The sequence below is a fragment of the Nocardia sp. NPDC004415 genome, assembly GCF_053602435.1.
The window spans coordinates 1-55,175 of sequence record NZ_JBSGDP010000035.1; the positions used below are offsets into that span (position 1 = coordinate 1).

Genomic DNA, 55,175 nt, shown 5'->3' on the forward strand with positions numbered 1-55,175 from the left:
CCGCACCCAGCGGCTCGCCAGCTCGCGCGGCTTGATCTCGGTCGAGGCGTCGTGGCGGGCGTGCTCGCCCACCTGCACCGCACCGCGCGCCGCGAGCTTCTCGGCCGCGAGCTCGCCACCGCGGTTGAAGGTGTCGCCGTAGACCGAATCGCCGAGGCCGAAGACCGCGAAGCGCAGGCCGGTGAGATCCGGCCGCACGATCTCGACGCGGTCGAAGAAAGCCTCACCGGCCGTGGGCAGTTCGCCGTCGCCGTAAGTCGAACAGACGACGATCAAGAACTCCACGCCGTCCAGATCGCGCGGGTCGAAGTCGGCCATGTCGTAGACCGACACCGCGCCGTCGAAGGCGACCTGATCGGCGAGGTGCTCGGCCACGGCCTCGGAGGTACCGAGTTCGGACCCGAACAGAATCACGAGGGACAAGGAGATTCCTTTCACGCGACGGATAAGCCTAGGCTTACCTTAGCGCGCCCTCGGCCGCAAGGGATTCCCTACGGCGTCTGCCGCTGGAACTCGAACGATCCCGGCTTGTGCGGCGCGTCGGTGGTGATCGTGCCCGTGATGTGTCCCGCCCCCGGATCGAATTCGATCTGGGTGCCGCCGGTTCCGTAGATCCGGTGCCGCACGGTGCCACTGGCACCGGTGTCGAGATTGCGCCAGTGCACCGCGGCCTCGACCGAACAGGGCCCGAGCCCGTGCAGCGCGCTGACCAGGCCGAAGTACGGGGTCTCCGTCCCGAAGACGGTCTCGAAGTGGATGTGCCCCACGCACACCCCCGCGCTGGTCAGCGTGATCGCGTCGCCGAGCAGCCCGGCATCGGCCGCGGCGACCGGCGCCACCGCCAGTCCCGACCCCGCGAGCACCGCCGTGACGACCACCGATCGAAGCTTCTTCCCGCCGAGCGACATGAGCGTTCCTTCCCTCTGGATGGCTGAACCCGGTCCAGACAGTCGTACCACCCGTATCCCCCACCTACACCCATCTCACGCGAGTCGCGCGAATACCCCTGCCCTGCTGTCGATTTCGGATGACGGGCCTACGATCGTCGGGCAACCGACGACGAGGAGCGCGATGACCACCTACACCGACGACTGGCCGGAACTGTTCGGGATGACGCTGGACGACTGGCTGTGCACCGGAACCGTGCACGACATTCCCCCTGCGCTGAGCTGGGATCGGGTGCGCAGTCAGGTGGTCGACGCGGTGAACGCGCGCCTGGCCGATCGCTGGGGCGCCGTGCTCGACACCACCGGCACGATCACCAGCAGTTCACGGGAGCTCTTCGAGCCGGGGGTGCTGAAGAAGATCGCCGGCGAGGTCCGTGTCGCCACGATCGACAGCCCCGACTGGATGGCGCGGCCCGCGCTGCGTCAGGACGCGCGCCGGTAGGACCCGGCGACCACCAGCAGCACCACGCCGCAGACGGCGACGATCACCCAGCCGGGCACCGCGGCGGCCGCGAACCGGCCGGGGTCGACATCGGCGACCAGGCTGCCCGCCAGCGCGACCCCCAGGGCGATGCCGAGCTGGCGGGCGGTGGAGGCCGTCCCCCCGGCGACTCCGGCCCGTTCCGGGGGAAGTCCGCCCACGGCGGTGTCGGTGATGGGCGCGTTGGCGAAACCCACCCCGGCTCCGATCAGCAGGTAGGCGACCAGTAGCAGCGGCAGGTTCATCCCGGTGCCGAGCCCGAGCAGCAGCATTCCGCCCAGCCCGAGGCAGCCGCCCGCCAGCAGCAGCGGCAGCCGGGGGCCGAGCCGCCCGACCAGATATCCCGACAGCGGCGCGCAGACCGTGGCGGCGACCGCCATCGGCAGGGTGGCGGCACCGGCCGCGGCGGGACTCCAGCCCTGTGCGCCCTGCAGGAACAGGGTGGTCAGCAGCAGGGTCATGCTGAAGGCGACGAAGACGGCGACCGCGCCCACGATGGCCCCGGCGAAGCGCGGGACCAGGAACAGGCCCGGTTCGATCAGCGGCGCCCCGCTGCGCGACTCCACCCGCACGAACGTGACCGTCAGCGCGATCAGCAGCGCGTACCCGGCGATCGCCACCGGCGCGGTCCACCCGAGACGCGGGCCCTCGATCAGCAGCGCCACCGCGATCCAGAGCACCACGACCAGCAGCACCTGCCCGGGCAGGTCGAGCGGCCGCGCCCGTTGCGCCCGCGATTCGGGCACCACCGCGCGCACCAGCAGCAGCGCCACCACGACCACCGGGACGTTGATCCAGAACACCGCCCGCCAATCGAGCACCGCGATCAGCGCACCGCCGGTGACCGGGCCCACCGCCATGCTCAGCCCGAACATCGCTCCCCACACACCGATCGCCCTGGCCCGCTCCCGGGGATCGGGCATCGCGTTCACCACGATCGCCAGCGCCACCGGCGTGAGCATCGACGCGCCGATGCCCTGGACCACCCGGGCGGCGACCAGGAATCCCGGCGACGGCGCCAGCGCGCACGCGAGCGAGGCGGTCGCGAACACGACCAGCCCGATCCGGAAGACCCGCCGCCTGCCGAAGCGGTCCGCCAGGGCACCCGCGGTGATCAGCAGGCTCGCGAAGGTCACGGTGTAGGCGTCGACGACCCAGGCCAGCCGGTCGGGCTCCACGCCGAGACCGTGGCCGATCTCGGCCAGGCCCACCGTCACGATCGTCGTGTCCAGCCCCACCAGGAACAGGGCCAGCGCGCAGGTCGCCAGGACCGTCCACCGTCTGCGCGCGCTCGGCGCGGGCCTCCCCGCCGTCATCGTCTCCGTCACCGGACCACCTCTCCACCACGTCCGGCCGCTCGCCGGGTCGCGTCGATGGTGCCGAGTGGACAACCAGCGGTCCCAGCGGTTTTGCGGAATCTGCAAACATGGCGTCATGGATGCGGAGACGGCGCAGATCGTGGCGGCCATCGGCCCTCGGCTGCGGGCACTGCGCCGCGAACGGGGACTCGCCCTGGCGACCGTCGCCGCGCGGACCGGCCTGTCGGTGAGCGCGCTGTCCCGGCTGGAGACCGGCCACCGCCAGCCCACCCTCGACCTGCTGCTCCCGCTGGCCAAGCTCTACCGGGTGGCGCTGGATCAGCTCGTGGCCGCACCCGACACCGGCGATCCACGCATGCACCTGCGCCCGCACCACCATGCCAGCGGCGGGGTCGTGGTGCCGCTGACCGGCTACCCGGGACGTGTCCAGGTCTTCAAACACGTGCTCGGCCCCCGCGAACCGCGCCTGGTGTCCCACGCGGGCCATGCCTGGTTGTTCGTGCTCGCGGGCACGCTGCGGCTGCTGCTCGGCGACGACGAACACCTGCTCGGCCCGGGCGAGACCGCCGAGTTCGATCCCCTGATCCCGCACTGGTTCGGACCCGTGGGCGACGCCGTCGAGATCCTGCACCTGTTCGGTCCGCACGGCCACAAGCCCGTCGCGCGGGTCGTCCGGCCGCCGGACCGACCGCTGCCGTGATCCCGGGCGGCTGGGCCGGGGATCTTTCGCGGTGCGACCGATCCGGATCGGGCGTCGTCTCGAACATGTGACAGGTCAGCAAATCCGCGGCACCCGCACCGAATCCCGAGGACGCCATGGTCACCGACATGCCCGCTCGCCCCGGCTCGATTCCAGCGACCACCCCCGCAGCCGAAACACCGCCCGGGACAGCGGAACCGGTGCCCGCGTGGGCGCCACCGGCGCTGCTGCTGGCGCTGCTCATGCTCGCCGCCGACCTCGTCGCGCTGATTCCGCTGGGACAGTGGATGGCCGAGTACGGGATCGTGCCGGTGTGCACGGCCTATCTGCTGCACGTGCTGGCCGCCACCGCGCTCGCGGTGTGGGCGGTCATCCGCGTCCCGGCCCTGCACCTCGACAGCTAGGCGGCCTCGAGGACCTCGTCGACCGGGCGTCGCGGCGTCGACTCGAGCGGCGCCGCCGCGTAGGGCATGGCGCCCACCCGGATCATGACGTGGGGGTAGGCGCAGCGCTGCAGCACGGTGGAGCGGATCTCGTCGCGCAGGTCCAGCATGCCCAGCGGCTCGGACTGCAGGCTGGTGGCCAGTCCGCGGGCGGTCGCCTCGAGCAGCATGGCGCTGGTCGCCTCGCCGGCGCGCAACTGCGAGAGCCGGTGGTCGCTGGGCGTGCAGACCACGAGCCAGCGCGCCGAATCGGGCGCGTCGGTGAATTCGCGCAGTTCGGTGCCGGCGAAGGTGCGCACCGGCATGTCGTCGGACGGCCGGGCGGCGGGCGCGTTGCGGGCGGGCACCCCGATGGAGGCGCCGTGGCAGCCGCTCCACTGGGCGAGCTCGGCCAGGTACTCCGGGTCGGCCGCGTGCCGTACGGCGGCGCGGCGCATGGGCGCGGCCAGGTCGGGCAGCAGCCGGTCCGGGACGTGGCGGGCCGCCGACCCGTACCGGCTGGCGCAGCGCGAGACCGCGCGCAGGTCGGCGGGGGCGACCGGCGGCCCGGGGAATCGGCGCCGATCGGATCGGCGCTCGAGGATGGCCGCGGCCCGCCGGATGTCGGCGGGTGTGGGCGGCTGGGGTGTGAGGCGGACGGTGGCCAGATGGTCGGGCCTGTCGGGATCGGGCAGGCGTTGGATCTCGGCGCGCCAGCCGAGCATGGCGAAGGCGACATCGAGATGATGCAGCGCCGCGCCACAGCTGACCATGAGGGCGCGGTTCAGGGGGTCGGTGGCCGTCAGCCGGGCACCGAAGTCCGCGAACAGGTCCACCCGGTCCGTGCCGACCCGCCAGCGCCAGGGCTGGGTGTTGTGCACCGACGGCGCACGCACGGCGAGTTCGATCGCGTCCCGGCACGCGTCGTATCCAGGCCCCGAACGACTCATTCTCCGCACTCCTTCCGAATCCCCTACGCGGCCGCATCGTCAGGCCGTCACAATGAACGACCTTACTGAATGCTTCCGAAGAGCCCGGACCGGAATACACAGACAATTCTCAACTTCGCCGTGCCGAATTCGCGGTAGCACCGGTAGAACACCGGATCGGCACCGCGAAAGGACTATTTCCTGTGAGCACACTCACCGAATTCCGTCCACCGAAACAACACCGGCGCACCGCCCCGGCCAGGGCGAATAGCATCAGCACGTATTCCCGGACACCATCGCTCGTCCGGTATGGGCTGTGCCACTCCAGAATATTCAGCGCCGGATATCGCGGAATTCCGGTCAGATTACGCGGGTGGCCGGTAGGTGACTTCCCTGGCGACGGCCTCATCGACCTGTTCCGGTGTCAGCAAGCCGATCGTGTGTGAGACGGCGGCGCCCGCGGCCGCGGTGCGGATGGCGAGCGCGGCGGCGGCGACATCGTCGGGGACGTCGCCGATGACGAACAGGTCGTCCTCGCCGAAAGCGAAGTAACAGGCCTCCACTTCGCCGCCAACGCTCTCGACCATCTCGGTGATCGCGGCGCGGCGCGCACTGCCGCCCTGCGCGAGGAGCCCTTCGGCCCCGTCCTGGAGATAGCTGACGCGCCACAGGTACTTCGGCATGACGAACCTCCTCGGCTGAGTCGATCGGGGCCAGGCCGAGCCTAGGCCCGCCGGGCGCCGGGAAACGGGGCCTTCGCCGCTTCGATGCGCCTCCGCAACTGCGGTGATACCCGCCCGCCGGAAATTCCTCGCCCTCGCCGATGAATTCCGCGATGACGCCCCGTCCTTACCGATAACCGCGCCACCCACCCGGCGCACCGATCCGAAGGACACGACATGACCACCGCCACCGCCTCCGCCCTCACCGACACCACCACCTACCGCCCCGGGAAGATCCGCAACCGCTTCCTGTGGACCCTGCAGATCGTGCTCGGCCTGTTCTTCGTGATCGCCTCGGGCGGCCCGAAGCTCGTCATCCCGCGCACCCTGATGGAGAACCCGCCGGAGAATCTCACCATCCCGCTCGGGCTGCTGGTCTTCATCGGCGTCGTGGAGGTCGCCGGCGGTATCGGCCTGATGGTGCCGCGTCTGAGCGCCCTGGCCGCCGCCGGACTGTCGGTGCTCACCGTGCTGGCCGCCGCCACCCAGGCGTTCATCGCGGGCCATCCGGAGATGGCGATCTTCCCGCTGGTGCTCGCCGCGATCTTCGCCTGGATCGCCTACGAGCGCCGCGGCACCCTCCCCGCGCGCACCCGGTGACCACCCGACCCGCGCGCTGACGATCACCGGACCCCTCGTCCGGTGATCGTCGCGCGTTCGCGTGTCGTGTGCTCTGATGGAGAGACGACCCGCAGCCCAGTGCCCGGGAGGTGCCCGCTTTGGCCGACGACCTGCGTGAACCCGGCGACCGGACCTTCCGGCAGGCGGTGATCTACGGCCTGTCGGTGATCGCGGTGGCCGCGGTGGTCTGCGTACTCGCCACCGTATGGGCGGCGAACCGGGACGCCTGCGCCGCCGCGGAGTCGCGCCTGTGCGACGACGCGGCCAAGACGGCCGTGCTCTTCGGCCCCGCCCTCGTCCTGCTGGCCGGTGGCCTGGGCGCGCTCGTGCAGACCTTCCTGCGGTTCCGCGCCGACCGGAGCTGGCGGCCGTGGCAGGGCGCGGGCTGGTTCCTGCTCGTCTCGATGACGGCCTACCTGGCCATCGGCGCGGGCACGCTCCCGAACTGAGCCCGGCCGGACGCGGGCAGGCACACGGTGACCCGGAGCCCGCCCGCCGCGCGCGGTGTGAGCGTCAGCGTCCCGGAGTGCGCGCGGGTGATGCTGTCGACGATGGCCAGGCCGAGACCGACGCCGGTGTGGTGGGCACGGGCACGATCGGAGCCCCGCTGGAACGGTTCCACCAGAATCGCGACGAGTTCCGGGCGCAGCGGTGGCCCCGTGCTCTCGACCGTGAGCGCGACACCGCCGGGGTAGGTGCCGGTGGCGACCCACACCGTGCCCCGCTCGGGCACATTGTGGACGATGGCGTTGTGCACGAGGTTGGTCGTCAGCTGTAGCAGCAGGGCGTGTGAACCGAGGGTGCGGGCGCGCTCGCCGGTGGTGTCGAGCGTGACGCCGTGTCCTTCGGCGAGCGGGAGCAGCGTTTCGGCGGCTTCCTCGGCGACGAGCGACAGGTCGACGAGTTCGGTGGCGGACTGCCTGCCCGCCCGGCTGAGCAGCAGCAGCGCTTCGGTCAGGTCGATGGCTCTGGCGTTGACCGCCGACAGCCGCTCGACCAGTTCGGCGCTGTCGTGTCCGGGATCCGCGGCGGCCACGTCCAGCAATGTTCTCGTGATCGCCAGCGGGGTGCGCAGTTCGTGGGAGGCGTTGGCGGCGAAGCGCTGTGCCTCACCGACGTGTGCCTCGAGCCGGGCCAGCATGGTGTCGAAGGTGTCGGCGAGATCGCGCAATTCGTCGCGGCGGCCCGGCAGCCGGATCCGGTGCGCCAGTGAGCCGTTCGCGGCCGCCCCGGCCGCGGCGGTGATGCGCGCCAGCGGCGCGAGCATCCAGCCCGCGAGCAGCCAGCCACCCAGCAGCCCGAACACCAGCAGGCACAGCAGAGCCACCGCCATGAACGGCGCGAAGGAGCGCAGCAGCAGCGAACGGTCGATCAGGAATTCCCCGGTCGGGGCATAGATCCAGCCGTTGGGCAGGAAGTACAGGTAGAACACGAGCCCGGCCGCCAGCACCAGTGCGCCCGCGACCATGATGAATCCCGCGTAGCTCAGGGTGAGCTTGAGCCGCACGCTCAGACCCGGGACCCTAGCCATGCCCGGCGTCCTCACTGATGTGGTAGCCGACTCCGGCGACGGTGGCGATGATCCACGGCTCGCCCAGGCGTTTACGCAAGGCCGAGACGGTGATCCGCACGGCGTTGGTGAACGGGTCGGCGTTCTCGTCCCACGCCCGTTCCAGCAGTTCCTCGGCGCTCACGACCCCGCCTTCGGCCGCGACCAGCACCTCGAGCACCGCGAACTGCTTGCGGGTCAGCGCGATGTAGCGGCCGTCGCGATAGACCTCGCGCCGGAACGGGTCCACCCGCAGACCCGCGATCTCGCGCACCGGTGGCCGGTGATGGGCGCGGCGGCGGTCGAGCGCGCGCAATCGCAGCACCAGCTCGCGCAGCGCGAACGGTTTGGTCAGGTAGTCGTCGGCACCGAGCTCGAAACCGCTGGCCTTGTCGTCGAGCCGGTCGGCGGCGGTGAGCATGAGGATGGGCGTCCCGCGGCCGGAGGCGACGATCCGCGCGGCGACCTCGTCGCCGGTCGGGCCGGGGATGTCGCGGTCGAGCACGGCGATGTCGTAGCTGTTGACGGCGAGCAGCTCCAGCGCGGTGTTCCCGTCACCGGCGATATCGGCGGCGATCGCCTCCAGGCGCAGACCGTCCCGGATGGCCTCGGCCAGGTAGGGCTCGTCCTCGACGATGAGCACACGCATACCCCGATGCTAGGCACCGGTACATATGGTCCGCGTATCGAAAACCGCATACGGCCCGGCAACACTCGCCGTTCTTGACTCGGGGCATGAGAACTCACCGACCAGCACAGGCCGGCCGCCTGGCCCGCTGGATCATCGGCACCGCGGTCGTGGCGTCCGTCGCGGCGACGGCCGTGATCGTCGCGGACCGGCTGCCGGATTCCCTCGCCCTCGAGAAGACACCGTTCGTCGATCTCCCTCTGGACGCACCCCACGACACCCCCGGCGCCACGGTCTTCACCGACGACATCCCGACCGTCACCAACCTCGACCCGGCTCTGCTCGCCGCGCTGCGGCAGGCGGCCACCGATGCCAGTGCCGACGGCGTCGAGGTCGTCGTCACCAGCGGCTGGCGTACCGCCGCGGACCAGCGCCGGCTCCTGCGGGAGGCGGTCGCGAAGTACGGCTCCGAGACCGAGGCGGCCCGGTGGGTCGCCACCCCCGACCGCTCGGCGCACGTCTCCGGCGACGCGGTCGATCTCGGCCCCACCGCCGCCACGACGTGGCTCTCGCGCCACGGCGCCGCCTACGGCCTGTGCCAGACCTACGCCAACGAACCCTGGCACTACGAACTGCGCCCGTCGGCCGTCGGCCAGGGCTGCCCCGACCCGTACGCCGACCCCACCGAAGACCCGAGGATGCAGTGGTGATCGAGACGGAAACCCCTGTCGCGCCACCGAACCGGCGCCGCCCGTCGATGGTCGCGTTCCGGTTCGCCGTCGTCTACTTCGGCCTGTACTGCCTGCTCACCACCTATATCCCGTTCGCGCTGCTCGGTATCGCGGGCCGCTGGATCCGCGAATACCCGGGGCCGTGGAACATCCCGTTCACCGACCCGCTCACCGGCTGGGTGGGGCGCGCGTTCTTCGGCGTCGACGCGACCCTGCGCACGGATTCGGGTGCCGGTGACCAGACCGCGGTCTGGGTCCTGGTGCTGTGCCTACTGCTCGTCGCCACGGTCGGCACCGCCGTCTGGACGGCCGTGGACGCGCGCACGTCCGCCCCGCGGCTGTCGGCCTGGTTCGCCCTGTTCCTACGGTTGTGTCTGGGCGGACAGATGATCGGGTTCGGGTTCGCCAAGCTCATCCCCACCCAGATGCCCGCGCCGAGTCTGGCGCAACTGCTCCAGCCCTACGGCGAGCTGAGTCCGGCCTCGGTGCTGTGGTTGCAGGTCGGCGGCTCCCCCGCCTATCAGATGACCCTGGGCGCGGTCGAGGTCGTCGCGGGGCTGCTGCTGTTCGTCTCCCGGACCGCGGTGCTCGGCGCCGCGCTGGCCCTGGCGAGTACCGCGCAGATCCTGCTGCTGAACCTGACCTTCGACATCCCGGAGAAGCTGCTCTCCGCGCACCTGCTGGTCATGAGCCTGATCCTGCTCGCCCCGTATCTGCGTCAGCTGACAGACCTGTTCCTGCGGCAACGCGCGTGTGGCCCCCTGCACGCACCGGCCCTGTTCGCCGACGCGCGCCGGAATCGTCGCGCGGCCTGGCTCGTGGCAGCGCTCGGCCTCTGGGTCGCCCTGGGCAGCGGTTACGACCGATGGGTCGTCTGGCAGGAGCAATACAGTGCCGCCAGCCCCCGCTCCGAGCTGTACGGAATCTGGGAGGTCCGCGCGTTCGTCCTCGACGGCGCGGCGGTCGCGCCGCTCACCACCGACGAAACCCGGTGGCAGCGGCTGGTTTTCGATCGCCCCGGCACGGCGACCTACCAGCGCATGAACGGCGAGCTGATCACCGTCCGATCCGGCTTCCTACCCGATGGACACCTGGAACTCTCCGCCGAGGCGGCGCCCCGGCCCTTCGCGACACTCACCACCGACCGGCCGGGCGCCGACCAGCTCTCTCTGCGCGGAACCCTGCACGACCGTCCGGTGGAGATCACCCTCGCGCGCATCGACCCGGACAGCTTCACCCTGCGCAGCCGCGGCTTCCACTGGATCCAGGACTACCCCTACTTCCGCTAGGCCACGACGTAGCGCAGCAGCTCCGCGGTCGCGAAATGCCGCGTCTGCACCAGACGCAACGGGATGCGCTGATCCAGCGGCGGGAACATGGGTGTGCCGCCACCGAGGATCATCGGCGAGACGTAGACCTGGTACTCGTCGATGAGCCCGTGCGGCATGAGCGCGGCCGCCAGGCTCGCGCCGCCGACCTCCATGATCCCGTCGCCGCCCGCCTTGAGCTCGCGCACCCGCTCGACGGCATCGTCCGTGACCAGGGTGCTGTTCCACTCGACCTCCGGCAACGTGCGCGAGAACACGACCTTCGGTTTCGCGGTCCACAGCTCACCGAATTCGCGCTGGATGGGCGGCGCGTCCGCGGGCACGTGTGGCCAGTACTCCGCCATCAGCTCGTAGAGGCGCCTGCCGTGCAGCGCGATCTCGAGCTCGCGGTAGCGGTCGTTGTGGAACTGGTGCAGTTCGTCGTCCGGGTCGGTCCAGTCGATCTTGCCGTCGCGGTCGTTGATGTAGCCGTCCAGGGACACGCCGATCCCGTAGATCAGTTTTCTCATACCCGTGCAGACCTCCTCCGCGTCCGAAACTCATCGGTGTTCGATCAGGAGGCGACGCGGACTATCGACCGGGTCCGCCGGGCGCCGGATCGCTCTCGCCACCCTGACGCTTCTCGCCGTTGTCGATTCTGCGCGGCATCACCCTCGGCCGCACGGCCCTGGCCCCGGAATCGGCGCGTCGACGCCGCGACGCCTCGAAGTCGACCACGGTGTTCTCCCGCTCGCCGTCCTCCGGCGGCGTCGCCGCGGCCAGCCATGATCCGGATTCGCGTTCCAGCTCCGCACGGGTCACCGGCCGGGTGGGCGCCGGATCGTCGACCGCCCCGGACCCCCAGGGCCGCTGCCGGGCGTCGTCGCCGATATCGTGCCTGCCGCGCCGTGGCCGCCGCGGCAACCGGACCACATTGGACCCGCTGTCCTCGGCTTTGGCCTCTTCCCACTTCCGGCGCAGCCGTTCGACGGCGTCGTAGCGGCCCGCATCGTGATCCGACATCGAACTAACCGCGGACAGGGGTCGCGACACCCATCGATCTCACTGCGACCAGCACCCCGAACTCCGTCCTCGGTCCAACATCCACCATCACATTCTGCACGAAGCCCCCGACAGCCGTGGCCGTCGGCACGGCTATTCCCCGAGCAGCTCGCAGATCACCACCGGGATGTCTCGGCTCGTGCGCTTCTGATAGTCGGCATAACCCTTGTAGGCGGCCGTGATCTGCGGCCAGAGCACCGCTTTCTCCGCGGAAGTCGCGGTCCGGGCACGCACTTTCCGGCGCCGACCGGCGATCACCAGTTCCGCCTCGGGCGTGGCGCGCAGATTCCGGTACCAGTCCGGGTCGCGGTCGTCGCCGCCCTTGGAGGCCACGAGCACCACCCGCTGCTCGTCGTGCACCGGGCTGGTCAGGTAGCACGACCGGGGCTGACCCGACTTGCGTCCCACGGTGTGCAGTTCGACGACCGGCATGCCGAAGGGATTGGCCAGCACCCTGTTGCCGCTGACGCGCAGAATGATCCGGTGCCCCAGATTCATCAGTTTGGCACCGGCGTCCTTCACCGAGTTCTTCACCCTCGCCTCCCGTCTCCACGTTCACATCCGGCACAGACCAGCACCTGTAAGCATCGTATACATCAACTGGTCTCGATATTATGTAAACAACGATAACATCTGCTGTCGACGACCCGCACACTCCGGCCCATCGAGCCGTGATTCCGAGCAATGTGGACGGTGATCACAATGGTCCTTGACACCCCCGTCGCCGAAGGGGAATAGTGGCAACAGTCGAGCAAATCACCAACTGCCAGAAGTTGGTTCCCGGCGTTCCACCTGCCGAAAGAAGCTGCCGTAGTCGACTTTTCGCCCGCCGTGGCGGGCGGTCCGCGGCCGGACCTTCACCAAGGGAGAGACGAATGACCGCGCTTCCGCCCCCGATCACCCCCTACCTCGAACCGGCCGCCAAAGAACTCGCCGAGGCGACCGATCCGCACCCCCGCATCTATGAAGTCCCACCCGAGCAGGGCCGCCAGATCCTGGTCGACCTGCAGCGCGGCGAGGGCGTGGCACGCCCGGACGTCGACGAGGAATGGGTCGACGTCGACGCCGGCGAATGGGGCACCGTCCGCACCCGCATCATCCGCCCCAAAGGCGCCACCGGCCCACTACCCGTCGTGTTCTACATCCACGGCGCCGGCTGGGTCTTCGGCGACGACAAAACCCACGACCGCCTCTTCCGCGAACTCGCCGTCGGCGCAGGCGCCGCCGGCGTCTTCCCCGTCTACGACCGAGCACCGGAAAAGCACTACCCCACCCAGGTCGAACAGAACTACGCCGTCGGCCAGTGGGTCCTCCAACACGGCGCCGAACACGGACTCGACACCAGCCGCATCGCCGTCACCGGCGAATCCGTCGGCGGCTGCATGTCCGCGGTCTTCGCCCTCATGAACAAGGACCGCGGCGGCATCGACCTCAAAGCCCAGGTCCTGCTCTACCCGGTGACCAACGCCGACTTCGACACCCCCTCCTACCTGCAGTTCGCCGAGGGCTACTACCTCACCCGCGACGGCATGAAATGGTTCTGGGACGCCTACACCACCGACCCCTCCCAACGCGCGGAAAAGTACGCCTCCCCGCTGCAAGCCTCACTGGAGGACCTGAAAGGGCTGCCTCCCACGCTCGTGATCACCGACGAAGCCGACGTGCTCCGCGACGAAGGCGAGCAGTACGCCAACAAACTGCGCGAGGCCGGAGTCGACGTCACCTCCGTCCGGGTCGCCGGCATGGTCCACGATTTCCTGCTGCTGGACAGCCTGCGCGACACCCGCGCCGCGAACGTCGCCCGTGCCCTCGCCATCGACGCGCTGAAGACGGCGCTGAACTGATCCTGGTCTCGATTCGGCGTTCTGCGGTGCCCGAACCGCTCGACAGGCGGATCGCTGTCGGCACGTGGTTGTTAAATTGACTCCATGGCACCGCAGAACGCGCCGTATCACCACGGCGACCTCCCGGCCGCGCTCGTTCGCGCAGCAGTAGAGCTGCTCGAAGAGGACGGCGGCGAGCTCTCCCTGCGCGCCGCCGCGCGCCGCGCGGGCGTCTCTACGGCGGCGCCCTACCGGCACTTCGCCGACCGCGACGCCCTGCTGGCCGCGGTGGCGGCGGTCGGATACCGGGAACTCGCGGCCGATCTCGTCGCCGCCAACCCCGCCCCCACGAACGCCGACGACTTCACCGCGATCGCCGTCGCCTACATCCAGTTCGCCCTGAAACGTCCCGGGCTCTTCCGCGCCATGTTCTCCGAGCCCTGCGACCCCACCAGCCCCGAGCGGGTCGCGGCCACCACCGCCATCCACGAATACGTGCGATCGATTGTGCGGCAAGCCTTTCCGGAGTCCGATGAGGAAGCGCTGGCGACCGCGATGTGGGCGCTGGTGCACGGCCTGGCGTTCCTGTACCTGCACGGGAAGTTCGATGTCGGCGCGCCCGGCGAACTCACCGACCGGGTCCGCGCGACGATCAACTCGATCCTCGACCTACGCCCCGCCGCGGCTGTCGACGAGTAGCCACCCGCTGCGCGTCCGCACGACGACGCCGACCGGCATCGAGGCCGGGACCAGCGCAGACGGGGCGATCCGGCCGCCCGGAGGACCCACCCGCACCCATCGATGTACTCAGCGCTTACATTAGGGGTTCCGCAGCACGCGGTCGACAGCGTGAACACCCCGAGGAGCACAGAGTGACCAGCACCGACGACATCGGCGCAGCGATGGACCCGCACAGCGAGGCCCCTATCATCCTAATCGCACCGGCGATGGCCATCGGCTCCCGCTTCTACACCCCGGTGGTCCGCGCGTTCGGCGAGCACGGCTGGGACGCACACGCCTTGCCGCGCCGCGGGTTCGAGCGCGGTGGGCCCCGCGCGGCGCGCGCGCACGACTGGTCCTACGCGGACGAGATCGACACCATCACCGATGCGGTGACCCAGCTCCGCCGCCACCATCCCACCCGGCCGGTGATCGTGCTGGGCCACAGCCTCGGCGCCCAGCTCGCCGCCGGGCACGTGATCAACCATCCCGGCGTGGACGGGCTCGTGACGATCGGCGGCTGCCTCCCGCACCACCGCCACTTCGCCGGATACGGCCTGCACGTCGCCGCCATGGCCGCCATGATCCCGGCACTGACCGCGGCGTTCGGCTACCTTCCGCCGCCCGCGTTCGGCGCCCCCGGCGCGCGCACCATGATGCGCGAGTGGGCCCGCATGGTGCTCACCGGCCGACCGCCGTTTCCCGCGCAGCACCCCATCGACATCCCCGCCCTGGTGATCGCGCTGGAAAACGATTCCCTGGCACCCGAATCCGGCATCGACGACTTCGCCCGCAAGCTCTTCGCGCCCGGTGCCGCGACCCGCTGGGACTACCGCGCCGCAGACGTTCCGCCCGGCGCGAGCAATGGGCACATCGAATGGGTCCGCACTCCGGATCCCGTCGTCGAGCGCGTCGTGACGTGGTGGAAGGCCGTCGCCACGGTCGCTTGACAGTCATGTAAGCGGCGATTACATTGCGGCGTGGGTGACCTCCTCACCGCCGCGCGTCTGCGCTCTCCTCCCAGAATCGAGAGTTGGCCAATGGAATCCTCCGCCCTGATCACTATCGGGTTGCCGAGCGCGCTCGCCATCATCATGTTCGGGCTGGGCCTCACCCTCACCGTCGGCGACTTCCGCCGGATCGGGCGCTCACCGAGGGCCGTGCTGGTCGCGCTGGCCCTGCAACTGTTCGCCCTGCCCGCACTCGCGTTCGGTCTGATCGAACTGTTCGACCTGGCGCCGTTGCTGGCCATCGGCATGATGCTGCTGGCCGCCTCGCCCGGTGGCACCACCGCCAATCTCTACAGCCACCTCTTCCGCGGTGACGTGGCCCTGAACATCACGCTCACCGCGATCAACGCCGTGCTGGCCGCCATCACCGTCCCGATCATCACCAATTTCGCCATCGGCTATTTCGGTGCCGACGGTGAAGTCGGCCTGCAGTTCGGCAAGGTGGTGCAGGTGATCGCGATCGTGCTGGCGCCGGTGGCGATCGGCATGATCGTGCGCCGTCTCTCCCCCGCCTTCGCGACCGCCGCGGATCGGCCGGTCCGCATCTTCTCCGTCGGGGTGCTCGCCCTGGTCTCGGTCGGTGCGCTGGTGGCCGAACGCGACAATGTCGCCGACTACGCGCGTCAGGTCGGCCTGGTCACCGCCCTGTTCTGCCTGTCGAGCCTCGCCCTGGGCTACACGGGCGCCCGCCTGCTCCGGCTGGCCCGCCCCCAGGCGATCGCGACGTCGATGGAGGTCGGCATCCACAACACGGCCGTGGCCATGACCATCGCGCTCAGTGTCCTGGAAAGCTCCGAGGCCGCGATCCCCGCCGCCGTCTATTCGGTGCTGATGTACGTCCTCGCGGCCGCCTTCGGTTTCCTGATCACCCGAACCGACCGGGCGGCAGACGTTTCCGTGGACCGGGTGCCCGCCGTGCACTGATACCGTCAGGCCGGTTCACCCGAAGGTGTGCTCCCAGTCCAGTTCCCACAGTCCATGCCGAGGGAGACCCGCAGGGTGCCGTCGGCGCAGCCGGACACCGCGACGAGTAGATCCGCTAATCTGCGAACGGCAGACTGGTTCTCGCGTGTCGAAACACAGTGCAGGGGCGGGCTGTCGGCGCACGGTGAGGTCGGGGAACGACGGGGGGACTGCTCGATGTCCATGGCAGAGGCTCGGATGGATGCGGCGGGCAGTGTGCTGGTGGCGCCCGCGCAGATGCGCGACAGTGCGGTGGTCCGGGATTTCCCCGGAGTGGTGATTGGGCCGGAGGATCTCGCCACCGGTTCCGTCGATCTCGCGGGAAAGGCCGTGTACCTCTGTGGTGACCTGTCGGCGATCGGCGGCCGTTCACTGCGGGCCGCCGCACGAGTGTCGGTGATCCGCGAGCTGTCGCACGGTGTCGCCGCGGAGGATTCGTGGGTGCGCGTCGACGCGGGCCGGGTGCCGGTTCGGGTGCACGGTGTGGGCGTGCACTATCGCCGGTTCTTCGACCTCGACGACGACCATTTCGGACGGATCAGCGCGGAGCACACGTTCCAGTCGCTGACCGAATCCACCAAGACGGGCACAGCACATCGCACCGGGATCTATCTGACGCCCGTCACGCGGGACGGTGACGATCTGCGTTTCCGCCTGCTGCGCTGCTCCACGAATCTCTCGGGACCGACCGAGACCTTCCGCGCGACCGATACCAGCATCGTCGAGGCCCTGAACCGGGAGGCCGCCACCCTCTTCCGTGGTCATGCCCCGCTCAATCACGTGCTGGCGCAGATCTATCACAACACGCACGCCACGGCCGAGCGCAAACAGTCCAAGGCCAAGATCTCGGCCCACGCCGACAAGACCAAGGACATGCCCGTCGACGGGATCATGGCCTTCTGCACCTTCTACGACGGCCTCGACGAGCTCGAGCCCCTGCCCGAGAACCCGTTCGACTACGGCGTGCGAGGTGTCAGCGGGCTCACCAGCCTGCGTTTCCGCCTCAAGAATCCGGCCGAGAAGACCGGCCTCCCGGCACGATTCAGCGTCACCCTCTACCCCGGCTCGGTCTTGTTCATGCCGCTGTCCACCAATCGCCTCTACACCCACGAGATCCGGCCGTCGACGCTGGACGCCGCGCTGCTGCCGACCCGCCTGGGCTATGTGGTGCGCTGTTCGACCACCGAGGCCGTGCACCGCGACGGCCGCACCTTCCTCGACCCGGGTACCGGCCTGATCCCGCTGGAGCCGCCCACCGAGGAGGGCATGGACGCGCTGCGCGAGCTCTACGCCGAGGAGAACCGGTCCGTGTCCTTCATCGATTACGGCGACCGGTTCCGCTTCAGCATGAACACCGGGGACTACCTTGCTCCCCGGATCTAGCCTCCCGGACGGGATCGTCACCTACCCGCTGCCGGTCGAGGACGACCTGTTCACCGCACTCGCCGCCTCCGTCGACTGGGAAGACCTCGGCAAGGGCCGCCGCGGCGCCGTGCTGACCAGAATCGATGCCACCGGCGGCATCCCGCTCGTCCGCACCACCGCGCGCTACGGCCGTCCCGCCCAGCACTTCGCGACCGTGCACGAGCGTCTGGCCCGGCGGATCCAGGCCCGCGCCGAACTCCCGGCGGCCTTCGACAACGCGCTCGCCGAGCGCTACACCAATGCCTACGCGACCATGGGCAGCCATTCCGATCAGGCCCTCGATCTGGCCGACGAGTCGTTCATCGCCGTCTTCTCCTGCTACCGGTATCCCGAGCTCCCGCCGCGCACGCTGATCGTCGAACCGAAGAACTCCGGCAAGAGATTCGACATCCCCCTGACCCACCACGGCGTCGTGGTGTTCTCGGTCGCCACGAATCGGCTCCTCCGGCACAAGATCGTGCTGGACACGGCCGCCCGGACCACGGAGAACGAGTGGCTGGGCGTCACCTTCCGGACATCGAAGACTGTTCTCCACTTCCGCGACGGACACCCCTACCTGCACCGGGGTGCGCGCCTCACCACGGCCGACGACGAACAGCGACGCGAGTTCCACGCCCTGCGACGACGCGAGAACACCGAGACGGATTTCACCTATCCCCCGCTGACATACACCGTCAGCGACAGCGACCTGACCCCGCCCGTTCCCCCACCGGCGTGCCCCGTCCGCTAGGTTCACTTCCGCAGGGAACACCGGTGCGAATCCGGGGCTGTCCCGCAACTGTGACCGAGGAGCAGACCTTCATCCATGGCCACGACCTTCCTGGGTTGGAAGGCCGAAGGCGAGCGTTGATCCGGGAGCCAGGATACCTGCACCGCTTCAGGATCTAGCTTCACGAGGATGAGAAATGCGAGTGCTCACTCGCCGCAGGCACGATGCCCTGCGGCTGTCCGACCATGCCCGGACCGGGCGGCGGCGCCGTTCCCGCGCCGCAGGCGTGCTGGCCGCGCTGCTCGCGGCCACCCTGATGGTCACCGGATGCGCGGGCGAGGCCACCGACGGTGGTGCCGCCGCGGCACGGGCGCTGCGCGAAGCCGGTGACGGCACCCTGACGATCTACAACTCCTACAAGATCGCCGGTCTCGACCCGGCGGGTACCGGCACGAACTGGCTGTTCGACTGGGGTGTCGCGGAGAACCTGCTGCAGGTCACCGAGTCCGGCGAGATCGCGCCCTGGCTGGCCGAATCGGTGGTGCGCGACGGCGACACCCGCTGGATCGTGACGCTGCGCGACGGTGTCACCTTCCAGAACGGCAAGCCGGTCGACGCCGCCGCCGTGGCCGCGGCTCTGACCCGGCAGATCGCCGAATCGTCGGCGGCCAGGGTGTACCTGGACAAGGCGACGACGGTGACCGTGGACGGCGCCAAGGTGGTCATTACCACCCCCGCGCCGAACGCCATGGTGCCCGCCGCCCTCGCGGCGCGCGACAACTCGCTGCAGATCTACGACGTCGCCGCCGTGCAGGCCGCGGGCGGTGACTCGGCGAAGATCGTCGGCGCGGGCGCGTACTCGGGGCCCTACGCGATCACCGCGTGGAGCCCGGACAATCTCGTGCTCGCCCCCTACCAGAAGCATTGGGAGGGAACGCCGCCGCTGAAGGGCGTCACGGTCCGCGTCGTGCCCGACGAGCAGGCCCGGCTGGCCGGGGTGCGCAGCGGTGAGGCCGATATGGCGTTCTACCCGTCCACCTCGGCGAAGCTGGAACTGCGCGGCGACAGCGACATGCACGTGCTGTCCTCCGAGCAGGCGCTGCAGTCGCTGCTGGTGGAGATGAACCTGAAGGCGGGCATCTTCACCGACACCGCCGTCCGCAAGGCGTTCACCGCGTCGATCGACTACGCGGGGATCGCCGAAGACGTCGGCAACGGCCAGTTCGCGGCCGCCACCGGCCTGTACCCGCCGTCGATGTCGTTCGCCCAGGACAACCAGGTCCACGATCTGGACGAGGCGAAGCGCCTGCTGGACGCGGCGGGCTGGGCGCCCGGCGCCGACGGCATCCGGGCCAAGGACGGCCGCAAGCTGGTGGTGCGGTTCGTGACCCAGGCCCAGGGCCCGGAGACCAACGATGTCGCGATCGCGATGAAGGACCAGGTCGCGCGGGCCGGTTTCGACCTGCAGATCAACAATGCCGAGGACTCCGCCGCCGTCAAGAAGGACCCCGGCGCGTGGGAATCGTCGGTGGCGCTGAGCGGTTCGCTCTCCGGCACCGCCGACCCGATCCAGCCCTACCTGGTGCGCTGGACCACCGGTGGATCGTCGAACGCCCAGGGCGTGAGCAACCCGGAGATCGACGCGATCGGCGCGCAACTGCGCGGCGAGTTCGACACCGCGCGACGTGACGCGCTGCTGGCGCGCGCCCAGGAGATCCTGGTGCGCGAGCAGGCTTACGTGGTGGCCGGGACGTTCAAGTACTTCACCGTGGTCACCGGCCCCGAATGGGCCGACTACCGGGTGTCGAACGTCCGCAGGCACCTCACCAGCCGGACCGGCGAATAACGGGCGAGGGTGCGTCCACTCGCCCTGGCCCGCCGCCGGGTCGTCGAGGCCGTGCTGACCCTGCTCGGCGCCAGCGTGCTCATCTGGGCACTGTTACCGCTGGCGCCGGGCGACCCGGCCCGGATGATCCTGGTCGCGCAGGGTGTTCCCGAACCCACACCGGAGCAGATCGGTGACCTCGAGCAGACCCTGCACCTGGACCGTTCCGCGCCGGAGCAGTACGCGCACTGGCTGTGGGGTGTGCTGCGCGGCGATCTCGGGTTGTCGTTCGTCTCGGGACGGCCGGTGGCCGGTGAGTTCGCCGAACGGCTGCCCGCCACCCTGATCCTGGCGTCGTCGGCGCTGGCCGTGGCCGTGATGCTGTCGGTGGCGCTGGGCGTGATCGCGGCCCGGTCGCCACGGCGGTGGCCCGATCACGGCACCCGCTGGCTGGCACTGGTGTTCACCTCGGTGCCGAGTTTCGTGGTGGCGCTGCTGCTGATCCAGGTGTTCGTCGTCGGGCTGGGCTTCGGCAAGGCCGCGCTCGACGGCACCTGGGCACAGGTGTGGCTGCCCGCGGTCTGCCTGGCGGTGGGCCTGTCGGATTCCTGGTCGCGGTTGCTGCGGGCGAATCTGCTGGCCTTCCTCGAGTCACCGACCGCGGACGTGTTGCGCGCCAGGGGCGCGTCGCGGTGGCGGCTGCTGTGGCGGCACGGACTGCCCAACAGTGCCGTGCCGTCGCTGCACGCGCTGGCGGTCGGCACCGCCGTGCTGCTGGGCGGCGCGACCGTGGTGGAGACGGTGTTCACCTGGCCGGGGCTCGGCGCGTATGTGGTGGAGTCGGTGAAGACCCGCGATCTGCCGGTCATCCAGGCGTTCACCGTGTTCGCCACCGCGAGCTATGTGGTGAGCAGTCTGGTCGCCGACCTGCTGTCCGCGGTGATCGATCGCCGGATCGAGGTCGCCGCGTGACCCGTCGTCGTCTGCCGCCGTCGGTGCTCGCGGGCACCGTGCTGCTGGGACTGTTGCTGCTGCTGGCGGCCGTGGGCCCGCTGCTGGCGAAGTACCCGCCGAACGAACCGCACTACGGGGCGAAGCTGGTCGCGCCGAACGCCGAATTCTGGCTGGGCACCGACCATTACGGGCGGGATCAGTTCGCTCGCGTGATGCACGGGCTGCGGTTGTCGCTGCTGTCGGCGTTCGTCGTGCTGGCCGGGTCGGCGACGATCAGTCTGCTGGTCGGGCTCGGCGCCGGGCTCTACGGCGGACGGATCGACCGGGCGGTGTCGCGGGTGGTCGATGTCGTGCTGGCGATCCCGAGTCTGGTGCTCGCCCTGGCCGTGGTCGGCCTGCTCGGTCCCGGCTATCTCGAACTGCTGCTCGCGCTGGTGATCGCGAGCTGGGCCGCCGACGCCCGCGTCGCGCGGGCACTCACCCTGGAAGCACGCGCCCGGCCGTATGTGGTCGCGGCGCGCGTGGCCGGGGTGAGCAGGCCCGCGATCGGGGTCCGGCATCTGCTGCCCGCCGTCCTCGGCCCGTTCCTGATCGTGGCGACCCTGCGGCTCGGCGGCATAGTGGTCGCGCTGGCCGGTTTGTCGTTTCTGGGTCTCGGGGTGCAGATGCCCGAGGCCGAACTGGGCGCGATGCTCGGCGACGCGCGCCGATTCCTCGGTGCGGCACCGTGGCTGCTCATCGCGCCCGCGGTGGCCATTCTGGCCATGGCCGCCGCGGCGAACCTGATCGCCGAGGGCCTGCGCGACGACAGGGGAACTCGATGAGTGTGATCGCCGAACTGCGCGGGCTGACCGTCGCCTACGGCACGGCCGAACCGGTGCTGCGCGATGTCTCGCTCACGGTGCGACGCGGCGAGACCGTGGCGGTGGTGGGGCCGAGCGGCTGCGGTAAGACCACCATCCTGCGCGCCCTGCTCGGCACCCTCGCAGGCAGTGCGCGCGTCGAGGGCACCGTGCTCATCGACGGTGCCCCGGTGTCGGGCAACGATTTCCAGCGCCTGCGCGGGACGGTCCTGGGATTCGTCGGCCAGGACCCCTTCGGTGCGATGGATCCGATCATGTCGGTGGGCACCAATATCGCCCAGCCCTGGCGCATCGCCCGCCGCCGCGTGCCCGAGGGCAGGATCGTCGACGATCTCGCGGCCGTCGACATCCCCGAGCCGGCACAGCGGGTCCGCCGGCGTCCGTTCACCTGGTCGGGTGGGATGCTGCAACGCGGCTCGGTGACGACCGCGCGCGCCCTCGACCCCGCCCTGGTCCTGGCCGATGAACCCACCTCGGCGCTGGACGACACCAACGCCGACCGGGTCATGACGGCACTGACCGCCGGGGACGCCGCGCTGCTGATCGTCAGCCACGACCTGCGCCTGGTGCGCAGATACGCCGACCGGGTGTACCTGGTCGACAACGGCACCGTCACCGAGACGACGGTCGAGCTACCCGTCGAGACCCCGCGTGTTCCGTCCCGAAAACCGGTGCCGGACAAGGCCCCTGTCCTCCGGGCGAGCGCGCTGACCACACGCTATCCGGGCGGTGGCGGGGTGGCTCCGGTCGATCTCACGGTGCGCCCCGGCGAGATCGTCGGCCTGGCCGGGCCGTCGGGCGCGGGCAAGAGCACCCTGCTGCGACTGCTCGCCGGGATCGAGGCACCCGGTTCTGGCCGGCTCGTCTGGGACGGCGAGGACGGGCCGCCACCGGCGGGGCAGGTCGGGATGGTGTTCCAGAACGCCGTGGCCAGTCTCGATCCGCGCAGGCCGATCCATCGCGGAGTCACCGAACCACTGCGCCCGCGCCTGCGCACCCGGATCGCCACCGCCGAGTCACTGGCGATCACCCGCGCCGCGCTCGCGCGCGTCGGCCTGGCCGACATCGATCCGCGGCGCCTGCCCGGGGAACTGTCCGGCGGGCAGGCCCAGCGCGTGGCCATCGCCCGGGCACTCGTCGGCGACATCCGGCTGCTGCTGGCCGACGAACCCACCGCGGCCCTCGACGACGACTCGGCGGCCAGGATCATGACGATCCTGCGTGACATCGCCGACGACGGCATGGCCGTCGTGCTGGTCTCGCACTCCGAGCGCGTCCTGGACGAGCTCGCCGACACGGTCGTCAGGATCGAGGCGCTACCGGATCTGTCCACCGCGCGATGACGGTGTCGGCGAACAGCCGCATGCTGACGCGCACCGCCTCCGGCGAGGGGGCGGCGGGCTGCACATTGCACAGGAACTCGGTCGCGTCCGGGACCACCGCGTCGCGCCGGATCGCGGCGGCCACTTCGGCGGCGGTACCGAGATAGCCGTGCCCGGTGTCGATGTAGTCGCGGGCGGAGAATCCCGGCGGGAACCGGCCCGCCGCGATCGAGGTCGTCACCCATCGCTCGATGCCGGGCCGCATGTGCTCGAACGCGGCAGCCGCGGACTCGGCGCACAGTACCGACCGGGAGACCCCGACCCGCGCCGCCCGTCCCACCATCTGTTGCGCGGCACGGTATTTCGCCACCCGCTCGGCGGCGATCTCGTCACGGGGACCCTGCGGCGACGAACTGCGGCCGGTGAGCACGCCGAGGTCCAGTTCGGCGGCGAGATCGAACCCGCCGTCCGAGGCGGTCCCGAGCCACAGCCGATCCCGCAGGCCCGGCGCGACGGGCACCAGATCGCTTGCCGGACCGAACAATTCGATGAGCGCGTGCAGCGTCTCTCGGAAACGCTCGTGCCGGTCGTCGTGACTGCGGCCGAAGCGCTGCGCGGTCGCCGCGTCGGCCCCGGCGCCGAGCCCCAGCTCGAGCCGGCCGCCACTGAGCGCGTCCACCATCGCCGCGTCCTCGGCCAGCCGGATCGGATCCGCGAGCGACCCGATCATCACCGCCGTGCCCAACCTGATCCGGCTCGTCCGCCCGGCCACCGCCGCCAGCAACACCAGCGGCGACGGGCAGTGCGCCCGCTGCGCCCCGAAATGGTGCTGCGCCACCCAGAACGAATCGAACCCGCACTCCTCGGCATACACCGCGGCCGCGACGGCCTCGTTCAGGATCGACGCCGAATCACCCTCGCCCACGACATGCGAGATGAACCCGAACCGCATCACTCGACCCCTCTCGCTGCCACCGAAGACCTCACCGTAGCGCCCCGGCACCCGCTCCGCGAAGACGCCGAAGGAGCCTCACTCACCTCGGTCCACGCCGCAGGGCCCGTGTAGAGTCCCCGCAATGAGCCAGCGCCGTTCCACACCGGGCAGGCCGCGAACCAAACCCGCCGAGGAGCGCCGCGCGGACCTGCTGGACGCCGCCGAGCAGGTCTTCATCGAACGCGGCATCGCCGCCGCGCGCCTCGACGAGATCACCGAGCGGGCCGATGTCGCCATCGGCACCCTGTACGTGCACTTCAATTCCAAGAACGACCTCATGGTGGCGCTGCGCGCGCGGTTCATCGACCGGCTGGTCGCGCGTCAGCAGGCGGCGGCACAGAAGCTGCCCGCCGACGACTGGATCGGGCGCGTGGACGCCTGGCTCACCGACGCGGTCCGCGCGTACGTCGAACACGCCGAACTGCACGACGTGCTCTACGACCACACCCCGGTCAATGCCAAGACGACGGTGCAGGTCTCCCCCGAGAACGCCCACACCGAGGCGTTCCGCCGGCTCATCGCCGAGCGCCCCGATCCGCCGGCCGATGCCCCGGACCCGGCCATGGCCGCCAACCTGATCTACGGCGCCTGGTACGGCGCCACCCACGCGCTGCTGCACCACGACGCCGAGAACATCACAGCACTCGCCGACGACCTCATCACCGAGATCATCGCCCTCGCCCACCGCTATCTACGCGCCGATCACTGATCCTCCACTCCCCCGGAGCGCGTGGTGTGACATCACCCCGCGGACCCCGATCACAAGAGCGCGGAGACCTTCTGGGCCGTCTCCTTCGCCGATCCGGGATTCTGGCCGGTGACGAGATTGCCGTCGACCACGGCGTAGGACAGGAACGGCAGTTTCCCCTTCTCGTAGCGGGCGCCGCGCTTTTTCATCTCCTCCTCCGCGTTGTACGGGACCAGCTTGTCCACCCGGGCCAGCACCTCTTCCTGCCAGGTGAAGCCGGTGAGTTTGCGTCCGGTGACGAGATGGGTGCCGTCGGAGAGTTCGGTGTTGAGCAGGCCGCAGTAGCCGTGGCACACCGAGGAGACGATGTCGCCGCGTTCGTAGATCTCGCGGGTGATGCGCTGCAGGCCCGCGCTGTCGGGGAAGTCGTACATGACCGCGTGCCCGCCGGTGAAGTAGATGGCGTCGTAGTCGGCGGAGTCGATCTCGTCGGGGGCGGCGGTGTTCTCGAGCAGGGCCATCCGGGCGGGATCGGCGCGCCAGGCCTTGGCGGTCTTGTCGTAGTTGGGGAATTTCAGCGACCGGGGCTCGAGCGGCACCGGCCCACCCGTTGGGCTGACCAGCGTCTGCTCGAATCCGTTCTGCTCGAAGACGTGCCAGGCGTGGGTGAGTTCGGACAACCACAGGCCGGTCGGATGCGACGGGTCGCCGAAGTCGCCGACATTGGTGACGACGTTCAAGATGCGCTTGCTCATGCGTGCTCTTCTCCTGCGTAGTCGGTGCCGGGCGTCATATCAGTCTGCTCTTGCGGACCCGCCTCAGGCGACACCGCAGGAGTCGCCGATGACCGGGTCTCGAGGTTCGCGAACGGTCAGGAGGACCTTGCCGACGGATTCCGCGGAGTCCAGCAGCGGATGCGCCGTGGCCACCTCGGCGATCGGGATCTCGGCCGAGACGACGGGCACGACCGAACCGTCGGCCACCCGCGGCCACAGCTTCTCGCGCAACTGGCCGATGATCTCGGCCTTGGACCCCGGACCCGTTTCGGCCCGGCGGCGCAGATTCGTCACGTGCACCGAGGCTCGCTTGAACAGCATCAGGCCCAGGTCCAGCTCGGCGGTGGAGCCGTCCTGCAAGCCGATGATCGTCAGGTCGCCGTCCTCGGCCAGGGCCTCGACATTGCGCCGCAGATAGCCCGCGCCCATGATGTCGAGAATGACGTCGGCGCCGCCGTATTCGGCGGTGACCACCTTCACGAAGTCCTCGTCACGGTAGTTGATCAGTGTGTTCGCGCCCAGTTCGCGGCAGCGGTCGAGCTTGAACGCCGAACCCGCCGTCACCGCCACCCGGGCGCCGAGGGCGCGGCCGACCTGGATGGCGTGGGTGCCGATACCGCTGCCGCCGCCGTGCACGAGCAGCGTCTGCCCTTCACCGAGGCCACCGGCCATGACGATATTGGACCAGACCGTGGCGGCGGCCTCGGGCAGTGCCGCGGCGGCGGTGAGGCTCACCCCTTCGGGCACGGGAAGTACTTGCGTCGCCGCGACATTGACCCGTTCGGCGTATCCCCCACCTGCCAGCAGCGCGCAGACCGCGTCGCCGACCCGCCACCCGTCGACCTCGGCGCCGACGGCGGCGATCACCCCGGACACCTCGAGGCCGAGGATGTCGCTCGCACCGGGCGGCGGCGGGTAGAACCCCTGCCGCTGCATGATGTCGGCCCGGTTGACCCCCGCCGCGACCACTTCCACGGTCACCTCACCGGGACCGGGCGCGGGCAGGTCGTCGACCTCCGCCCACCGCATGACCTCCGGTCCCCCGTAGCCGTCGAGCGTCACCGCGAACATGCCTTCTCCTTCCGAACGAGAGTTATGTACACAGCGCTAACATTACTCTCGTAGCCCATCGCGTCAATATTCCGCGCCGATGATCACACCAGTCCACCCGCGCATCATCGTCACGGCCGTGCGATCGGCATCCTTGTTAATCTGATCTTGTTCGCCATCCTGGGCGCGCCCTCGGCGGGCGGCACGATCCCGGTCGACGCGACACCGCGATCCACCTGGCACCACGACAAGAAGGGCCTGACCGTAGCTCTCGCACCGAGGCCCCGACCGGCTGACCCCGTGCGGACCGACCATCCGGACCACCGCCGCCGCCCGCGCAATCGCCGGGCGGCGGTCCTGGCCGCGGCCTTCGACGCCTTCGCCCATCACGGCTACCACGACACCTCGATGGCCGATATCGCCCGCGCCGTGCACATCACCCCCGCCGCCCTCTACCGGCACTTCCGCAACAAGCAGCATCTGCTGGGCCAATGTGTTCTCGCCGGGCTCGACGAGGCACTGATCCGCCTGGACGCCGCGGCCCGCTCCCCGCACGCCGACGACGCCGTCATCACCGCGCTCGTCGAGATCGCCCTCACCCGGCGGGGCCTGCCGCGCTTGTGGCAGCTCGAGTCCCGGCATCTGGGTGAGCGGGACCGGGTCGCGGTCCTGCTGCGCGCGACCCGGATCACCGGGCATCTGCGCCGGGCGATCCGGACGCGACGGCCCGGGCTGTCCAGGGCGCAGGTGGAGTGCCTGAGCTGGTGTGCGCTCTCGGTGGCTGTCAGCCCCGCCTACCACCGCGTCGAATTGCCGTCCCCCGTGGCGGCCCGGGTCCTGCGGGCGGCGCTGTGGGCGGTCGTCGCCACCGACCTGCCGGAACCGACCGGCGACGCCGCCCGGATGCCCCACCCCGGCGGCGCGGAGCAGACCGGACCACGGCGCGAACGCATTCTCGACGAAGCGACACGGCTGTTCACCCGGCGCGGATTCCCCGAGGTCAGCATCCACGACATCGGGGCCGCCGCGGGCGTGACCGGACCCGCCGTCTACCACTACTTCGACAGCAAAGCCGAACTCCTCGACATCATCGTGCGCAGCCACGACGAGTCGATCGTGCGGCTCGTCGACGGATCGACCGGCAGCGGCCTGCCACCCGAGGTCGCGTTGGACGCGCTCACCCGCGAGTTCGTCCGCTTCGGCGCCGAGGACCCCGACCTGCTGGCCATCACCGTGAGCGAATCTCGGCACCTGCCCGGCGCCGCCGAACGCCGCTACCGCACCATCCGCCAGCACGCCATCGCCCGCTGGGCCCGCACACTCATCGCGGCACGGCCCGAGCTCGCGCCGCCGGTCGCCCGGATGCTGGTCCGCGCGCTCACCACGGTGGTCATCGAAGCCGTGCGCAACCCCCGCCTCACCCGTCGCGGCGATCTCGTGGAGTTCCTCGTCGCGGTGGGGCTGAGCATCCAGCGGACGCCCGCGACGCGCCACCGCGTGACGGCACCGGTCACTTAACCGCCGTTGACTTTTCGTTGCCCGGACTGTCGGGCATCGCGCACAGTGTCCCCGGGCGCGTCGATCCGCCCGGTCACCTCGCGGGCATCTCGCATGTCCGTCAACCCAGAAGGCACCATCTGTGAGTCATTACAAGAGCAATGTGCGCGATCTCGAGTTCAACCTCTTCGAGGTCTACGGCATCGAAACCATTCTCGCCACAGGCGCTTTCGGCGATCTCGATGCCGACACCGTGCGCTCGGTGCTGGCAGAGGCCGCCAAGCTGGCCGCGGGCCCGGTGGCCGCGCCCTACGCCGACACCGACCGGAACCCGCCCACCTTCGACCCGGCCACCCACACCGTGACGTTGCCCGAGCCGTTCAAGCGCGCGGTCCGCGCCTGGTACGACGCCGAGTGGTGGCGGCTGGGCAAGAGCGAGGCGATCGGCGGCGTCGCGGCGCCCGCCATGCTGGAGTGGGCGGTCACCGAGTTCGTGCTCGGCGCTCAGCCCGCCGCGCACATGTACAGCATGGGGCCGGTGATGGCCGATGTCCTCGACGGCATCGGCAACGACGAGCAGCGCCACTGGGCGACGCTCATCGTGGAGCGCGGCTGGGGTGCCACGATGGTGCTGACCGAGCCCGACGCGGGTTCCGATGTCGGCGCGGGCCGCACCAAGGCGGTGCAGCAGGAGGACGGCTCCTGGCATATCGAGGGCGTCAAACGGTTCATCACCTCGGCCGATTCCGATGACCTGTTCGAGAACATCGCCCACCTCGTGCTGGCCCGGCCCGACGGCGCGGCGCCCGGCACCAAGGGGCTGTCGTTGTTCTTCGTGCCGAAGTTCCACTTCGACTCCGCCACCGGCGAACTCGGTGACCGCAACGGCGTATTCGTCACCAATGTCGAGCACAAGATGGGGCTCAAGGCCTCCGCGACGTGCGAGCTCACCTTCGGCGGTCACGGCGTGCCCGCCAAGGGCTGGCTCGTCGGCGACGTCCACAACGGCATCGCCCAGATGTTCCAGGTCATCGAGAACGCGCGGATGATGGTGGGCACCAAGGCCATCGGCACCCTCTCGACCGGCTACCTCAACGCGCTCGAGTACGCCAAGACCCGCGTGCAGGGCGCCGACCTCACCCGCTCGACCGACAAGTCCGCCCCGCGCGTCACGATCATCCACCACCCCGATGTGCGCCGCTCGCTGCTGTCGCAGAAAGCGTACGCGGAGGGCCTGCGTTCGGTGTACCTCTACACCGCCGCGCACCAGGACCCTGAAGCGGCACAGCACGTCTCGGGTGCCGATGCCGAGCTGGCCGCGCGCGTCAACGATCTGCTGCTGCCCATCGTCAAGGGTGTCGGCTCCGAGCGCGCCTACCAGTACCTGACCGACTCGCTGCAGACCTTCGGTGGCTCCGGCTTCCTGCAGGACTACCCGATCGAGCAGTACATCCGCGACGCCAAGATCGACTCGCTCTACGAGGGCACCACCGCCATCCAGGCGCAGGACTTCTTCTTCCGCAAGATCGCGCGTGACCGCGGTGTGGCCCTGGCCCACGTGGCGGGCCAGATCCAGAAGTTCATCGACGCCGACTCGGCCAACGAGCGCATCAAGGGCGAGCGCAAGCTGCTCGCCACCGCCCTCGAGGACGTCCAGACCATGGCCGCCATCCTGACCGGCCACCTGATGGGCGCCCAGGAGCAGCCGACCGAGCTGTACAAGGTCGGCCTGGGCTCGGTCCGCTTCCTGATGGCGGTCGGTGACCTGGTGATCGGCTGGCGCCTGCTGGTCAACGCCGACATCGCCACGGCCGCACTCGAGACCGCGCAGCCCCCGGCGGAACAGGCCTTCTACGAGGGCAAGATCGCGGTGGCCGCGTTCTTCGCCCAGCAGGTCCTCCCGCGGCTGTCCGCCGACCGGGTCGTGCTCGGTGCCCTCGACACCGACATCATGCGTCTGGACGAAGCCGCGCTCTGAGTCCGGACCCGGCAGCACCGTTATGCTCGGGCGGTGCCGTCCGATTCCGGAGTCCACCCGTCGTCTCCGCGTAACGGGGTCGGGCTCGCCGCGCTCGTGCTCGGCGTGCTCGGGCTGGCGTTGCCGTTCGTGCCGTTGCTGAGCGAGTTCCTCGCGATCCCGTGTTCCATCGCCGCCCTGATCGCCTGCTACGTCGGCTGCGATCGGGTGGAACGCGGGCTCGCGACGAACCGGACCGACGCGATCGTGGGTGGTGTGCTCGGTGCGCTCGCGCTGCTGATGGCGCTGCTGATCAATCTCGCGGTGTACAGCGGGCAGTCCGCCTGAGCGGGGCACCGCGCTCAGGCGCCGACGGGGTGGCGCCGGTCGAGGTCGAGATTCAGTTCGACCACGTTCACACGCGGCGCACCGAGGAAACCGAGCGTGCGGCCCTCGGTGTGCGCGTCGACCAGCTCGACGACCTGCGCGGGGGTGATCCCGCGCGCCCGCGCCACCCGGTCGACCTGGATGGCCGCGTACTCCGGGGAGATGTGGGGGTCCAGCCCGCTGCCACTGGCGGTCACCGCGTCGGCGGGCACGGCCGGATCAGCGGGCGCGGCACCGGCGATCGGGACGATCCGGCCCACCGAGTAGTCCTGCCCCACCTGCGCGCACTCCACCGCGACCCCGCGGTACGTGGTCAGGAACGGACTCGTCGGGCACTGTTCGTTGACGCTGACCACCCGCACCGGCCGCGACACGTCACCGTCACCGTCGCGCGGGCCGATCACCGAGAGCACCGCGCCCACACCGCTTTCCGTGCAGTACGGCCGGGTGCCGTCGACCCCCTCACGGTCGCCGACCTCCTTCGACCGCGCGCACACGGTGCTCAGCAGGCTGGGGCGCTCGGCCGTGTCGACGATGTCCTCCGGGCCGAGATTGCTCGCGCCGGTGGACAGCGGGTCGTAGCCGTCCCCGGCGGCGGACGGCCGGCTCTGGAAGTACTGGACCAGCGCGGTGCCGTCGGGTCCGGTGAACGACTGCCCGATCAGGCTGGAGCCCACCAGCTTTCCGTCGCGTTCGAGCAGCGAGCCGTCGGCCTTGTCGTCGAGGCCGGGTAGCTGGGCCACCGCGAACACCGCGACGGGGTACACGATTCCGGTGATCACGGTCAGTACCAGCAGGGCGCGCAGCGCGGCCAGGTGCTGACGGATCCAGGTCGACATGCGCATTTCAGGACATCCCGGGGAGGAGTTGGACGAACAGGTCGATGATCTTGATGCCGAGGAACGGCGCGATGACGCCGCCCAGGCCGTAGATCGTGAGATTGCGGCTCAGCAGTGCCGAGGCGTCGCTGGGCCGGTAGCGCACACCGCGCAGGGCCAGCGGGATCAGCGCGACGATGACGATCGCGTTGAAGACGACCGCGGACAGGATCGCCGACTGCGGGCTGGCCAGGCGCATGACATTCAGCGCGTCCAGGCCGGGGAACAACCCCACGAACAACGCCGGGATGATGGCGAAGTACTTGGCGATGTCGTTGGCGATGGAGAACGTGGTGAGCGCCCCACGGGTGATCAGCAGCTGTTTGCCGATCTCCACGATCTCGATCAGTTTGGTCGGATCGGAGTCCAGGTCGACCATGTTGCCCGCCTCTTTGGCGGCCGAGGTGCCGGTGTTCATCGCCACCCCCACATCGGCCTGGGCCAGCGCGGGGGCGTCGTTGGTGCCGTCGCCGGTCATCGCGACCAGGCGACCGCCGTCCTGCTCGGCTTTGATCAGGGCGAGTTTGTCCTCCGGGGTGGCCTCGGCGAGGAAGTCGTCCACGCCGGCCTCGTCGGCGATCGCCTCGGCGGTCAACGGGTTGTCGCCGGTGATCATGACGGTGCGGATGCCCATGCGGCGCATCTCGTCGAACCGTTCCCGCATGCCCTGTTTGACGACGTCCTTGAGATGGATGACGCCCAGCAGTCGCGGAGTGTCGTCCCTGACCTCGCCCACCACGAGCGGCGTTCCGCCCGCGGCCGAGATGCCGTCGACGATCCGCGCGGCCTGCTCCGGGACCGAACCGCCCTGGCCGCGAACCCATTCGATCACCGCACCGGCCGCCCCCTTGCGCAGCCGGTGCCCGTCTGCGAGGTCGACACCCGACATGCGGGTCTGCGCGGTAAACTCCACCCAGGTGGCACCGGGCAACTCCCCGGCGGTGCGTTCACGCTTGTTGAACACCTGTTTGGCGAACACCACGATCGAGCGGCCCTCGGGTGTCTCGTCGGCCAGGCTGGACAGCTGTGCCGCGTCGGCGAGTTCGTCGTCTGGAATCCCCGGCATCGGGACGAATTCGGCGGCCTGCCGGTTGCCGAGGGTGATGGTGCCGGTCTTGTCGAGCAGCAGGGTGTTCACATCTCCCGCCGCTTCGACCGCGCGCCCGGACATGGCCAGCACATTGCGCTGCACGAGCCGGTCCATGCCCGCGATGCCGATGGCCGAGAGCAGCGCGCCGATGGTGGTCGGGATGAGGCACACCAGCAGCGAGACCAGCACGATGCCGGTGATGCCGTGCGCGTCCAGCGCCGGGCCGTCCGGCGCCCCCGGGTTGTTCGCCTTCGCGAAGATCGCCAGCGGTTGCAGGGTGGCCACGGCGAACACGAAGATGATCGTGAGCGCGGCGAGCAGGATGTTCAGGGCGATCTCGTTGGGTGTCTTCTGGCGGCTCGCGCCCTCGACGAGCGCGATCATCTTGTCGATGAAGCTGGCGCCGGGCTCCTGGGTGATCTCGACGACGATCCGGTCCGAGAGCACCGTGGTGCCGCCGGTGACGGCCGAGCGGTCACCGCCGGATTCCCGGATGACCGGGGCGGATTCGCCGGTGATGGCCGATTCGTCCACCGCGGCGATGCCTTCGACGACATCACCGTCACCGGGAACGACCTGGCCTGCCTCGACGACGACGTGGTCACCGCGGCGCAGTTCGGGCGCGGCGACCCTTTCCTCGATGACGCGGCCACCAGGGGTCCAGTCCACCAGGCGCCGAGCGACGGTGTCGGTCTTGGCTTTTCGCAGGGTGTCGGCCTGGGCCTTGCCGCGCCCTTCGGCGACGGCCTCGGCCAGATTGGCGAACAGCACGGTCAGCCACAGCCAGATCACGATCGCCCAGGCGAAGAAGCTGGGATCGGCGACGGCGAGAACGGTCGACCACACCGCGCCGATCTCGACGATCAGCATGACGGGGTTCTTCCACAGCGTGCGCGGATCGAGTTTGCGCAGTGCGCCGGGTAGCGAGGTGAGCAGCAGTTTCGGATCGAGGACGCCCTGGCGAACGCCCCGGGTGCGGTGCTCCGGCCGCGGCGCGGCCGGTGTTTCGAGGGTGGGACTTGTCATCTCAGTGGATTCCTTCGGCGAGCGGCCCGAGCGCGAGGGCGGGCAGGAAGGTGAGCGCGACCAGGATCACGGTGACTCCGACGACCATGCCGACGAATTGCGGCCGGTGCGTCGGCAAGGTGCCGATCGACGCGGGAGTGGTGCCCTGCTGGGCCAGCGAACCGGCCAGGGCCAGCACGAAGATGATCGGCAGGAACCGGCCGAACACCATGGCCAGGCCGAGCGCGGTGTTGAACCACTCGGTGTTGCCGGTGAGCCCGGCGAAGGCCGAACCGTTGTTGTTGGCCGCGGAGGTGAAGGCGTAGAGCACTTCCGACAGGCCGTGCGGACCGCCGTTGAGCATGCTCGCCCGCTGGCCCGGCATCGCCATGGCGACGGCGGTGCCGATCAGCACGATCAGCGGGCTCACCAGGAAATACGCGGCGGCCAGCTTGATCTCGCGCGGGGTGATCTTCTTGCCCAGGTACTCCGGTGTGCGCCCGACCATCAGGCCCGCGACGAACACCGTGATGACGGCGAGGATCAGCATGCCGTACAGACCGGAGCCGACCCCGCCGGGCGCCACCTCGCCCAGCTGCATGTTGAACATCGTCATCAGGCCGCCGAGGCTGGTGTAGGAATCGTGGAACGAGTTCACCGCGCCGGTCGAGGTCAGGGTGGTCGCCCCGGCGAAGGTGGCCGAATTCGCCACGCCGAAGCGGGTTTCCACGCCTTCCATGGACGCGCCGATCGCGGTCGGCACCGTGCCGTGGTGCTGGAGCTGGAACAGGTTGGTCAGCGCGATGCTGGCCAGCGCGATGGTGCCCATCACGGCCACGATCGCGTAGCCCTGCTTGGCGCTGCCGACCATCCGGCCGAAGGTGCGCGGCAGCGAGAAGGCGATCACCATCAGCAGGAAGATCTCCAGGAAGTTCGTCCAGGTGCTCGCGTTCTCGAACGGATGCGCGGAGTTGGCGTTGTAGAAGCCGCCGCCGTTGGTGCCGAGTTCCTTGATCACCTCCTGGCTGGCGACCGGCCCGCCGGTGAGCCTCTGCTGGGCGCCGCCGACGGTCTGCGCGAGCTGATCGTGCAGGTGGAAGTTCTGGATGACCCCGCCCGCGACCAGCACGATCGCGAAGACGAACGCGATCGGCAACAGAATCCGCAGGGTGCCGCGCACCAGGTCGACCCAGAAGTTGCCGAGCTCGCCGGTGTGGCGGCGGGCGAAGCCGCGCACCAGCGCCACCGCCACCGCCATGCCGACCGCCGCGGAGACGAAGTTCTGCACCGCGAGCCCGGCCATCTGCACCAGGTGACCCTGGGTGGATTCGCCGGAGTAGTTCTGCCAGTTGGTATTGGTGACGAAGCTGACCGCGGTGTTCCAGGCCAGCGCCGGGGTCATCGCGGTGCCCGGGTCGTTCAGGTGCAGCGGCAACGCGCCCTGGACCAGCTGGAAGAAGAACAGGAACACGATGCCGACCGCCGAGAACGCCAGCACGCTGCGCGCGTAGACCGGCCAGCTCTGCTCGACCTCGGGTTTCGCGCCGATGGCGCGGTAGATCAGCTGTTCGGCGCGCGAGTGCCGGTCACTGCTGTAGACCCGGTACATGTAGTCGCCGAGCGGCACGTGGACCAGGGCCAGCGTGCCGGCCAGGGCCGCCACGAAGACGATCCCCGCTGTTGTCGTGTTCACCTAGAACCTCTCGGGGAACAGCAGCGCCGCGATCAGGAACACGGCGACGAGAAGTGCCAGCACGAGACCGACGAGGTTCGCGATCACAGCTCCTCCACCCTGCGCTGGATCAGGCCCAGCAGGGCGAAGATCGCCACCGTGAGCACCGTGAACACCACGACAGACATTCCGACCTCCTCGCGCTCCCCGATGGAGCGCCCGGAGGCAGTCAACTCCCGTCATCGGGCCCGGCGTGGCGTCCTTACGACTCCTTAGCGCCCGCGTCGGCGACCTTTGCGGGTTGTTGACGGGCAATCCATTGAATGAGATTCACTCATGAGGTTAGGATTACCTCATGACCTCCCCGCACACGCCAGGACTGGCAGGACCGGGCGCGTTGATGCGTCTGCTCGCTCCGATCCGCCGCTCCTTGATCCTCTGCGCGATGCTGTCCGGTGTGAGCGCGGCGGCGGGCCTCGTGCCCTATATCGCCGTCGCCGAGATCGCGCGGATCATGCTCGACGACCCCGCCGGCATCGACGGCACGGCCCTGTGGACCTGGGTCGGCATCGGCGCCGCCGGGGCGAGTGTGTGGCTGCTGTTGTTCGTCCAGTCCTCCCGCATCGGCCATTTCGCCGATGCGGCGATCCTGCACTCGGTGCGGGTGCGGATCGTGCGCCATCTCGGCGCACTGCCGCTGGGCTGGTTCCGCGCATCGGGGTCCGGTGCGGTGAAACGGGCGATGACCGGCGATCTCGAGGAGATGCACGAGGTCATCGCGCACGCCCTGGGTCAGTTGACGGGCGCGGTCACCGTCATGGCGGTCGGCGCCGGGTACCTGTTCTTCATCGATGTGCGCATGGCGCTGGTCGCATTCGGCGTGCTCGCGACGATGGGGATCTGCTACCGGATCTCGATGCGATCGATGACCACCCACATGAACCGGTTGATCGCCGCCGAAGGCCGGATCAGCACGGCGAGTGTGGAATACGCCGACGGTATCCAGGTGGTCAAGGCGTTCGGCACCGGCGGGCGGGTGCTGCGCCGATTCGACGACGCGGTCCAGGAGTACGCCGACGCGTTCGCGGTATGGGTCGGCGAGGTTCGCTACAGCTCGGCGGTCTCACGGCTGTTCGGCTCGGAGATGGCCGTCCTCACCGCGGTCACGACCGCCGGGCTGATCCTGGTCGACCGTGGTTCGCTCGGTGTCGCCGATCTGGTGGCGTTCCTGGTGATCGCGGTCGGTCTGCCGAATTCGATCCTGCCCGCCGTCTCCGCGGCCCAAGGGGTGCGCAAGGGCCGCATGGGGGCGGCCAACATCGAACGCCTGCTCGCGCGGCAGCCCCTGCCCGAACCCGCGCGACCGCGGATTCCCCGCGAGTTCGGCGTCGAGTTCGACCGGGTCAGCTTCTCCTACGACGGTGTGCACCAGGCGATCACGAACGTCGATGCCGTCTGCGCACCGGGCAGCGTGACCGCGATCGTCGGGCCTTCCGGCGCGGGCAAGACCACCCTGGCCAGTCTGCTGCCCCGCTTCTACGACGTGTCCGGCGGGGCGGTCCGGATCGGCGGTGTCGACGTGCGCTCGATTCCCTCGGCCGAGTTGCTGGCGTCGATGTCGCTGGTGTTCCAGGACGTCGCGCTGCTGCGCGACAGCGTCGTCGAGAACATCCGCATCGGCAGGCCCGGCGCCACCGACGAGGAGGTCCGCCGGGCCGCGCGGGCCGCGCACATCCACGACGTCATCGAGCGGCTGCCCGACGGCTACGACACCCTGCTCGACGGTGGCGGCGGCGGATTGTCCGGTGGCGAGCGTCAACGGCTGACGATCGCGCGGGCGATCCTGTCCGGCGCGCCGATCGTCGTGCTCGACGAAGCCACCGCCGCGCTCGACCCCGACAGCGAAGCGGCGGTCCAGGATGCGCTGGCCACCTTGGCGATCGGCAAGACACTGATCGTGATCGCCCACCGGCTGCACACGATCGCCGGTGCCGATCAGATCCTCGTCCTCGATCGCGGCCGGTCGGTCGAAACCGGCACGCACGACGAACTGCTCGCTCGCGGCGGGCTCTACGCCCGGATGTGGGCCGCCCAGGAGGGAATTCCCGCATGATCCGCCGACTGTACCGACTTTTTCCGCAGCCGCGGCTGCTGGCCGGGTTGTGGCTGCTCACCGCCACGCAGGCCGTCATCCAGGGGCTGCTGCTCGGGCTGCTCGTCCCGATCCTGGCCGTGCTCGTGCGCCCCGAGCCCGACCTGTCCGCCGCGACACCGTGGCTCGTCCTCGGCGCGATCGGCGCGATCGTCTACGCGGTGCTCAGCGTCATCACCACACCGCTCGGCTTCGCGGCGGCGGGAACGCTGGGCGTCCAGCTGCGCCAGCGGCTGATGCGCCACGTCAGCACGCTGCCGCTGGGCTGGTTCACCGCCGAGCACAAGACGCGCCTGGCGCGCGGGGTGACCGCCGACGTGGGCGACGCCGCGCACCTGGCCGTGACGGTCGCCGGACCCGCCATCACCGCGACCCTGCTGCCCGCGACGGTGGTCGCGGTGGTGTTCGTCGTCGACTGGCGAATGGCGCTGCTGCTGTGTGTGATCGCGCTGTGCGCGTACTGGGCGCTGCGACGCGCCGGCCGCATCGCCGAGATCGCCGAGATCGAATTGGAGCGGGCCTCGGCCGGTGTGGCGGGCCGCGCGATCGAACTCGGTCAGGCACAGCCCGTGCTGCGCGCCGCGGGCTACGCGCAGGGCACACCGCGCATGCACGAGGCACTCGTCGACCATCGCGAGACCTACCGCGCCGGCATGCGGCGCGCCCGACAGCCGTTCTTCGTCTACACCGGCGTGATCATGGCCGGATTCGTCGCGGTCCTCGCGCTGACCGCCGCGCTGGTACTCACCGATCGTGTCGGAGTCGCCGCGGCGATCGCCCTGCTCGTCCTGGCCGCGCGTTTCCTGGAACCGCTGGGCAACCTCATCGACCTGATCGGCGCGCTGCGGGCGATGACGAACAAGATCGCCCGCCTGGAAGCCCTACTCGCCACCCCGACCCTGCCGGTGCCCGTCCGCCCGGTCCGGCGCATCGAATCCGCCGAGGTCGAACTGTCCCATGTCACCTTCACCTACCCCGGAAGCGACAGCCCTGCCCTGCGCGATGTCTCGGTGCGGTGCCTGCCCGGCACCACCACCGCGCTCGTCGGACCGTCCGGGTCGGGCAAGACGACCGTGACCCGTCTGGTCGCCCGCTTCTTCGACGTCGACTCCGGCAGTGTCCGCGTGGGTGGCGTCGACGTGCGCGAGCTCGACCCGGAGGTCCTGCTCGACGAGATCGCGATCGTCTTCCAGGACGTCTACCTCTTCGACGACACCATCGAGAACAACCTGCGCCTGGCACGACCCGACGCGACGCTCGACGAACTCGACGACGCCGCCCGCGCCGCGCGGCTCGACGAGGTGATCGAGCGTCTGCCCGAGGGGTGGCGCACGCGGGTGGGTGAGGCGGGGGCCCAGTTGTCCGGCGGTGAACGTCAACGAGTCGCCATCGCCCGAGCGGTCCTCAAGCGGGCGCGGATCGTCCTCGTCGACGAGGCCAGTTCGGCCCTGGATCCCGAGAACGAGGCCGCGGTCACCCAGGCCATCGCCAATCTCGGCGACGACCCGGACCGCACCGTCATCGTGATCGCCCACCGCCCGGCCACACTGGCCTCCGCGGATCGCGTGATCTCGCTCGAGGACGGCCGCCTCGCCGAGTTCGGCACACCGGACGAATTGCTGCTCACCGGTGGCGCGTTCGCCCGCCTGTCGACCCAGTACGAGCGCGCCCGGCGCTGGCGTATCACACCGTCCCGGTAAACACGGCATCCCCGGCCGGTATCGGCCGATGTCGCCGATCACTCGACCGGGAGTGTGCGCTCCAGGCGATCGAGCAGGGATTCCAGTGACTCGTCGAATTCGAGGGCGCTGTGGTCCTCGGCCAGTTTCGATTCCAGGCGGGACAGGTTCGGGAAACCCGAGAGGTGATCGGCTACCGAGCGATCCGGCTCCGACGGTGTGCCCGGCGCGCGTCCGGCGACTTCCAGCAGCAGCTGGCCGAGCAGGAAGGTCGTGTAGGAGCGGTAGGCCGAGACCGCGGCGTCGTCGTCGAAGCCGTAGGCGAGCAATGTGTCCAGGAAGGTCTCCATCCAGCGCAGGCTGCGCAGGGGTGGGCGCACCCACGGCGCTTCCGGTGCCCTGGTCGCCACGAGCGGGAACAGTTCCGGATGGTCCAGCGCGATCTGTCGCACGCCGTGCGCGAGCCGCACCAGGAAGTCCTGCCAGCCGTCCTCCTGGCGGCGCGCCGCGAGCTGGTGCTCGTGCAGATCGTCGACCAGCAGCGCGACGATGCCGCTGAGCAGATCCTCGCGGCTGTGCACATAGCGGTAGAGCGCCATCGCCTCGACCCCGCAGGCCGAGCCGAGCCGGCGCATGGTGAGCTTGCGCAGACCTTCCTGATCGACGAGATCGATGGCGACCTCGAGGATCCGGCGGCGACTCAGGGCCGCCCGCTCGTTGTCGCCCGATTCGGAACCGCGAGGGTCCGGCGACTCCGCCGAACCCTCTACGCGATCGTCGTGATGTTCGTCCACCGAAACATCCCCTCACTACTCGCGTCGAAGCAAGACCAACGGTCAGACTATTTCACCGCCCACCCAGTCCCTAAACACCCGACGGGCGCAGGTGCCGCCCACCCCGCCCGACACCACCTCGATTCCTCCGGAAAACCACCTATGAGCTGTGGAGTTTACAAGGTAAACGCCGGACGCTAGATTGTGACGAATGTGCGGTGAGGGTTCCGTCGGCGAACGTGACACCGGGGCCGACGACGCGATCGGCCAGTGCCTGCTGGAGGCGTCGTCGTCGAGCGGCTGGCAGGATTTTCTGGTGCGCCTCGCCCACGGGGTCCGGCGAATCGTGCTGCGTGAGGCGGACTCGTTCTCCCCGGCGGCCGCGCTCGCACCGGAGGCGCCCTGGGCGCGGCCACCGCTGGGCCACCTGCGGTGGATGGAGGCGTTCCTCGACGCGATGCTGTCCTACGGTTTCGACGACGACGAGGCGGTCGCGGCCTACCGCTCCTTCACAACCTTCCTGCTCGGACAGTTGCTGCTCGAGGCCGCGGGCCACCTGCCGATACCCGGCGCCGAACACACGCCCTCCGCCGGCACCCTCGCCGAGTTCCCGAATCTGTATCGCCTGCAACCGAAGCTGTCCCAGGACCACGGCACCGCCGAGTTCGAGGACTGCCTCGAAGCCTTGCTCGACCGAATCGAGCGTATGCGTGCCACCCCGTGAACTCCCCGCACCCACTGAAACGGTGACCCCCATGGATCAAGAGCTCCTCAGCGACGCCGCCGTCGAGCCGAACCTGTCATCCGGCGGCGTCGCCGAGGTCGAGGCGGTGATCGGCGCGGGAACCCAGCAGCCCGTCGGCAGTTTCCGGTTCTGGTTCGGCGAGCAACGCTGGGAATGGTCCGACGAGGTCGCCGCCATGCACGGCTACTCCCCCGGCCAGGTCGAGCCGACCACCGAGCTCCTGCTGTCACACCAGCATCCCGACGACCGCGAGCGCGTCGCGGGCGCGATCACCACCATGATCGAGAACAGCGAACTGTTCTCGAGCCGCCACCGCATCATCGACACCTCCGGTTTCGAACACGAGGTCATCGCGGTCACCGATCTGATCCACGACGATCAGGACGCGGTCATCGGCATCCTCGTCTACTACATCGAGATCACCGACCTCATCGACGATGTCACCGACCAGGAAATCGCGGAATCCTACGAGGGCCGCCAAACGATCGAGCAGGCCAAAGGCGCGCTCATGCTCATCTACGGACTGACATCGGATCAGGCCTTCCGGCTGCTGCGGTGGCGTTCACAGGAATCCAACGTTCGATTGCGCGCTCTGGCCACCCAATTGGTCGCCGAGCTACGTCCGATCAGCAAAGAGATTCCCCAGTTCCGCAATCGGTTCGATCACCGTTTGCTGACCCTGCATGAACGAGTTCGCGACAACTGAGCCGCTACTCGTTCACCAGGTCCGCACCGGCGCCGGAATTCCACGACCGGCCCGGTATACGACGCGTCTAGGCGGACGCCGCTTCGTAGGCGGCGATGACATCGGCCGAGATCCGTCCGCGAGTGGACACGCTGTGCCCGTTCTTCCCCGCCCACGCGCGGATTTCGGAGAGATCCGTGCGCCCGGAAGATGTACCGGCGGACGCCTTCTTGCTCGGTCGACCCGCACCCTTCGCGCGACCGGTGCGCCGCGCGTAAGGAAGCCACTGATCGAACGTTTCCCGCAACTTGGTGGCGTTGGTATCGGACAGGTCGATTTCGTAGTCGACACCATCGAGCGCGAAAGTGACTGTCTCGTCGGCTTCGGAAGTGCCGTCGAAGTCGTCGACAAGGCTGACTACGACTTTGCGTGCCATGGGATTCCTTTTCGTTCGGGGTACAGGGGGCTACGCGGATGTTAGCCGCAATAAGTGCGGAGAGTGCTACCAGTGCCAGCGCACGGGCAGCATATGGGCTACGGCAATGGACAGATCGGACGGCCGCAGCTCGAGCACTGAGCGAATTCATGCCGACACTGGCGGCAGCACAATCTATCGCGCCGCGATGGAATCCGGTGCCGGTCCCCGACGGTCTCCGGGCGGACGCAGTCGATGCTTTCCGAGGAAGGTCCAGAGGGGTTCGCCGGCGGGTCTGAAACCGGCCGCAAACGAAAAACACGGATGGTTGTCGCCGAAGCGAAACCATCCGTGCATCTACTGACTGTGTCCGGAGGGGGACTTGAACCCCCACGCCCTAATACGGGCACTAGCACCTCAAGCTAGCGCGTCTGCCATTCCGCCACCCGGACTTGCTGGTGTGCCAAAAGATTATCCGACGCGGTGCAGGAATCCAAATCGCCTAGGTGACCTGCTGTTTTGCCCACTGGGCCCACTCCTGGTTCATGCGGTGGAAGCGTTCGCCCCATTCGATGGCGAGGCGGCCGTTGGTGGCGAGGGGGGTGGCGGTCCAGTCTGTGGTGGATTTCACGGTCTCCAGCGTCGCGAGGGCGGCGGTGGAGCGGGATTCGAGGGTGGTGAGGTGGGCGGCGGCCTCGGCGGGGGTGAGGGTGTCGAGGAAGAAGACGCGCAGGAGGGTCTCGTTGCGGGCGGGGGGTGGCGGGGTGGGGTCGGTGAGCCAGGCGCGGAGGTCGGCTCGACCCTGGGGGGTGATGGTGTATTCCTTGCGGCCGCGGGGGCCCTCGGCGGAGACGGTGATGCGGTCGGTGGCAGCCAGTTTGGTGAGTTCGGTGTAGATCTGGCTCTGGGTGGCGGGCCAGACGTTGGCGAGGGATTCCTTGAATCGACCGAGGAGGTCGTAGCCGCTGGCGGGGTGGTCGGCGAGCAGGCCGAGGAGGGCGTGACGGAGGCTCATGGCTGTCAGCTTACCTTCCGATCTCGACATGTTACTGTGAGAACGTCCTAGTTCGACATGTCCGAATAGGAATGTCGCTGTCGAGAGTGGAGAACCGATGTCCTACCTGCGCACTTTCGCACCGTGGATCGTGTACGCGGCGGTTCCCGGCGCGTACTGGCAGTGGGCGGCGCTGGCTGCCGCGGTCATGGCCTGTGCCGATGTGGTGGTGCGGCGGCGCCGGGGTGCCGGGTTCGACGCGCTGGTGATCGAGCTCGGGACGGCCGCGTTCTTCGCGGCGCTCACCGTCCTCGCGATCGTCGCGCCGCAGACCCCGCTGCACGTCTACTCGCCCGCCCTGTCGAATGCGGCGCTGGCGCTCATCGCGGGCGGGTCGCTGGTCGCCCGGGTGCCGTTCACGATGGGTATCGCGAAACAGACGACGCCGCAGGAGGTCTGGACCCAGCCGCTGTTCGTGCGGACGGCCTACGTGCTCACCGGGGTGTGGACGGCGTCCTTCGCGATCGGTGCCGTCGTCCTGACGGTGCTCGCGCACGCGGAGACGATGGTGCGGCTGCTCGCGCAGGTGCTCGTCTTCGCCGTGCCGATGATTTTCACGAAGCGATATGTGGCGAAGGTGCGCGCGGAAGCGTCGCGGCTACGGGAGGGGTGAATCAGGCACGGCAGCACCGGTCGGGCGAGCACCGTCAAGATCTGGCACCGAGTAGCCGGAAAGTCGTAAAGATCCAGATCAGGGGGATTTCGTCCCGTTAGAAAGGGTGCACCTTCCGGCAGTGGTGGCCGGTCCCTGAGGGAAAGTGAGATCGCGGTGTCCGAGGTGACCATCGTGGTGATCGTGGGCTTCGTCGGATCGCTGCTGCTGATCCGGCTCCTCAACCGACTCGCCGCACACGCACCGACGGTGACGGCCCGACGCGCTAGACCTCGATCCGTGACCCGACGATCACCACACGATCACGGGGGAGCCCGAAGTACTCGGCGGCGTCGGCGGTCAGCAGTGAGGTCGCGATGAACAGGCGTTTGCGCCAGGCGGCCATCGTGGGCTCCGGCCCCGCGACGAGTTCGATCTTCGACAGGAAGAACGAGGCGTCGTCGAGGTCGATCGGGCCTTCGGTCTGGTCGGGGTCGAGCAGGCGCAGCGCCGGAAGGACGCTGGGTTTCTCCATGTACCCGAAGCGGATTCCGACGTGGATCATGCCGTCGACGAAGCCGAGATGATCGAGGTCGATGCGCTCGCCGTCGGGCACCCGCGGCACCGGACAGGTGATCACCGAGACGATGACGACATGCTCGTGCAGCACCTGGTTGTGCTCGACATTGGCGCGCAGGGCCAGTGGCGCGGTGTCCTTGCCGCGGTTGAGGAAGATCGCGGTGCCGGGCACCCGGTGCAGGGGTGGCCGCGCCGACTGGATCTCCTCGACGAACGGGCGCAGCGGCCCCTCGGCTGCGGTCCGCGCCCGGGTGACGACCGCACGACCACGCTGCCAGGTGATCATGACGGTGAAGGCGAGCACGCCGATGAGCAGCGGCAACCACGCCCCGTGCACGATCTTGGTGAGGTTGGCGGACAGGAACAGCAGGTCGACCAGCAACAGGGTGCCGCCGCCGAGCACGAGGAGCCAGGTCGGCGCGCCCCACCGGATCCGCGCCACGCACAGATACAGCAGCGTCGTGATCGTGATCGTGCCGATGACCGCCATGCCGAACGCGAAGGCCAGCGCCGCCGAGCTGCGGAAACTGAACACCAGGACCAGCACGGCCACCATCAGCACCCAATTGATCCACGGCACATAGACCTGCCCGATCTGCGAGGCCGAGGTGTGGGTGATCCGCAGCCGCGGCAGATAGCCGACCCGAACCGCTTGCGAGACCACCGAATAGGCGCCGGTGATGACCGCCTGGGAGGCGATCACGGTCGCCGCGGTCGCCAGGACCACCATGGGCAGCCGGGCCCACTCCGGCGGCAGCAGGAAGAACGGGCTGCTGATCGCGGTCGCGTCGCCCAGGATCAGCGCGCCCTGCCCGAAGTAGCTAAGCGTGCACGCGGGCAGGACGAGTCCGAGCCAGCCCCAGGTGATCACGCGGCGGCCGAAACGTCCCATGTCGGCGTAGAGCGCTTCGGCGCCGGTGACGGCGAGCACGATGGCGGCCAGGGCGAAGAAGGCGACACCGAAGTTGCCCGCGAGGAACGACAGCGCGTAGGTGGGCGAGAGGGCCTTGACGATCTCGGGGTGTTCGGTGATCCCGAGCAGCCCGAACCCGCCGATGGCGACGAACCAGGTGATCATCACCGGACCGAAGAACCGTCCGACGATCGCGGTCCCGAAACGCTGAATACAGAACAGCGCCACGATGATCACCGCGGTGATCGGCACCACCCACTCCTCCAGCCCAGGCTCGACGACCTTCATGCCCTCGACCGCCGACAGCACCGAGATCGCCGGGGTGATCATGCTGTCGCCGAAGAACAGTGCGGCACCGAAGATCCCGAGCGCCGCGAGGACGAACGCCGAGCGCCTGCCCTGGGCGCGACCCCACCGGCGCAGCATGGTGATCAGCGCCATGATGCCGCCCTCACCGTCGTTGTCGGCACGCATCACCAGGGTGACGTAGGTCAGCGTCACGATGATCATCACCGACCAGAAGATCGTCGAGACCACGCCGTAGACGTTGTCGGTGGTCAGCGGCACCGGGTGCGGATCGGCCGGGTTGAACACGGTCTGGATCGTGTAGATCGGGCTGGTCCCGATATCGCCGAACACCACGCCCAGGGCGCTCACGATCAGCGCCAACCGGACGACTTCCCTGCCTCCGGGACGGTGCGTCGGCACCGGCGCCGCGGACACTGCGCGCACGAATTCCTCCAGATCATCGGTTGTCGCGCCATCATGCCGCCGCCACCAGCGGTTTCCCGAGGATCTTTGCGATATCTCTACGCCCTGTCCGTCACACCCAGGCCGAATACCGCACGGCGAGAAACTGAACCAGCAGGCGCGAACCTGCGTGCGAAGACGGTGATCATCGCGGCGACGACGATCATCGCGGTGCTGGTCGCGGCGGTGGCGAGCCAGCCGAACCACTCGACCGACGCGGCACCGAAAGCTGTTCCGAGGCTGCCGCCTACGAAATAGACCAGCATGTACGCGCTGTTGAAGCGTGCCGGTGCGGCGGGATCGATCGCCAGGACCGTGCTCTGGTTGGCCACCTGGGCAGCGAACAGTCCCGCGTCGAAGACGGCCAGGCAGGCCAGTGTCACCGGGGTGTTCGTCAGGTTGAATCCCGCGACGGCAGCGGCCGTGCCGGCCAGGACCAGACCGACGAGGATCACCCGGCGAGCGCCGTCCCGGTCGGTCCGCACGCCCGCGATCGGTGTGGCCAGCACGCCCGACAGACCCGCCAGCGCGTACATGCCGATCCGTTCGGCCGAGTACGAGTACGGCGGCTCCGAGAGCGCCACGGCGATTCCGGCCCAGACCGCGCAGAACGCGAAGAACCACAGGAAACCACGCACAGCGGCGACACGCAGCGTCGCGTGCCGGGCGAACAAACCGGGCAGGGAACGCAAGGTGGCGAAGTAGCCACGCTCTGTGCTGCCGGGCGTCGCGGGAAGCACCACCAGGCAACACACGGCGAGCAGAGCGCAGACAGCGGCGAAAACGAGCAGCATCCCGCGCCAGCCGAGCTCGTCGCTGAGCCATCCGCCGACGATCCGGCCCGCGAGGATGCCGACCGAGATCCCCGCGGTCACCATGCCCAATACCGTTGCCCGGCGATGCGGTTGGGCCGACCGGCCCGCCACCGAACTCAGCCCGGCCCCGACCGCCGAACACGCTCCCACCGTGCCGATCACCGGACCGAGCACGGCGACGGTGCCCGCGGCGGCACAAGCCACGAGCGCACCCGCGAGGACCGCGAACTGCGCGGCGAGGACACGTCCCGGGGCGAACCGGTCCACCAGCGGCACGAGCAGAGCGAGGCCGACCATGTACCCGACAGGCCCGCAAGCGAGCGCGATCCCGACAGCGGCGATCTGCGTACCCATCGAGTCCGCCACATCCGCGATCGCCGGTTGCAGCGGATAGATGGTCGACGTGCCGACCGCCGCCGCGACCGCCATGAACAGAATGACGGGCCCACGAAGACCGGCCGTTGCGAAAGTCCCAGCGCTGGTATCGGTATGCACCCGATCGACGCTAGGTTCGCGCGATCCGCCCTACCGGCGGGAATACGACCTGATAGTCGGCGCCGGATCGTCAACGGCGGTGGCGATCCTGAGTCGGATCGGCGCGGGATGTGGTGGAGGGTGGGGTCCAGGTGGGGTCGCGGCCGAGTAGGGCGGCGATGTTGTCGAGGGTGGGGCGGGTGGCGTTCTCGGGGTGGCGCGGGGCGTAGGCGCCGTTGGGGCCGGTGAGGGGGCTGTCGGGGGTGGTGATCGCGCGGGCGATCGGGAGGGCGGCGGTGGCGAGGTGGTCGGGGACGTGGCAGGGGCGGTCGAGCGCGCGGGCGAGGTCCCAGCGGTGGGTGAGCATGTCGACGAAATGGATCGACAGGACGCGGGTGGTCGCCATTGTGCCCGAGGACGGCAGCCGGATGTTCTGGCCCGCTTGTTCCATGGCGACCACCCAGCGGGCGGCGCTGTGCGCGAAGGCGACGCGGGGGTCGTCGGCGGGGGTGGTCGGTGGCGGCAGGACAGTGGTGATGACCGCTTCGTGGCGCTCGTTCATGTGCGCGAGCAGGTCGGCGACGGTCCATTCCGCGCACGGGGTGGGCCGGGACAGGTCGGCGTCGGTGAGCACGGCTACGTCGTGGCCGATCAAGGCCAGGGCGGTGGCGTCCAGGTGCAGGGGGTCGAGCATGCGGTCACTCCCGAAATAGCGTTCAGTCGTTCGTTATTCACAGGATAGCGAACGGTCGGACGCTATAGTGGGGGTCATGTCCCCACGAAGTTCCGCCGCTGATGCCGCCCGAACCCGAGACCGGATCGTCCACACTGCGGTCCAGGAGGCCTCGGTGCTGGGCATGGAAGGACTCACGATCGGCGGTCTGGCCGAGCGCCTCGATATGAGCAAGGCGGGGGTCGTCGGGCCGTTCGGTTCCCGCGCCGAACTCCAGGCCGCCGCGCTGGAGCGGGCGGGTGACGTCTTCCGCGCCGCCGTGCTCGACACGGTGCGCGAACGTGCGCCCGGTCCGGCGCGACTGGCCGCCCTGCTCGACGCGTGGATCGGCTACCTGGCCGAATGTCCCTTTCCCGGCGGCTGTTTCGTCACCGCGGCATCGAGCGAACTCGACGGCAGACCGGGGCCGCTCCGCGACCGGCTGGGCGCGGTCGTCCGTCACTGGCGGGCGTACCTGAGCGAGGAGATCGCGGCGGCGGGCACCGCGGACCGCCCCGCCGACGAACTGGCGACCGTGCTCATCGGCATCTCGATGGCGGTCAACCAGGAGATCCAGTTGCTCGACGATCCCACCGCCGCCCGGCGCGGACGTATCGCCATGCGGGCCGCGGTCGGCCTGCCCGCGGAGTGATCCGAAGGGTTGAGCGGCCGCGCGAGACATGAAAGGGCATGACCGCCGAGATCACTCGATGTGTTCGATCGGTTCCAGCCCCGTAGGGCATCGAACTGCCCGGACTACCCTTTCCGAAATGACCTCCGTTCTCCTGCAACGTGCTCTGATCGACCCTGGGTACTCCGGGCTCAGGTCGCTGCCGGAGCGAGTCGAGGTTCTCCTCGCGAGCCTCGAGGCACCGCCTCGACTGGGTGCTCACCTGCGGGCTGTTCACGAAGTGGCGTGGCAATTGGCCGACTGGGTCGACCGATCTCACCCTGAAATGGAGTTCGACCGGGAGGCAATGCTGTTCGGCGCCGCAACACACGACATCGGCAAGGTTGTGCACCCCGGTGAGCTGTCAGGGCCGGGCACGGCCCATGAACAGGCTGGTTACGAGCTTCTCCTCGCTCGAGGTTTCGACGAGAAGGCGGCCCGCTTCGCACGAACCCATGGATCGTGGACCGGGCCCGATGTCGGGATGGAAGACCTGCTTGTCAGCCTGGCCGACAAGGTGTGGAAGGCCAAACGCGTTCCCGAGCTCGAACAGTTGGTGGTCCAGCACCTTGCTGCCGTCGCCGGCCAACCACCGTGGCAGATATTCATGGCTCTCGATGATGAGCTCGAACGGATCGCCGCGGACGCCGACCGACGACTCGCCTTTCAGGCGAGCTATCCGGTCAGCGCGTCGCGAGGAACGAGGGATGCCAACAGTGGCGATGACAACTGAGAACACCATCCTCGGCGCGTCGACCCAGGTGGCCGCACAGATCCTGGAGAACCTCCCCCGCGACAGCGACTGGTGGACATACAAAGCGAACCTGTGCGACAGGTTCGCCCAGAATCACCCGTGGGCGGAAGGCGCACAACATCTCCGTGACCCCCGGCTCCGGCTTCGCATCGCCCATGCACGCGCGCTGCGCGGGGAAGATATGGCGGGACAGGACCTTTCGGCGGAGCGACCTTCCGACTGTCCGCCCGGGGAAGCCGAAAACTGGTTGGTGCCACTCGAACTACAGCCCTGGGAAACGAAGAACTGGAGCATCGACTACCCGTGGCGCTATCACGAGACACACAGCAGCCACAGCGGGCCGGGCTTCGGGTTCCCTCCCGCGGATCTGGTGTACCCGATGCTCATCCGTCCCGGAGTACGACCTGATCAGCCGGCCGAGGCCTCGCACTTCGGCCTGGTGGAGACACAGCGGACGATCGTTCGTCCGCCCACCGTCGTTCGCGGCACCGTCGAGGATGCCATCGCCTACCAGCTCACGATCAACGACTGGGAGCCACCGGGAGGACCGGCGGAAGCCGCGGTGGTCGAACTCGCCGATGCCTATCCCGCGTTGCTGAACCTTCTCGGCGGCGACGGAGCGTTCGGGCGGGGTTCCGAATCCGCAGGCCGCCTGCGGCTCTGGCGTCTTCTGCACGCGATGGCCGGTTCGACCGACGTCGACGACATCAACGAGTTCGTGGCCCGGACCCGCTGCATGACCTGGCGAGACTGGAGCGACGACATCTGGTATCTGCACTTGGCCATCGAAGATCCCGCGCAAGGGATTTCCTGGGTACTGGACGGTCAGGACTTCGACTGATCCAGCGACCGGTCGTCTGATCTACCACCAGGCCCAGACCCGGCCCGACGCGAGACCTGACCTCGGCAGGCCCACACAGATTGCCACGAACCGCCCGGCCCCCGTCGTGCATCTGTATTCGTGACGACGAGCGATAGCGGGGGCGGGCATGGTGGGGTCGGCAGGCGGCAACGAGCAACGACTGCGGGCCGCGGCCAGGGCTGTTTTCGAAACGACCGAGTTGGCCCGGGCGATGCTGCGGGCCGAAGCAGGTGCCGACCGTGCGCGCGAGCAGTCCTGGCTCCACGATGCCGATCTGTTGCGTCGGCATGCCGGCGATGTCGCCGAGGATCACGCGGCGGCCCGAGTGCGGCGCTCAGCGGAGCAGGCCGGTGCGGCGGGGGCTGCGCTGGCCGCCCGTCGGGGCGACGGGTTCGTTCCGGTCGGAGAACTCGTGGCTCCCGGTGAAGTGACTGTGCCGCTGATTCTTCCGCTGTTCGGTCCGGTGCCGACCGTGATCGAGACAGCCGACACGGCGGTGGCCGCCGCGGCCATCGACGCGCTGATCGGCCACGCGTCAGCGATTCACCCAGAACTGGAGATCATCGGTTTCGATCCTTATCGCCGCCGAGCGCTCTCGGACACGGTCCGGCGGGCCGAGACCGTCGACGATCTGGTCGTGGCAATCGTGCAGGCCGCCCCCGCCGCCCGGCTTCTGCTCGTCCTCGACGATCCGTCGCGGACCGAGGGACACCAGTGCGAGGCCTTGGCCGACGCGCTGGGTGTCCGAGGTCACCAGACCACGGGTGTCCTCTCGTACCAGAAGTCCGAACTCGATGCCATCGACCTCCCCGGCCGCGACCGGGCATTGCCGATGCGCTGGTATGGAAACGGCATAGTCTGGCAAGGATGCCCCCGGGCCAGGGTCTCGCTCGACTCCGCGCCCGAACGCGATCCCGTCAGGCCGACTCCGGTCGACTATCGCCTCGACTACCTCGGGCCGCTCGCCGATATCACGGCGGCCCTCGACCAGTGCGACGCCGCGATCGACGCGGCCGAGTATCGCCACCAATCGGCGCACGCCACGATCGCCCGGCATCGGCTCGACCGCGAGACCGACCAGCGCAGGCGGATGGCGGTGGTCGACCAGATGTCGACCACCGCAACGGAACTGCTGGTGGCGGCTGCGCGGGAGGACCTGCTGGTGCCGCTGTCACCGACCATGGCACTACCCGACCGGGTGACCGCCGAGGGTCTCGTCGCCGCGCAGGAACTGGCAGTCCATGAACTGCGTCGACACCTCTGACTCCATGGTCAGCGCGCGGTGGACTTCGAAGGTCCAGGTCTTCTGATCGACGGCGTCCGCGTGCGATCCGTCGAGCTGTCGACTCGGAGCCTGAGCTCGTGATTCTCGACCACCCTTTCACCCGAGACCGTCAAGCCCTGACCGGCCGTCATCGAGACCTTCTCGACCGAGCCCGATGTCGCCGGCAGGTCGACCTCGCGCCAGCGACCCTGCGCACAGTGGTATCGGGCTCGTGCCGCAACCCGGCGCTCACCCAGGGCAGTCCGGCCTCCGCGGCCAGGATCTTCCACGCCTAGGCGAGAGATCAACCATGTCCGTAGTGTTGATGCGGTCCAGACCCGATCGGTTCGCGGGCGGTCACCGATGCTCTGCCCGCGGCGGTGGTCAGGGCAGCAGGGTGAGGAGCTTTTCGGCGACACCTGTCGCCCGCGCGCCGGGTCCTCGGAGCCGGCGCGGGACGGCGTGGGGTTTCCGTTCAGAGCTTGTCGGTGAAGAACGGGGCCAGCTGCGAGACCGCCTCGGCGACCTCCTTCTCGCCGTCGTAGAGCTCCATGTGATTCGCGCCGTCGACGACGTAGAGCTTCTTGTCCGTGCTCGCGGCCCGTGCGATGAGATCCTCGCTCATCCATTTCGAGCCCGCTTCGCTGCCCGCGATCGCCAGCAGCGGCTGGGTGAGGAACGCCTCGGCCTTGAAGAACGCGTCGTAGGCGATGATCTGCGAGAGGCTGCGTGCGGTCATGAAGCCGGGTGCGTTCGGGTGCTCGCAGCGGGGGGTGTGGTAGTACTCCCACGCCTGGCGGAGTTCCTCGTTCGGGGCGTCCTCCTCCTTCAGCGGAGCCAGTGGGAAGGGGTTGTCCTTGCCCGCGGCGTCGGCGGTGCGCGCGTCCGCGCCCATCTTCAGCAGCGGGGCCGCGTCGGCGTCGGCGACGTCGTCGGTCCAGCCGTTGCGGAACATCTGGCCGATGTTGACAAGGCTCACCGTGCCCAGAGCCTTGATGCGCGGGTCGTCGGTCGCGGCGTTGGCGCTGTACCCGGCGCCCGCGCAGATGCCCATCGCGCCGATGCGCTCGTTGTCGACGTAGGGCAGGGTGGTCAGGTAATCGACCACGGCGCTGACGTCCTCGGTGCGGATGTGCGGGTTCTCCAGCTGACGCGGCTCGCCCGAGCTCGCCCCCTGAAACGAGGCGTCATAGGCGACGGTGACGAACCCGGCCTCGGCGAGCTTGCCCGCGTACAGACCCGCTGTCTGCTCCTTCACACCGCCACCCGGGTGGGAAACCACGATCGCCGGATACGGCTTCGACGCGTCGAACTCCGGCGGGAAATTGATCACGGCGGCCAACGTCGTGCCATATCCGTTCAGGGTCTTGATGTCGATGTTCTCGCTCACGATTCGCTCCTTCGATGCCACGATGGACGGTGTCGGTGTCGGTCCGCGACCAGCAGTCCTGGCCGCTCCGATCCTTCGAGTCTGAGCCGGGAACGACAGACGTGGAAGGCTCCCTCGGAACCCCCCTGAGACCGGCGCCCAAGCGAGCTCGGGGGGTTCTGACAGGACCTGGTTCGGCGCGGGGAAATGCTCGTAACCTCGTGTTATGACGTCCAAGGACGAGCGGGTGCGGGAATTCCTGGCTACCCGGCGCGCGAAGATCACTCCCGACATGGCCGGGATCCCCAAGGGGAACGGCCTGCGCCGCGTCCCCGGCCTGCGCCGTGAAGAGGTCGCGATGCTCGCCGGGGTTTCCGTCGACTACTACACCCGCATCGAGAAGGGTGACCTGGGCGGAGTCTCGGACGAGATCCTCGACGCCATCGCGCGCGCCCTGCAGCTCGACGACGACGAGGCCGCCTACCTCTACGACCTCGCCCGCACCGCACAGCGGCCTTCGCGAGCCCGTCGTCGGACCCACACGCCACGGGGGTTGCCCCAGCAGGTACAGCTACTCATCGACGCGATGAGCGCCACGCCGGTCATCGCCCACGACGCGCGCCTGGACGTACTCGGCGCGAACCCGTTGGGCCGCGCGCTTTTCGACCTCGTCTACGACAGCCCCACCAGGCGATCGGCCGCGGCTGCTCCCAACCTCGCGTCCTTCGTGTTCCTCGATCCCGCCGCGGCCGAGTTCTACGCCGATCTCGACGACGCCGCGGCCGTCTGCGTCAGAGTTCTGCGCGCACAGGCCGGGGTCGCCCCGCACGACAAGCGCCTCACCGAGCTCATCGGCGAACTCTCGACCCGCAGCGAGGACTTCCGTGCCCGCTGGGCCGCCCACGACGTCGGCAGACACCGGATGGGCACCAAATTCCTCCAGCACCGCGAGGTCGGTGAACTCGTCCTCGGGTTCGAGCAGCTCACCCTCGACTCCGCGCCGTCGATCACCCTGTCCGCCTACGTTGCCGAGCCCGCCTCCCCGACCGCCGAGCGGTTGCAGCTACTGGCGGCGTGGAGAGCAACCATCGCGTCCCCGGCGGAATAGCGAAGAACTCGTTGCCACCACGGGTGGTCGTTCACCGCAGGTCGTCCGGGTTCCCATGTTCGATGCGACCCGCCGAGCGCACCAGCACTTATCGGTCAGGCATTGCCGAGTAGGTCACCACGAGTGGGGCGTGGTCGGAGAGCCGCTCGGCGGGTGAGGGTTCCTTGTCGACGGCGACAGATGTGGCGAGGCGGGCGAGACCGGGGGTCGCGAGTTGGTGGTCCACTCGCCAGCCCACGTCCTTGGCGAACGATTGGCCCGCCCAACTCCACCAGGTGAGTGGACCCGGGTGATCGCCGTGCACCTGTCGCACCACGTCGACGAGCCGGCGTGTGCCGAGAACCGAACTGAACCACTCGCGGTCGGCAGGCAGGAAGCCGTCCATTGTGCGGGCGGCACGCCAGTTGGTCACATCGTGGCGGGTGTGCGCGATGTTCAGATCTCCGGTGAGGACGAACTCGCGTCCCGCGCTCAGCGCCGCGAGCCGGTTCCGGTGCACTTCGCGGGCGAAGGCCGCGAGAAACCTCTGCTTCCGTTCGTATTTGACCCCACCGTCGGGCTGTTCGCGCATCGATCCCGGGCGCTGCAGATGCGCGGGCAGACCGCCCTTGGGGAGATAGAGGCAGGCCACCGTCGCCGGCCGGTCGGCCAGGTCGACCTCGATATAGCGTCCCTGTGCGGCGAACTCACCGAGTCCGCGGGCCCTGGGTGGGTGGGTCACCCACGTCCGCACGGCAGCGGCGGGAACCCTCGTCAGGACTGCCACACCGTTTCGACCCGCCACGGAACCCACGTCCACCGCCGCCGAATAGCCCGGGAAGGTGCCCACTTCGGATGCGGGACAACGCAACTCCTGCAACGCGACCACATCGACCGACCGCGCACGCAACCACTGGTCGAATCCACGACGACGTGCCGCGCGGATTCCGTTCACGTTGAACGTGGCGACAGTGAGCGAATCAGCGACCGAGGAACCCATGGCAACACTGTGCCGGAGTCCCCCGCCACCCGCTCGGGCAGCTCCGCTACGCGACCTCGGTGGGGCCGGGGAGGTGGGCGAACTGGTATCCCTCGCGCAAGCCGTCGGGAAGACCTGCTGGAGATCTGGGGCCGTCGCTCACCAGAACTCCTGGATGGGCGGCGCCGTCGTCGGGGAGGTGAGATAGGCGGTGGTCAGGGCAGCAGGGTGAGGAGTTCTTCGGCGACGCCTGCGGATGAGGCGGGGTTCTGGCCGGTGACGAGGGTGCGGTCGGTGACCACGTGTGGGGTCCAGGGGGCGGCTTCGGTGAAGTCGGCGCCGGCGGCGATGAGGCGGTCCTGGAGGAGCCAGGGGGCTCGGTCGGCGAAGCCGGCCTGGGTTTCTTCCGCGTTGGTGAATCCGGTGAGGCGGTAGCCGGTGAAGGCGTTGGCGCCGTCGGGGCGGGTCGCGGCCAGGAGGGCGGCGGGGGCGTGGCAGACGACGCCGAGGGGTGTGCCCTCGTCCAGTGCCGCCATGAGGAGTGCGCCGGAGGTGGGGTCGGTCGCGAGGTCTTGCATCGGGCCGTGGCCGCCGGGGTAGAAGACGGCGTCGTAGTCGGCGAGCTGGGCGTCTTCCAATTTGATGGGGTTGTTCAATTCCTTGCTCGTGGAGATGATTTCGGCTCGGCGGTCGGCGGTTTCCTGGCCGCCGTTGGCCTCGGGCGCCAGGCTGGAGCCGTCCACGGTGGGGACGACGCCGCCGGGAGTGGCGACGACGATGTCGTGACCGTGCTGCCCGAAGATTTCGAAGGGGACGACGAATTCCT

Annotated in this window: 58 protein-coding genes, 1 tRNA gene and 1 riboswitch (1 of these 60 running past the window's edge); of the genes, 31 read left to right on the forward strand and 28 right to left on the reverse strand. The window is 69.2% G+C overall.

All coding sequences use genetic code 11. The annotated features are described in order from the left end of the window. A partial coding sequence (locus tag ACWEMY_RS17695) for a flavodoxin domain-containing protein (RefSeq protein ID WP_452390892.1) occupies positions 1-423 on the reverse strand: 423 nt, incomplete at its 3' end. 68 nt (positions 424-491) lie between these two features. Continuing rightward, positions 492-908, reverse strand: a complete 417-nt coding sequence (locus tag ACWEMY_RS17700) for a hypothetical protein (RefSeq protein WP_452390893.1) — start codon at positions 906-908, stop codon at positions 492-494. Between the two features lie 163 nt (positions 909-1,071). On the opposite strand from ACWEMY_RS17700, the gene ACWEMY_RS17705 reads away from it, so the two are divergent. Beyond that, positions 1,072-1,389, forward strand: a complete 318-nt coding sequence (locus ACWEMY_RS17705) for a hypothetical protein (RefSeq protein WP_452390894.1) — start codon at positions 1,072-1,074, stop codon at positions 1,387-1,389. Here ACWEMY_RS17705 and ACWEMY_RS17710 read toward each other — a convergent pair. Next, positions 1,371-2,756, reverse strand: a complete 1,386-nt coding sequence (locus ACWEMY_RS17710; RefSeq protein ID WP_452390895.1) for an MFS transporter — start codon at positions 2,754-2,756, stop codon at positions 1,371-1,373. The two genes, ACWEMY_RS17705 and ACWEMY_RS17710, sit on opposite strands and share 19 nt — an antisense overlap. A gap of 106 nt (positions 2,757-2,862) precedes the next feature. Here ACWEMY_RS17710 and ACWEMY_RS17715 point away from each other — a divergent pair, with 106 nt between their 5' ends. Both ACWEMY_RS17715 and ACWEMY_RS17720 read left to right on the forward strand, forming a co-directional pair. Beyond that, complete coding sequence (locus ACWEMY_RS17715) at positions 2,863-3,447, forward strand: helix-turn-helix domain-containing protein (protein ID WP_452390896.1); 585 nt, start codon at positions 2,863-2,865, stop codon at positions 3,445-3,447. 128 nt (positions 3,448-3,575) lie between these two features. Continuing rightward, a complete protein-coding gene (locus ACWEMY_RS17720; RefSeq protein ID WP_375927816.1) occupies positions 3,576-3,851 on the forward strand; it encodes a hypothetical protein in 276 nt (91 codons plus the stop codon). On the opposite strand, the gene ACWEMY_RS17725 is transcribed toward ACWEMY_RS17720, so the two are convergent. Together ACWEMY_RS17725 and ACWEMY_RS17730 are read right to left on the reverse strand one after the other, a co-directional pair. Further along, positions 3,848-4,819 (reverse strand): Acg family FMN-binding oxidoreductase, encoded by a 972-nt coding sequence (locus tag ACWEMY_RS17725; protein WP_452390897.1) that lies wholly within the window; start codon positions 4,817-4,819, stop codon positions 3,848-3,850. The genes ACWEMY_RS17720 and ACWEMY_RS17725 overlap by 4 nt on opposite strands. 344 nt (positions 4,820-5,163) lie before the next feature. Beyond that, positions 5,164-5,481, reverse strand: a complete 318-nt coding sequence (locus ACWEMY_RS17730) for a GYD domain-containing protein (RefSeq protein WP_375927820.1) — start codon at positions 5,479-5,481, stop codon at positions 5,164-5,166. Positions 5,482-5,697: 216 nt separating this feature from the next. Between ACWEMY_RS17730 and ACWEMY_RS17735 the strand changes: the two genes are divergently transcribed. Then, the gene (locus ACWEMY_RS17735) at positions 5,698-6,120 is read left to right on the forward strand and encodes a DoxX family protein (RefSeq protein WP_452390898.1); all 423 of its coding nucleotides are present in this window, start codon (positions 5,698-5,700) and stop codon (positions 6,118-6,120) included. 119 nt (positions 6,121-6,239) lie between these two features. Further along, positions 6,240-6,590 (forward strand): hypothetical protein, encoded by a 351-nt coding sequence (locus ACWEMY_RS17740; RefSeq protein WP_375927824.1) that lies wholly within the window; start codon positions 6,240-6,242, stop codon positions 6,588-6,590. Here ACWEMY_RS17740 and ACWEMY_RS17745 read toward each other — a convergent pair. Continuing rightward, complete coding sequence (locus tag ACWEMY_RS17745; RefSeq protein ID WP_452390899.1) at positions 6,554-7,672, reverse strand: sensor histidine kinase; 1,119 nt, start codon at positions 7,670-7,672, stop codon at positions 6,554-6,556. The two genes, ACWEMY_RS17740 and ACWEMY_RS17745, sit on opposite strands and share 37 nt — an antisense overlap. Further along, the gene (locus ACWEMY_RS17750) at positions 7,665-8,339 is read right to left on the reverse strand and encodes a response regulator transcription factor (RefSeq protein ID WP_452390900.1); all 675 of its coding nucleotides are present in this window, start codon (positions 8,337-8,339) and stop codon (positions 7,665-7,667) included. The genes ACWEMY_RS17745 and ACWEMY_RS17750 overlap by 8 nt, the downstream gene beginning before the upstream one ends. Before the next feature lie 86 nt (positions 8,340-8,425). Between ACWEMY_RS17750 and ACWEMY_RS17755 the strand changes: the two genes are divergently transcribed. Together ACWEMY_RS17755 and ACWEMY_RS17760 are read left to right on the forward strand one after the other, a co-directional pair. Next, on the forward strand, positions 8,426-9,028 hold the full coding sequence (locus tag ACWEMY_RS17755) for a M15 family metallopeptidase (protein ID WP_452390901.1): 603 nt from the start codon (positions 8,426-8,428) through the stop codon (positions 9,026-9,028). Between the two features lie 47 nt (positions 9,029-9,075). Then, positions 9,076-10,338, forward strand: coding sequence for a DoxX family protein (locus ACWEMY_RS17760; protein ID WP_452390947.1), 1,263 nt, complete (start codon positions 9,076-9,078; stop codon positions 10,336-10,338). Here ACWEMY_RS17760 and ACWEMY_RS17765 read toward each other — a convergent pair. The 3 genes from ACWEMY_RS17765 to ACWEMY_RS17775 form a co-directional block, all read right to left on the reverse strand. Further along, on the reverse strand, positions 10,335-10,886 hold the full coding sequence (locus tag ACWEMY_RS17765) for a dihydrofolate reductase family protein (RefSeq protein ID WP_452390902.1): 552 nt from the start codon (positions 10,884-10,886) through the stop codon (positions 10,335-10,337). The genes ACWEMY_RS17760 and ACWEMY_RS17765 overlap by 4 nt on opposite strands. A 61-nt stretch (positions 10,887-10,947) precedes the next feature. Further along, the gene (locus tag ACWEMY_RS17770) at positions 10,948-11,379 is read right to left on the reverse strand and encodes a hypothetical protein (protein ID WP_452390903.1); all 432 of its coding nucleotides are present in this window, start codon (positions 11,377-11,379) and stop codon (positions 10,948-10,950) included. A gap of 132 nt (positions 11,380-11,511) precedes the next feature. After that, positions 11,512-11,916, reverse strand: a complete 405-nt coding sequence (locus tag ACWEMY_RS17775) for a nitroreductase family deazaflavin-dependent oxidoreductase (RefSeq protein ID WP_452390948.1) — start codon at positions 11,914-11,916, stop codon at positions 11,512-11,514. A gap of 377 nt (positions 11,917-12,293) precedes the next feature. Here ACWEMY_RS17775 and ACWEMY_RS17780 point away from each other — a divergent pair, with 377 nt between their 5' ends. From ACWEMY_RS17780 to ACWEMY_RS17825, 10 genes are all read left to right on the forward strand, one after another. Next, a complete protein-coding gene (locus tag ACWEMY_RS17780) occupies positions 12,294-13,262 on the forward strand; it encodes an alpha/beta hydrolase (RefSeq protein WP_452390904.1) in 969 nt (322 codons plus the stop codon). 84 nt (positions 13,263-13,346) lie between these two features. Then, entirely contained in the window at positions 13,347-13,940 is a 594-nt protein-coding gene (locus ACWEMY_RS17785; protein WP_452390905.1) for a TetR/AcrR family transcriptional regulator, read from the forward strand. Between the two features lie 173 nt (positions 13,941-14,113). Continuing rightward, a complete protein-coding gene (locus ACWEMY_RS17790) occupies positions 14,114-14,911 on the forward strand; it encodes an alpha/beta fold hydrolase (RefSeq protein WP_452390906.1) in 798 nt (265 codons plus the stop codon). Between the two features lie 90 nt (positions 14,912-15,001). Beyond that, a complete protein-coding gene (locus ACWEMY_RS17795) occupies positions 15,002-15,895 on the forward strand; it encodes a bile acid:sodium symporter family protein (protein WP_452390907.1) in 894 nt (297 codons plus the stop codon). A gap of 216 nt (positions 15,896-16,111) precedes the next feature. Continuing rightward, complete coding sequence (locus ACWEMY_RS17800; RefSeq protein WP_452390908.1) at positions 16,112-17,317, forward strand: hypothetical protein; 1,206 nt, start codon at positions 16,112-16,114, stop codon at positions 17,315-17,317. Continuing rightward, complete coding sequence (locus tag ACWEMY_RS17805) at positions 17,301-18,089, forward strand: hypothetical protein (protein WP_452390909.1); 789 nt, start codon at positions 17,301-17,303, stop codon at positions 18,087-18,089. Before ACWEMY_RS17800 ends, ACWEMY_RS17805 begins: the two co-directional genes overlap by 17 nt. Then, positions 18,055-18,248: riboswitch (cobalamin riboswitch) on the forward strand. Its footprint overlaps the gene before it by 35 nt. A 16-nt stretch (positions 18,249-18,264) precedes the next feature. Beyond that, positions 18,265-19,914, forward strand: a complete 1,650-nt coding sequence (locus tag ACWEMY_RS17810; protein WP_452390910.1) for an ABC transporter substrate-binding protein — start codon at positions 18,265-18,267, stop codon at positions 19,912-19,914. Positions 19,915-19,923: 9 nt separating this feature from the next. Continuing rightward, the gene (locus tag ACWEMY_RS17815; RefSeq protein WP_452390911.1) at positions 19,924-20,865 is read left to right on the forward strand and encodes an ABC transporter permease; all 942 of its coding nucleotides are present in this window, start codon (positions 19,924-19,926) and stop codon (positions 20,863-20,865) included. After that, positions 20,862-21,671 carry an ABC transporter permease gene (locus ACWEMY_RS17820; protein WP_452390912.1) on the forward strand — a complete coding sequence of 270 codons (810 nt, stop codon included), beginning with the start codon at positions 20,862-20,864 and terminating at the stop codon, positions 21,669-21,671. Before ACWEMY_RS17815 ends, ACWEMY_RS17820 begins: the two co-directional genes overlap by 4 nt. Further along, positions 21,668-23,053, forward strand: a complete 1,386-nt coding sequence (locus tag ACWEMY_RS17825; RefSeq protein WP_452390913.1) for an ABC transporter ATP-binding protein — start codon at positions 21,668-21,670, stop codon at positions 23,051-23,053. Before ACWEMY_RS17820 ends, ACWEMY_RS17825 begins: the two co-directional genes overlap by 4 nt. Here ACWEMY_RS17825 and ACWEMY_RS17830 read toward each other — a convergent pair. After that, positions 23,013-23,984 carry an LLM class flavin-dependent oxidoreductase gene (locus ACWEMY_RS17830; protein ID WP_452390914.1) on the reverse strand — a complete coding sequence of 324 codons (972 nt, stop codon included), beginning with the start codon at positions 23,982-23,984 and terminating at the stop codon, positions 23,013-23,015. The genes ACWEMY_RS17825 and ACWEMY_RS17830 overlap by 41 nt on opposite strands. Positions 23,985-24,108: 124 nt before the next feature. Between ACWEMY_RS17830 and ACWEMY_RS17835 the strand changes: the two genes are divergently transcribed. Beyond that, the gene (locus ACWEMY_RS17835) at positions 24,109-24,735 is read left to right on the forward strand and encodes a TetR/AcrR family transcriptional regulator (protein ID WP_375927859.1); all 627 of its coding nucleotides are present in this window, start codon (positions 24,109-24,111) and stop codon (positions 24,733-24,735) included. A gap of 50 nt (positions 24,736-24,785) precedes the next feature. On the opposite strand, the gene ACWEMY_RS17840 is transcribed toward ACWEMY_RS17835, so the two are convergent. Together ACWEMY_RS17840 and ACWEMY_RS17845 are read right to left on the reverse strand one after the other, a co-directional pair. Beyond that, positions 24,786-25,469 carry a type 1 glutamine amidotransferase domain-containing protein gene (locus ACWEMY_RS17840; protein WP_452390915.1) on the reverse strand — a complete coding sequence of 228 codons (684 nt, stop codon included), beginning with the start codon at positions 25,467-25,469 and terminating at the stop codon, positions 24,786-24,788. 63 nt (positions 25,470-25,532) lie between these two features. Beyond that, positions 25,533-26,561 carry an NAD(P)H-quinone oxidoreductase gene (locus ACWEMY_RS17845; RefSeq protein ID WP_452390916.1) on the reverse strand — a complete coding sequence of 343 codons (1,029 nt, stop codon included), beginning with the start codon at positions 26,559-26,561 and terminating at the stop codon, positions 25,533-25,535. 147 nt (positions 26,562-26,708) lie between these two features. On the opposite strand from ACWEMY_RS17845, the gene ACWEMY_RS17850 reads away from it, so the two are divergent. From ACWEMY_RS17850 to ACWEMY_RS17860, 3 genes are all read left to right on the forward strand, one after another. Then, positions 26,709-28,058: a TetR/AcrR family transcriptional regulator gene (locus tag ACWEMY_RS17850; RefSeq protein ID WP_452390917.1), complete on the forward strand. Its 1,350-nt coding sequence runs from the start codon at positions 26,709-26,711 to the stop codon at positions 28,056-28,058. A 121-nt stretch (positions 28,059-28,179) separates the two neighbouring features. Further along, on the forward strand, positions 28,180-30,015 hold the full coding sequence (locus tag ACWEMY_RS17855) for an acyl-CoA dehydrogenase (RefSeq protein ID WP_452390918.1): 1,836 nt from the start codon (positions 28,180-28,182) through the stop codon (positions 30,013-30,015). A 33-nt stretch (positions 30,016-30,048) separates the two neighbouring features. After that, positions 30,049-30,342 (forward strand): hypothetical protein, encoded by a 294-nt coding sequence (locus tag ACWEMY_RS17860; protein ID WP_452390919.1) that lies wholly within the window; start codon positions 30,049-30,051, stop codon positions 30,340-30,342. A gap of 14 nt (positions 30,343-30,356) precedes the next feature. Here the strand turns inward: ACWEMY_RS17860 and ACWEMY_RS17865 are convergent, their stop codons facing one another. Genes ACWEMY_RS17865 through ACWEMY_RS17885 form a run of 5 tightly spaced genes read right to left on the reverse strand, consistent with a single transcriptional unit; the run spans position 30,357 to position 35,259 of the window. Further along, a complete protein-coding gene (locus ACWEMY_RS17865) occupies positions 30,357-31,226 on the reverse strand; it encodes a potassium-transporting ATPase subunit C (protein ID WP_452390920.1) in 870 nt (289 codons plus the stop codon). 1 nt (position 31,227) lies between these two features. Beyond that, the gene (gene kdpB, locus ACWEMY_RS17870) at positions 31,228-33,375 is read right to left on the reverse strand and encodes a potassium-transporting ATPase subunit KdpB (protein ID WP_452390921.1); all 2,148 of its coding nucleotides are present in this window, start codon (positions 33,373-33,375) and stop codon (positions 31,228-31,230) included. A 1-nt stretch (position 33,376) separates the two neighbouring features. Next, positions 33,377-35,047, reverse strand: a complete 1,671-nt coding sequence (kdpA, locus tag ACWEMY_RS17875; protein WP_452390922.1) for a potassium-transporting ATPase subunit KdpA — start codon at positions 35,045-35,047, stop codon at positions 33,377-33,379. Next, positions 35,048-35,134 (reverse strand): potassium-transporting ATPase subunit F, encoded by an 87-nt coding sequence (locus ACWEMY_RS17880; protein WP_375935210.1) that lies wholly within the window; start codon positions 35,132-35,134, stop codon positions 35,048-35,050. It lies immediately after the preceding gene. Further along, positions 35,131-35,259 (reverse strand): hypothetical protein, encoded by a 129-nt coding sequence (locus ACWEMY_RS17885; protein ID WP_452390949.1) that lies wholly within the window; start codon positions 35,257-35,259, stop codon positions 35,131-35,133. Before ACWEMY_RS17885 ends, ACWEMY_RS17880 begins: the two co-directional genes overlap by 4 nt. A gap of 122 nt (positions 35,260-35,381) precedes the next feature. On the opposite strand from ACWEMY_RS17885, the gene ACWEMY_RS17890 reads away from it, so the two are divergent. Continuing rightward, positions 35,382-37,139, forward strand: coding sequence for an ABC transporter ATP-binding protein (locus tag ACWEMY_RS17890; RefSeq protein ID WP_452390923.1), 1,758 nt, complete (start codon positions 35,382-35,384; stop codon positions 37,137-37,139). Continuing rightward, complete coding sequence (locus ACWEMY_RS17895) at positions 37,136-38,878, forward strand: ABC transporter ATP-binding protein (protein ID WP_452390924.1); 1,743 nt, start codon at positions 37,136-37,138, stop codon at positions 38,876-38,878. The genes ACWEMY_RS17890 and ACWEMY_RS17895 overlap by 4 nt, the downstream gene beginning before the upstream one ends. 38 nt (positions 38,879-38,916) lie before the next feature. On the opposite strand, the gene ACWEMY_RS17900 is transcribed toward ACWEMY_RS17895, so the two are convergent. Continuing rightward, positions 38,917-39,651 carry a TetR/AcrR family transcriptional regulator gene (locus ACWEMY_RS17900; RefSeq protein WP_452390925.1) on the reverse strand — a complete coding sequence of 245 codons (735 nt, stop codon included), beginning with the start codon at positions 39,649-39,651 and terminating at the stop codon, positions 38,917-38,919. Positions 39,652-39,841: 190 nt separating this feature from the next. Between ACWEMY_RS17900 and ACWEMY_RS17905 the strand changes: the two genes are divergently transcribed. Together ACWEMY_RS17905 and ACWEMY_RS17910 are read left to right on the forward strand one after the other, a co-directional pair. After that, entirely contained in the window at positions 39,842-40,354 is a 513-nt protein-coding gene (locus ACWEMY_RS17905) for a TetR/AcrR family transcriptional regulator C-terminal domain-containing protein (RefSeq protein WP_452390926.1), read from the forward strand. A gap of 31 nt (positions 40,355-40,385) precedes the next feature. Continuing rightward, positions 40,386-41,081 carry a PAS and ANTAR domain-containing protein gene (locus tag ACWEMY_RS17910; RefSeq protein WP_452390927.1) on the forward strand — a complete coding sequence of 232 codons (696 nt, stop codon included), beginning with the start codon at positions 40,386-40,388 and terminating at the stop codon, positions 41,079-41,081. A gap of 67 nt (positions 41,082-41,148) precedes the next feature. Here the strand turns inward: ACWEMY_RS17910 and ACWEMY_RS17915 are convergent, their stop codons facing one another. The 3 genes from ACWEMY_RS17915 to ACWEMY_RS17925 all read right to left on the reverse strand — a co-directional run bounded on the left by ACWEMY_RS17915 (position 41,149) and on the right by ACWEMY_RS17925 (position 42,490). Continuing rightward, entirely contained in the window at positions 41,149-41,496 is a 348-nt protein-coding gene (locus ACWEMY_RS17915) for a histone-like nucleoid-structuring protein Lsr2 (protein ID WP_452390928.1), read from the reverse strand. A 346-nt stretch (positions 41,497-41,842) separates the two neighbouring features. After that, positions 41,843-41,927 (reverse strand) — tRNA-Leu (locus ACWEMY_RS17920). A gap of 50 nt (positions 41,928-41,977) precedes the next feature. Continuing rightward, positions 41,978-42,490, reverse strand: a complete 513-nt coding sequence (locus ACWEMY_RS17925; protein ID WP_452390929.1) for a PadR family transcriptional regulator — start codon at positions 42,488-42,490, stop codon at positions 41,978-41,980. 97 nt (positions 42,491-42,587) lie between these two features. Here ACWEMY_RS17925 and ACWEMY_RS17930 point away from each other — a divergent pair, with 97 nt between their 5' ends. After that, positions 42,588-43,142: a hypothetical protein gene (locus ACWEMY_RS17930; protein WP_452390930.1), complete on the forward strand. Its 555-nt coding sequence runs from the start codon at positions 42,588-42,590 to the stop codon at positions 43,140-43,142. Positions 43,143-43,407: 265 nt separating this feature from the next. On the opposite strand, the gene ACWEMY_RS17935 is transcribed toward ACWEMY_RS17930, so the two are convergent. From ACWEMY_RS17935 to ACWEMY_RS17945, 3 genes are all read right to left on the reverse strand, one after another. Then, a complete protein-coding gene (locus tag ACWEMY_RS17935) occupies positions 43,408-45,345 on the reverse strand; it encodes a potassium transporter Kup (protein WP_452390931.1) in 1,938 nt (645 codons plus the stop codon). Positions 45,346-45,422: 77 nt separating this feature from the next. After that, a complete protein-coding gene (locus ACWEMY_RS17940) occupies positions 45,423-46,607 on the reverse strand; it encodes an MFS transporter (RefSeq protein WP_452390932.1) in 1,185 nt (394 codons plus the stop codon). Between the two features lie 136 nt (positions 46,608-46,743). Further along, complete coding sequence (locus tag ACWEMY_RS17945; RefSeq protein ID WP_452390933.1) at positions 46,744-47,346, reverse strand: TIGR03086 family metal-binding protein; 603 nt, start codon at positions 47,344-47,346, stop codon at positions 46,744-46,746. Between the two features lie 163 nt (positions 47,347-47,509). Between ACWEMY_RS17945 and ACWEMY_RS17950 the strand changes: the two genes are divergently transcribed. The 4 genes from ACWEMY_RS17950 (at position 47,510) to ACWEMY_RS17965 (ending at position 50,914) form a co-directional block, all read left to right on the forward strand. Beyond that, positions 47,510-48,016 carry a TetR/AcrR family transcriptional regulator gene (locus tag ACWEMY_RS17950; protein WP_452390934.1) on the forward strand — a complete coding sequence of 169 codons (507 nt, stop codon included), beginning with the start codon at positions 47,510-47,512 and terminating at the stop codon, positions 48,014-48,016. Positions 48,017-48,134: 118 nt separating this feature from the next. Continuing rightward, a complete protein-coding gene (locus ACWEMY_RS17955) occupies positions 48,135-48,767 on the forward strand; it encodes an HD domain-containing protein (protein ID WP_452390935.1) in 633 nt (210 codons plus the stop codon). Further along, entirely contained in the window at positions 48,742-49,629 is an 888-nt protein-coding gene (locus ACWEMY_RS17960; protein WP_452390936.1) for a hypothetical protein, read from the forward strand. Before ACWEMY_RS17955 ends, ACWEMY_RS17960 begins: the two co-directional genes overlap by 26 nt. Before the next feature lie 148 nt (positions 49,630-49,777). Beyond that, positions 49,778-50,914 carry a hypothetical protein gene (locus ACWEMY_RS17965; protein ID WP_452390937.1) on the forward strand — a complete coding sequence of 379 codons (1,137 nt, stop codon included), beginning with the start codon at positions 49,778-49,780 and terminating at the stop codon, positions 50,912-50,914. Between the two features lie 475 nt (positions 50,915-51,389). Here the strand turns inward: ACWEMY_RS17965 and ACWEMY_RS17970 are convergent, their stop codons facing one another. Further along, positions 51,390-52,577 (reverse strand): alpha/beta hydrolase, encoded by a 1,188-nt coding sequence (locus ACWEMY_RS17970; RefSeq protein WP_452390938.1) that lies wholly within the window; start codon positions 52,575-52,577, stop codon positions 51,390-51,392. On the opposite strand from ACWEMY_RS17970, the gene ACWEMY_RS17975 reads away from it, so the two are divergent. Further along, positions 52,510-53,391 (forward strand): helix-turn-helix domain-containing protein, encoded by an 882-nt coding sequence (locus tag ACWEMY_RS17975; protein ID WP_452390939.1) that lies wholly within the window; start codon positions 52,510-52,512, stop codon positions 53,389-53,391. The genes ACWEMY_RS17970 and ACWEMY_RS17975 overlap by 68 nt on opposite strands. Positions 53,392-53,479: 88 nt before the next feature. Here ACWEMY_RS17975 and ACWEMY_RS17980 read toward each other — a convergent pair whose 3' ends face one another. Next, positions 53,480-54,370, reverse strand: coding sequence for an exodeoxyribonuclease III (locus tag ACWEMY_RS17980; protein ID WP_452390940.1), 891 nt, complete (start codon positions 54,368-54,370; stop codon positions 53,480-53,482). A gap of 194 nt (positions 54,371-54,564) precedes the next feature. Then, positions 54,565-55,175 carry the 3' portion of a type 1 glutamine amidotransferase domain-containing protein gene (locus ACWEMY_RS17985; protein ID WP_452390941.1) on the reverse strand. Its footprint extends 85 nt past the window's final position, so only the last 611 of its 696 coding nucleotides appear in the window; its start codon lies off the right edge, out of view; its stop codon occupies positions 54,565-54,567.

Bases quoted from the DNA above. Each gene is read 5' to 3' on its own strand.
- ACWEMY_RS17700 (WP_452390893.1), bottom strand. From the start codon at position 908: ATGTCGCTCGGCGGGAAGAAGCTTCGATCGGTGGTCGTCACGGCGGTG.
- ACWEMY_RS17705 (WP_452390894.1), top strand. From the start codon at position 1,072: ATGACCACCTACACCGACGACTGGCCGGAACTGTTCGGGATGACGCTG.
- ACWEMY_RS17715 (WP_452390896.1), top strand. From the start codon at position 2,863: ATGGATGCGGAGACGGCGCAGATCGTGGCGGCCATCGGCCCTCGGCTG.
- ACWEMY_RS17720 (WP_375927816.1), top strand. From the start codon at position 3,576: ATGCCCGCTCGCCCCGGCTCGATTCCAGCGACCACCCCCGCAGCCGAA.
- ACWEMY_RS17725 (WP_452390897.1), bottom strand. From the start codon at position 4,819: ATGAGTCGTTCGGGGCCTGGATACGACGCGTGCCGGGACGCGATCGAA.
- ACWEMY_RS17730 (WP_375927820.1), bottom strand. From the start codon at position 5,481: ATGCCGAAGTACCTGTGGCGCGTCAGCTATCTCCAGGACGGGGCCGAA.
- ACWEMY_RS17735 (WP_452390898.1), top strand. From the start codon at position 5,698: ATGACCACCGCCACCGCCTCCGCCCTCACCGACACCACCACCTACCGC.
- ACWEMY_RS17745 (WP_452390899.1), bottom strand. From the start codon at position 7,672: ATGGCTAGGGTCCCGGGTCTGAGCGTGCGGCTCAAGCTCACCCTGAGC.
- ACWEMY_RS17750 (WP_452390900.1), bottom strand. From the start codon at position 8,339: ATGCGTGTGCTCATCGTCGAGGACGAGCCCTACCTGGCCGAGGCCATC.
- ACWEMY_RS17755 (WP_452390901.1), top strand. From the start codon at position 8,426: ATGAGAACTCACCGACCAGCACAGGCCGGCCGCCTGGCCCGCTGGATC.
- ACWEMY_RS17760 (WP_452390947.1), top strand. From the start codon at position 9,076: ATGGTCGCGTTCCGGTTCGCCGTCGTCTACTTCGGCCTGTACTGCCTG.
- ACWEMY_RS17765 (WP_452390902.1), bottom strand. From the start codon at position 10,886: ATGAGAAAACTGATCTACGGGATCGGCGTGTCCCTGGACGGCTACATC.
- ACWEMY_RS17770 (WP_452390903.1), bottom strand. From the start codon at position 11,379: ATGTCGGATCACGATGCGGGCCGCTACGACGCCGTCGAACGGCTGCGC.
- ACWEMY_RS17775 (WP_452390948.1), bottom strand. From the start codon at position 11,916: ATGAATCTGGGGCACCGGATCATTCTGCGCGTCAGCGGCAACAGGGTG.
- ACWEMY_RS17780 (WP_452390904.1), top strand. From the start codon at position 12,294: ATGACCGCGCTTCCGCCCCCGATCACCCCCTACCTCGAACCGGCCGCC.
- ACWEMY_RS17785 (WP_452390905.1), top strand. From the start codon at position 13,347: ATGGCACCGCAGAACGCGCCGTATCACCACGGCGACCTCCCGGCCGCG.
- ACWEMY_RS17795 (WP_452390907.1), top strand. From the start codon at position 15,002: ATGGAATCCTCCGCCCTGATCACTATCGGGTTGCCGAGCGCGCTCGCC.
- ACWEMY_RS17800 (WP_452390908.1), top strand. From the start codon at position 16,112: ATGTCCATGGCAGAGGCTCGGATGGATGCGGCGGGCAGTGTGCTGGTG.
- ACWEMY_RS17810 (WP_452390910.1), top strand. From the start codon at position 18,265: ATGCGAGTGCTCACTCGCCGCAGGCACGATGCCCTGCGGCTGTCCGAC.
- ACWEMY_RS17825 (WP_452390913.1), top strand. From the start codon at position 21,668: ATGAGTGTGATCGCCGAACTGCGCGGGCTGACCGTCGCCTACGGCACG.
- ACWEMY_RS17830 (WP_452390914.1), bottom strand. From the start codon at position 23,984: ATGCGGTTCGGGTTCATCTCGCATGTCGTGGGCGAGGGTGATTCGGCG.
- ACWEMY_RS17835 (WP_375927859.1), top strand. From the start codon at position 24,109: ATGAGCCAGCGCCGTTCCACACCGGGCAGGCCGCGAACCAAACCCGCC.
- ACWEMY_RS17840 (WP_452390915.1), bottom strand. From the start codon at position 25,469: ATGAGCAAGCGCATCTTGAACGTCGTCACCAATGTCGGCGACTTCGGC.
- ACWEMY_RS17845 (WP_452390916.1), bottom strand. From the start codon at position 26,561: ATGTTCGCGGTGACGCTCGACGGCTACGGGGGACCGGAGGTCATGCGG.
- ACWEMY_RS17865 (WP_452390920.1), bottom strand. From the start codon at position 31,226: ATGCGCATGTCGACCTGGATCCGTCAGCACCTGGCCGCGCTGCGCGCC.
- kdpB (WP_452390921.1), bottom strand. From the start codon at position 33,375: ATGACAAGTCCCACCCTCGAAACACCGGCCGCGCCGCGGCCGGAGCAC.
- ACWEMY_RS17890 (WP_452390923.1), top strand. From the start codon at position 35,382: ATGACCTCCCCGCACACGCCAGGACTGGCAGGACCGGGCGCGTTGATG.
- ACWEMY_RS17895 (WP_452390924.1), top strand. From the start codon at position 37,136: ATGATCCGCCGACTGTACCGACTTTTTCCGCAGCCGCGGCTGCTGGCC.
- ACWEMY_RS17905 (WP_452390926.1), top strand. From the start codon at position 39,842: ATGTGCGGTGAGGGTTCCGTCGGCGAACGTGACACCGGGGCCGACGAC.
- ACWEMY_RS17910 (WP_452390927.1), top strand. From the start codon at position 40,386: ATGGATCAAGAGCTCCTCAGCGACGCCGCCGTCGAGCCGAACCTGTCA.
- ACWEMY_RS17915 (WP_452390928.1), bottom strand. From the start codon at position 41,496: ATGGCACGCAAAGTCGTAGTCAGCCTTGTCGACGACTTCGACGGCACT.
- ACWEMY_RS17925 (WP_452390929.1), bottom strand. From the start codon at position 42,490: ATGAGCCTCCGTCACGCCCTCCTCGGCCTGCTCGCCGACCACCCCGCC.
- ACWEMY_RS17930 (WP_452390930.1), top strand. From the start codon at position 42,588: ATGTCCTACCTGCGCACTTTCGCACCGTGGATCGTGTACGCGGCGGTT.
- ACWEMY_RS17940 (WP_452390932.1), bottom strand. From the start codon at position 46,607: ATGGCGGTCGCGGCGGCGGTCGGCACGTCGACCATCTATCCGCTGCAA.
- ACWEMY_RS17945 (WP_452390933.1), bottom strand. From the start codon at position 47,346: ATGCTCGACCCCCTGCACCTGGACGCCACCGCCCTGGCCTTGATCGGC.
- ACWEMY_RS17950 (WP_452390934.1), top strand. From the start codon at position 47,510: ATGGAAGGACTCACGATCGGCGGTCTGGCCGAGCGCCTCGATATGAGC.
- ACWEMY_RS17955 (WP_452390935.1), top strand. From the start codon at position 48,135: ATGACCTCCGTTCTCCTGCAACGTGCTCTGATCGACCCTGGGTACTCC.
- ACWEMY_RS17960 (WP_452390936.1), top strand. From the start codon at position 48,742: ATGCCAACAGTGGCGATGACAACTGAGAACACCATCCTCGGCGCGTCG.
- ACWEMY_RS17965 (WP_452390937.1), top strand. From the start codon at position 49,778: ATGGTGGGGTCGGCAGGCGGCAACGAGCAACGACTGCGGGCCGCGGCC.
- ACWEMY_RS17975 (WP_452390939.1), top strand. From the start codon at position 52,510: ATGACGTCCAAGGACGAGCGGGTGCGGGAATTCCTGGCTACCCGGCGC.
- ACWEMY_RS17970 (WP_452390938.1), bottom strand. From the start codon at position 52,577: ATGTCGGGAGTGATCTTCGCGCGCCGGGTAGCCAGGAATTCCCGCACC.
- ACWEMY_RS17980 (WP_452390940.1), bottom strand. From the start codon at position 54,370: ATGGGTTCCTCGGTCGCTGATTCGCTCACTGTCGCCACGTTCAACGTG.